The 57,671-nt window shown below is 34.7% G+C and carries 43 protein-coding genes and 1 riboswitch (2 of these 44 cut by a window edge); of the genes, 34 read left to right on the plus strand and 9 right to left on the minus strand.

All coding sequences use genetic code 11. The features are described 5' to 3' along the window. Positions 1 to 690, minus strand: partial view of a BamA/TamA family outer membrane protein gene (locus ABEB18_RS13150; RefSeq protein ID WP_348799768.1) — the 5' portion only. It extends 372 nt beyond the left edge of the window; the window shows 690 of its 1,062 coding nt (coding positions 1–690); its start codon is at positions 688 to 690; the stop codon falls past the left edge of the window. 116 nt (positions 691 to 806) lie between these two features. Then, positions 807 to 2,057 carry a methionine adenosyltransferase gene (metK, locus tag ABEB18_RS13155; RefSeq protein WP_348799769.1) on the minus strand — a complete coding sequence of 417 codons (1,251 nt, stop codon included), beginning with the start codon at positions 2,055 to 2,057 and terminating at the stop codon, positions 807 to 809. 745 nt (positions 2,058 to 2,802) lie between these two features. Here metK and ABEB18_RS13160 point away from each other — a divergent pair. From ABEB18_RS13160 to ABEB18_RS13205, 10 genes are all read left to right on the plus strand, one after another. Next, the gene (locus ABEB18_RS13160; RefSeq protein ID WP_348799770.1) at positions 2,803 to 4,095 is read left to right on the plus strand and encodes an O-acetylhomoserine aminocarboxypropyltransferase/cysteine synthase family protein; all 1,293 of its coding nucleotides are present in this window, start codon (positions 2,803 to 2,805) and stop codon (positions 4,093 to 4,095) included. A gap of 91 nt (positions 4,096 to 4,186) precedes the next feature. Beyond that, positions 4,187 to 5,233: an alpha/beta fold hydrolase gene (locus tag ABEB18_RS13165; RefSeq protein ID WP_348799771.1), complete on the plus strand. Its 1,047-nt coding sequence runs from the start codon at positions 4,187 to 4,189 to the stop codon at positions 5,231 to 5,233. Positions 5,234 to 6,207: 974 nt separating this feature from the next. Continuing rightward, on the plus strand, positions 6,208 to 6,405 hold the full coding sequence (locus ABEB18_RS13170; RefSeq protein ID WP_348799772.1) for a hypothetical protein: 198 nt from the start codon (positions 6,208 to 6,210) through the stop codon (positions 6,403 to 6,405). A gap of 239 nt (positions 6,406 to 6,644) precedes the next feature. Continuing rightward, a riboswitch (SAM riboswitch) is annotated at positions 6,645 to 6,752 on the plus strand. A 67-nt stretch (positions 6,753 to 6,819) separates the two neighbouring features. Beyond that, entirely contained in the window at positions 6,820 to 7,791 is a 972-nt protein-coding gene (locus tag ABEB18_RS13175; protein WP_348799773.1) for an alpha/beta fold hydrolase, read from the plus strand. A gap of 62 nt (positions 7,792 to 7,853) precedes the next feature. Further along, on the plus strand, positions 7,854 to 10,268 hold the full coding sequence (gene thrA / locus ABEB18_RS13180) for a bifunctional aspartate kinase/homoserine dehydrogenase I (RefSeq protein WP_348799774.1): 2,415 nt from the start codon (positions 7,854 to 7,856) through the stop codon (positions 10,266 to 10,268). A gap of 10 nt (positions 10,269 to 10,278) precedes the next feature. Continuing rightward, on the plus strand, positions 10,279 to 10,581 hold the full coding sequence (locus tag ABEB18_RS13185) for a hypothetical protein (RefSeq protein ID WP_348799775.1): 303 nt from the start codon (positions 10,279 to 10,281) through the stop codon (positions 10,579 to 10,581). 32 nt (positions 10,582 to 10,613) lie between these two features. Then, positions 10,614 to 11,048 (plus strand): OsmC family protein, encoded by a 435-nt coding sequence (locus tag ABEB18_RS13190; RefSeq protein WP_348799776.1) that lies wholly within the window; start codon positions 10,614 to 10,616, stop codon positions 11,046 to 11,048. Positions 11,049 to 11,174: 126 nt separating this feature from the next. Next, a complete protein-coding gene (locus ABEB18_RS13195) occupies positions 11,175 to 12,347 on the plus strand; it encodes a trans-sulfuration enzyme family protein (protein WP_348799777.1) in 1,173 nt (390 codons plus the stop codon). 86 nt (positions 12,348 to 12,433) lie between these two features. Continuing rightward, positions 12,434 to 12,997 (plus strand): alpha/beta hydrolase, encoded by a 564-nt coding sequence (locus ABEB18_RS13200; protein ID WP_348799778.1) that lies wholly within the window; start codon positions 12,434 to 12,436, stop codon positions 12,995 to 12,997. Positions 12,998 to 13,135: 138 nt separating this feature from the next. Beyond that, positions 13,136 to 13,546, plus strand: coding sequence for an RrF2 family transcriptional regulator (locus ABEB18_RS13205; protein WP_348799779.1), 411 nt, complete (start codon positions 13,136 to 13,138; stop codon positions 13,544 to 13,546). A gap of 170 nt (positions 13,547 to 13,716) precedes the next feature. On the opposite strand, the gene ABEB18_RS13210 is transcribed toward ABEB18_RS13205, so the two are convergent. Next, positions 13,717 to 14,499 (minus strand): sulfite exporter TauE/SafE family protein, encoded by a 783-nt coding sequence (locus ABEB18_RS13210; protein ID WP_348799780.1) that lies wholly within the window; start codon positions 14,497 to 14,499, stop codon positions 13,717 to 13,719. Between the two features lie 280 nt (positions 14,500 to 14,779). Here ABEB18_RS13210 and ABEB18_RS13215 point away from each other — a divergent pair, with 280 nt between their 5' ends. The 15 genes from ABEB18_RS13215 to ABEB18_RS13285 all read left to right on the plus strand — a co-directional run bounded on the left by ABEB18_RS13215 (position 14,780) and on the right by ABEB18_RS13285 (position 35,199). Beyond that, positions 14,780 to 15,493: a phosphoadenylyl-sulfate reductase gene (locus ABEB18_RS13215; RefSeq protein ID WP_438861448.1), complete on the plus strand. Its 714-nt coding sequence runs from the start codon at positions 14,780 to 14,782 to the stop codon at positions 15,491 to 15,493. A gap of 86 nt (positions 15,494 to 15,579) precedes the next feature. Further along, complete coding sequence (gene cysD, locus ABEB18_RS13220) at positions 15,580 to 16,479, plus strand: sulfate adenylyltransferase subunit CysD (protein ID WP_348799781.1); 900 nt, start codon at positions 15,580 to 15,582, stop codon at positions 16,477 to 16,479. Positions 16,480 to 16,568: 89 nt separating this feature from the next. Beyond that, the gene (locus ABEB18_RS13225; RefSeq protein WP_348799782.1) at positions 16,569 to 17,813 is read left to right on the plus strand and encodes a sulfate adenylyltransferase subunit 1; all 1,245 of its coding nucleotides are present in this window, start codon (positions 16,569 to 16,571) and stop codon (positions 17,811 to 17,813) included. Positions 17,814 to 17,841: 28 nt separating this feature from the next. Next, positions 17,842 to 19,932 (plus strand): ferredoxin-like domain-containing protein, encoded by a 2,091-nt coding sequence (locus tag ABEB18_RS13230; RefSeq protein ID WP_348799783.1) that lies wholly within the window; start codon positions 17,842 to 17,844, stop codon positions 19,930 to 19,932. Positions 19,933 to 19,938: 6 nt separating this feature from the next. Beyond that, the gene (gene cobA, locus ABEB18_RS13235; RefSeq protein ID WP_348799784.1) at positions 19,939 to 20,751 is read left to right on the plus strand and encodes a uroporphyrinogen-III C-methyltransferase; all 813 of its coding nucleotides are present in this window, start codon (positions 19,939 to 19,941) and stop codon (positions 20,749 to 20,751) included. Between the two features lie 166 nt (positions 20,752 to 20,917). After that, positions 20,918 to 21,499 carry a precorrin-2 dehydrogenase/sirohydrochlorin ferrochelatase family protein gene (locus ABEB18_RS13240; protein WP_348799785.1) on the plus strand — a complete coding sequence of 194 codons (582 nt, stop codon included), beginning with the start codon at positions 20,918 to 20,920 and terminating at the stop codon, positions 21,497 to 21,499. 142 nt (positions 21,500 to 21,641) lie between these two features. Further along, on the plus strand, positions 21,642 to 22,694 hold the full coding sequence (locus ABEB18_RS13245) for an NAD(P)/FAD-dependent oxidoreductase (protein ID WP_348799786.1): 1,053 nt from the start codon (positions 21,642 to 21,644) through the stop codon (positions 22,692 to 22,694). Positions 22,695 to 23,043: 349 nt separating this feature from the next. Then, positions 23,044 to 24,045, plus strand: a complete 1,002-nt coding sequence (locus ABEB18_RS13250; protein WP_348799787.1) for a homocysteine S-methyltransferase family protein — start codon at positions 23,044 to 23,046, stop codon at positions 24,043 to 24,045. Between the two features lie 518 nt (positions 24,046 to 24,563). After that, a complete protein-coding gene (locus tag ABEB18_RS13255) occupies positions 24,564 to 25,565 on the plus strand; it encodes a PDDEXK nuclease domain-containing protein (RefSeq protein ID WP_348799788.1) in 1,002 nt (333 codons plus the stop codon). A gap of 195 nt (positions 25,566 to 25,760) precedes the next feature. Then, on the plus strand, positions 25,761 to 28,442 hold the full coding sequence (metH, locus tag ABEB18_RS13260) for a methionine synthase (protein WP_348799789.1): 2,682 nt from the start codon (positions 25,761 to 25,763) through the stop codon (positions 28,440 to 28,442). 80 nt (positions 28,443 to 28,522) lie between these two features. After that, on the plus strand, positions 28,523 to 29,476 hold the full coding sequence (gene metF, locus ABEB18_RS13265; protein ID WP_348799790.1) for a methylenetetrahydrofolate reductase [NAD(P)H]: 954 nt from the start codon (positions 28,523 to 28,525) through the stop codon (positions 29,474 to 29,476). Between the two features lie 140 nt (positions 29,477 to 29,616). Further along, the gene (locus ABEB18_RS13270; RefSeq protein WP_348799791.1) at positions 29,617 to 31,986 is read left to right on the plus strand and encodes a TonB-dependent receptor domain-containing protein; all 2,370 of its coding nucleotides are present in this window, start codon (positions 29,617 to 29,619) and stop codon (positions 31,984 to 31,986) included. Between the two features lie 142 nt (positions 31,987 to 32,128). Then, the gene (locus tag ABEB18_RS13275) at positions 32,129 to 32,788 is read left to right on the plus strand and encodes a hypothetical protein (protein WP_348799792.1); all 660 of its coding nucleotides are present in this window, start codon (positions 32,129 to 32,131) and stop codon (positions 32,786 to 32,788) included. 176 nt (positions 32,789 to 32,964) lie between these two features. After that, positions 32,965 to 34,380 carry a pyridoxal phosphate-dependent decarboxylase family protein gene (locus tag ABEB18_RS13280; RefSeq protein ID WP_348799793.1) on the plus strand — a complete coding sequence of 472 codons (1,416 nt, stop codon included), beginning with the start codon at positions 32,965 to 32,967 and terminating at the stop codon, positions 34,378 to 34,380. 423 nt (positions 34,381 to 34,803) lie between these two features. Further along, positions 34,804 to 35,199, plus strand: a complete 396-nt coding sequence (locus ABEB18_RS13285) for a GreA/GreB family elongation factor (protein ID WP_348799794.1) — start codon at positions 34,804 to 34,806, stop codon at positions 35,197 to 35,199. 118 nt (positions 35,200 to 35,317) lie between these two features. Here ABEB18_RS13285 and gldA read toward each other — a convergent pair whose 3' ends face one another. Further along, positions 35,318 to 36,214 (minus strand): gliding motility-associated ABC transporter ATP-binding subunit GldA, encoded by an 897-nt coding sequence (gene gldA / locus ABEB18_RS13290; protein WP_348799795.1) that lies wholly within the window; start codon positions 36,212 to 36,214, stop codon positions 35,318 to 35,320. 642 nt (positions 36,215 to 36,856) lie between these two features. On the opposite strand from gldA, the gene ABEB18_RS13295 reads away from it, so the two are divergent. From ABEB18_RS13295 to ABEB18_RS13315, 5 genes are all read left to right on the plus strand, one after another. Continuing rightward, entirely contained in the window at positions 36,857 to 37,684 is an 828-nt protein-coding gene (locus tag ABEB18_RS13295) for a prephenate dehydratase (RefSeq protein WP_348799796.1), read from the plus strand. 80 nt (positions 37,685 to 37,764) lie between these two features. Next, entirely contained in the window at positions 37,765 to 38,910 is a 1,146-nt protein-coding gene (locus ABEB18_RS13300) for a pyridoxal phosphate-dependent aminotransferase (RefSeq protein WP_348799797.1), read from the plus strand. Positions 38,911 to 38,914: 4 nt separating this feature from the next. Beyond that, positions 38,915 to 39,772 (plus strand): prephenate dehydrogenase, encoded by an 858-nt coding sequence (locus ABEB18_RS13305; RefSeq protein WP_348799798.1) that lies wholly within the window; start codon positions 38,915 to 38,917, stop codon positions 39,770 to 39,772. Between the two features lie 63 nt (positions 39,773 to 39,835). Next, positions 39,836 to 40,918: a chorismate mutase gene (locus ABEB18_RS13310; RefSeq protein ID WP_348799799.1), complete on the plus strand. Its 1,083-nt coding sequence runs from the start codon at positions 39,836 to 39,838 to the stop codon at positions 40,916 to 40,918. A 178-nt stretch (positions 40,919 to 41,096) separates the two neighbouring features. Next, positions 41,097 to 41,945 (plus strand): hypothetical protein, encoded by an 849-nt coding sequence (locus ABEB18_RS13315; protein ID WP_348799800.1) that lies wholly within the window; start codon positions 41,097 to 41,099, stop codon positions 41,943 to 41,945. A gap of 73 nt (positions 41,946 to 42,018) precedes the next feature. Here the strand turns inward: ABEB18_RS13315 and ABEB18_RS13320 are convergent, their stop codons facing one another. Beyond that, positions 42,019 to 42,762: a DUF3667 domain-containing protein gene (locus tag ABEB18_RS13320; RefSeq protein WP_348799801.1), complete on the minus strand. Its 744-nt coding sequence runs from the start codon at positions 42,760 to 42,762 to the stop codon at positions 42,019 to 42,021. A 173-nt stretch (positions 42,763 to 42,935) separates the two neighbouring features. On the opposite strand from ABEB18_RS13320, the gene rsgA reads away from it, so the two are divergent. Both rsgA and dtd read left to right on the plus strand, forming a co-directional pair. Then, positions 42,936 to 43,913, plus strand: coding sequence for a ribosome small subunit-dependent GTPase A (gene rsgA, locus ABEB18_RS13325; protein ID WP_348799802.1), 978 nt, complete (start codon positions 42,936 to 42,938; stop codon positions 43,911 to 43,913). Between the two features lie 50 nt (positions 43,914 to 43,963). Beyond that, positions 43,964 to 44,416 (plus strand): D-aminoacyl-tRNA deacylase, encoded by a 453-nt coding sequence (dtd, locus tag ABEB18_RS13330; RefSeq protein WP_348799803.1) that lies wholly within the window; start codon positions 43,964 to 43,966, stop codon positions 44,414 to 44,416. 38 nt (positions 44,417 to 44,454) lie between these two features. Here the strand turns inward: dtd and ABEB18_RS13335 are convergent, their stop codons facing one another. From ABEB18_RS13335 to ABEB18_RS13350, 4 genes are read right to left on the minus strand one after another with little or no spacing between them, the layout of a single operon-like run. Beyond that, the gene (locus tag ABEB18_RS13335; RefSeq protein ID WP_348799804.1) at positions 44,455 to 46,260 is read right to left on the minus strand and encodes a prolyl oligopeptidase family serine peptidase; all 1,806 of its coding nucleotides are present in this window, start codon (positions 46,258 to 46,260) and stop codon (positions 44,455 to 44,457) included. Beyond that, complete coding sequence (locus tag ABEB18_RS13340) at positions 46,247 to 49,255, minus strand: glycoside hydrolase family 2 protein (protein ID WP_348799805.1); 3,009 nt, start codon at positions 49,253 to 49,255, stop codon at positions 46,247 to 46,249. Before ABEB18_RS13340 ends, ABEB18_RS13335 begins: the two co-directional genes overlap by 14 nt. A gap of 5 nt (positions 49,256 to 49,260) precedes the next feature. Further along, the gene (locus ABEB18_RS13345) at positions 49,261 to 50,385 is read right to left on the minus strand and encodes a glycoside hydrolase family 88/105 protein (RefSeq protein WP_348799806.1); all 1,125 of its coding nucleotides are present in this window, start codon (positions 50,383 to 50,385) and stop codon (positions 49,261 to 49,263) included. A 23-nt stretch (positions 50,386 to 50,408) separates the two neighbouring features. Next, the gene (locus ABEB18_RS13350; RefSeq protein WP_348799807.1) at positions 50,409 to 53,189 is read right to left on the minus strand and encodes a glycosyl hydrolase; all 2,781 of its coding nucleotides are present in this window, start codon (positions 53,187 to 53,189) and stop codon (positions 50,409 to 50,411) included. A gap of 396 nt (positions 53,190 to 53,585) precedes the next feature. On the opposite strand from ABEB18_RS13350, the gene ABEB18_RS13355 reads away from it, so the two are divergent. Both ABEB18_RS13355 and ABEB18_RS13360 read left to right on the plus strand, forming a co-directional pair. Further along, on the plus strand, positions 53,586 to 56,738 hold the full coding sequence (locus ABEB18_RS13355) for a SusC/RagA family TonB-linked outer membrane protein (RefSeq protein ID WP_348799808.1): 3,153 nt from the start codon (positions 53,586 to 53,588) through the stop codon (positions 56,736 to 56,738). Between the two features lie 39 nt (positions 56,739 to 56,777). Beyond that, on the plus strand, positions 56,778 to 57,671 hold the 5' portion of the coding sequence (locus tag ABEB18_RS13360) for a RagB/SusD family nutrient uptake outer membrane protein (RefSeq protein ID WP_348799809.1). The gene runs 1,209 nt beyond the window's last position; the window shows 894 of its 2,103 coding nt (coding positions 1–894); it begins with the start codon at positions 56,778 to 56,780; the stop codon falls past the right edge of the window.

Below are 57,671 nucleotides of genomic sequence, written 5' to 3' on the forward strand. Positions count from 1 at the left end.
ATTAAAGTCTAGCTGAATATAACTGAATGTTTCTTCATTACCCATCCATTTTGGATTGTTGATATAATTTAAGTTGACAAAAAATCCATTAGAAGGATTGTAAATATAATCTCTATTGTCAAAACTAGATGGAATCCCGAAACCACTCAGGCGTGATTTTTCATCAGGGTTTCCATTATCATATTCCGTTGTCGAATTAGAATATTTGTATTTTAAACCCGAATAAAAACGACTAAAAAAATTATAGGTAAAGTCAACCACAAAAAAACTGATTTCAGTAGAAAAATCGACATAAGTGGGGTCGTAAATATCCGAAACATCATCCAAATATTGAAAATTTTTGATCCCAGTACCGCCAACCCACGAAAGCCTTATTTTATCTTCTTTTAAATACAATCTTTGAAACACAAAAGTAAACCATGATTTGTTTTCAGAATAAAAAGCTCCAATACCTGTCTTACTCGCTGGTGAAATAGTGTCTTTTGGATTTAAATCTGTGAAACAATTTAGCATTGCTCCTGCCGAGATGCCATAGGAACGGTTATAGGAAACTATTGGTATTGGCGCAAAATTGGTTCGTGACAAAATCCCAGTCTTCGTTTTGATAGAATCCTGTTGTTGTGCCCAAATAGTATTTTGAATATTTAGAATAAAAATGAAGGCGATTGCTAAAAAAACTCTGTTTTTCATAAGGTTTTGTTTATCAGTGTAGTAAATATAATAAATATTATAATGCTATTAGATAAATAAAAAAACCGCAATTTCTATTTTTAGAATTGCGGTTTTCTGTACAATAATTCGAATTTTTATAAGCCAAAAGCGGCTTTTACTTGATCTACGTAATCAAGCTTTTCCCATGTAAATAATTCTACTGTAACTGTTTTTTCAGTTCCTCCAGGAGCTACAAAAGTTTTAGTTACGGTTTCTGGAGTACGTCCCATATGTCCGTAAGCTGCCGTTTCGCTATAGATAGGATTTCTCAATTTCAAGCGTTGCTCGATAAAATATGGACGCATATCAAAAATAGCAGCTACTTTTTTAGCGATTTCACCATTCGTTAAGTTTACTTTTGAAGTTCCGTAAGTTTCAATAAAAATTCCCATTGGTTCTGCAACTCCAATTGCATAAGAAACTTGTACCAAAATTTCATCGGCAACTCCTGCAGCAACAAGATTTTTAGCGATGTGACGTGTGGCATACGCAGCACTTCTATCTACTTTACTTGGATCTTTTCCAGAAAAAGCTCCTCCTCCGTGAGCTCCTTTTCCGCCGTAAGTATCAACAATGATTTTTCTTCCTGTCAATCCAGTGTCTCCATGAGGTCCTCCAATTACGAATTTACCAGTCGGGTTTATGTGGTAATTGATTTTATCATTGAATAAATGTGCGTATTCTGGATATTTTGCTTTTACTCTTGGAATCAAAATAGTAATCAAATCATTCTTGATTTTTGCCAACATTTCTGCCTCAAGTGCAAAATCATCATGTTGGGTTGAAATTACAATAGCATCGATTCGTTGTGGTTTGTTATCGTCACTGTATTCTAGAGTTACTTGTGATTTTGCATCAGGGCGCAAATAAGTAATTTCAGAATTCTCTCTTCTTAAACTAGCTAATTCAATTAATAGCGCATGAGCAATATCTAAAGCTAGTGGCATATAATTTTCGGTTTCATTTGTAGCGTAACCAAACATCATTCCTTGGTCACCAGCTCCTTGTTCTTCTTTGCTAGCTCTATCAACTCCTTGGTTGATGTCTGCGGATTGTTCGTGAATTGCAGAAAGGATACCGCAAGAGTTGGCTTCAAACATATATTCGCTTTTGGTATAACCAATTTTACGAATTACATCACGGGCAATTTGTTGTACATCTAAGTAGGTATCTGATTTTACTTCACCAGCCAAAATTACTTGACCAGTTGTAACTAATGTCTCGCAAGCTACTTTTGAGTCAGCATCAAATGCCAAAAAATTATCAATTAATGCATCTGAAATTTGATCAGCAACTTTGTCTGGATGTCCTTCACTTACAGATTCTGACGTAAATAAATAAGCCATAATAAATTTAAATTTTAAAATTAATTGAGAAAAAAATTGCAGAATGGCTAAAGGAGAGTTCCTGTTTTAGCATTTTTACTACTGAAAATTTTTCAGCATCCATAATGAACAACTTTCATTATGAAGAGGTTGCAATCAGTTCAAATTTTTCCTCTTGTTTTCGGGTGCAAAGGTATGAAACCATTTTGAATTCCAAATTAATCTTTTACTTTTTTTGACTAATTAAGAGGATTTTAACAAACACGACTAGTTCTATAGAATTTGTAAAAATATTTCACTTTTTCTTTGGTAGTTAAAAATAAAGTTTGCACATTTGTCAAACAAAAGAAAACAAAATGAACTTTATTACTAAAAATATGTGTTGTATGATGTCGGAAACTTCCGCAGGGTACACTATTGTTTAGTTTTTTAGTCTAAATAATATACAAAAAAGTACCTCTGCAATTGCGGAGGTTTTTTTTTGATGTGAATTGAAGGTAAATTTAAAATAAGAAGTAGAAAAAATTAAATGGAATAAAAATGAGTAATTCAATTGTAAATAAAATGATAATGTGTTGTTCGATGTGTATGTACATCCCAATACTCTATTGCCAAAAGTGAAGGATTTAGTCCTTGGTCTAGTTTAACAATTAGCCCTTTTGGTAGCCATCCGAAAGGGCTTTTTTATTTTCAATGCAATTTGATAAAATATTTAGAATCAAAATAATATAGATATAATAATTATAACATTAAAAATTAAACAATTATGAGCACACAAAAATTCGCAACAAACGCATTGCACGCAGGACATGACGTATCTAAAAACGGAGGAACAAGAGCAGTTCCTATTTATCAAACCACATCTTATGTGTTTAATAACTCGGATCATGCGGCTAATTTATTTGGCCTTTCCGAAGAAGGCTATATTTATACCCGATTAAACAACCCAACCAATGATATTCTAGAAAAACGATTGGCAACTCTTGAGGGCGGAATTGGTGCTGTTGTAACAGCATCTGGAACGGCGGCGATATCGACAGCTTTATTAGTATTGCTAAAAGCGGGAGATCACATTGTAGCGTCTAGTAGTTTGTATGGGGGAACTTATAATTTATTAAAAGTAACATTGCCAAGATTGGGTATCACAACTACTTTTGTAGATCCTACCGATTCAGAAAACTTTACTCGTGCCGCAAAATCTAATACAAGAGCTTTTTTTGTAGAAAGTTTGGGTAATCCAAAACTTGATGTTCTTAATTTGAAAGCGATTTCTCAAGAAGCCAAAGCTTTCAAGGTTCCTTTTATAGTAGATAATACGGTAGCTTCTCCTTATTTGTTGAACCCGATTGAGTATGGAGCCGATATTGTAATTCATTCTTTAACAAAATACATTTCAGGAAATGGAACTTCACTTGGAGGTGTTATAATTGATGCTGGAAAATTTGATTGGGGCAACGGAAAATTTCCTGAATTTACAGAACCTTCTCCTGGATATCACGGTTTGGTATATCATGAAGCACTCGGCAACTCAGCTTTTATTGCTAAGGCACGTATTGAAGGCTTGAGAGATTTTGGAGCTGCACTGAGTCCATTCAACGCTTTTCAAATTATTCAAGGTTTAGAAACTTTAGAAGTCCGCATAAAAAGACACAGTGAAAATGCTTTGGCCTTGGCTCAATGGTTAGAACTTCAAGAAGAAGTGGCTTGGGTGAATTATCCAGGGTTAAAATCGAGTAAATATTATGTTTTGGTTCAAAAGTATTTGCCTAAAGGACAAAGTGGTGTAATTGCATTTGGATTAAAAGCAGGTTATGACGCTGCCAAAAAAGTAGCCGATAACACAAAGCTCTTTTCGATACTAGCAAACATTGGTGATACGAAATCGCTGATTATTCATCCAGCAAGCACAACGCACCAACAATTGTCTGATGAGGAACAAATAACTGCTGGAGTGACCAAAGACCTGATTCGATTATCGGTTGGTTTAGAAGATGTAGATGATTTGAAAGCCGATTTGAAAGCTGTTTTTGAAACCATAAAATCGCCACAATTAGTTTAAACATGTTTTATTTTTTGTTAGTAAAACTGCCTTAACTATTGGATTGTTAGTTAGAGGCAGTTTTAAAAAATAATTTTAAAAAATAGTCAAAATGGAAAATTTAGAAAAAATAGATCTCTTTAATTTTAATTTAGAGATAGGCAAACAAAAACAGTATCTTCCTTTGTTTTATCAGGTTTTCGGGAAACCGCTAGGATCAGCTCCGGTAGTTGTAGTTAATCATTCGTTAACAGGTAATTCATTAATAATTGGAGAAAAAGGGTGGTGGAGAGGTGTTGTTGGGGAGAACAAAGCAATTGATACAAATTATTTCACAGTTATTGCTTTTAATATTCCAGGAAATGGTTTTGATGACAATCTAGATAATCTAATCGATAACTACCGCGATTATACGATTCGAGATATTGCTAGGATTTTTTGGGAAGGACTTTCTTTTCTAAAAGTAAAAAATGTTTATGCTGTTATTGGTGGGAGTTTAGGAGGAGCGATTACGTGGGAAATGGCAGCTTTACAACCTGATCGAATTGAGAATGTGATTCCAATTGCAACCGATTGGAAAGCTACTGATTGGGTTATTGCTAATGTATTAATTCAAGATCAAATTCTAAATCACTCCGACGATCCAATTGTAGATGCTCGTTTGCATGCGACACTATTATATAGAACTCCAGAATATGTAAATCAGAGGTTTAGAAGAAGTAAATTGGATGAGCTATCGGTGTTGCAAATAGAGAGTTGGTTATTGGATCATGGTTTTAAATTAAAAAGCAGATACCGATTGGCAGCTTATAAATTGATGAATCATCTTCTTAAAACAAATGACATTACAAGAAATAGAGCCGATTTTTTGACAGTTACTAATGCAATTGAGGGAAGCATTCATTTAATAACGGTTGATACTGATTATTTATTCATAGCCGAGGAGACACGAAAAACTTACAGGGAGTTAACAAGTAGGAAAAGAAACGTTTTTTATCATCAAATACAATCAATTCACGGACACGATGCTTACTTGATAGAAATTAATCAGTTGTCGGATATTTTGAGACCTATTTTTAACCTTCATAAAGAGCTATTGGTGCCATTATTTAAAATAGAAAATGGACAATTTGGGGTTAGATCGGCGAGTTCAAATTGATGATTTGGAATTTTGGTTCAAAAAACGAGCAGAAAGCTGAAAGAAAAGGGGCTAATTCTTTCAGTTTTTTGTTTTATTATCAAATTGTTAACTGTTTTTTGTGACAAATTTTAGCCCTAAAAATAATTTGAGAAGATATTTTTTTTAATGTTTTCTTAAATTTTAAAGAAAAAATAGAAATTTTTTGTTAAAATTAAAGCGGTATTTACGCATATTTAAGAGGTTTTGTTTTTAATGTGTTGGTTGTGAATAGTTTTTGATTTTTGTTGTAATATTTTTTTATTATTATTTATAGGTTTAGTGTTTGGAAAATTGGAAAAAAGTTTAGATATTTGTTCAACCCAATTAGAAAAAGAAAAATGAAATTTAATCTTTGCAATATGTCGAAAAAAGCCATTCAGGTGAAAACCTGGGGGAGGTGTGTATAGCTTTATTTTAAATTAAAAATATATAGCAAAACCTCCCAACAAAATTGTTAGGAGGTTTTTTTTTAAAACCATTTTTAGGACATTTTTTCAAGATTAAAATAAGATTAAGATTTAGTAATTCAATAATTAAATATGCAACAACAATACTCATTTAAGATTAACATTTGTAAAGCCAAGAAGAAGCAGGTTATGATGTTTGTCAATGACATGATGTTTGCTCGTATTTGTTGATTCCAAAAGTATAAGTTTATACAACTTAACCCTCTTTTGGATATTTGTCTAAAAGAGGGTTTAGTTTTTTAAGATCTTAATGAAAAGTAAAATAAATTAAATTAAAGTAGAGCGTGTAGTATAAATTTCAAAATGTAGAAATTATGAGTACAAATAAAATTAAAACAAAGGCATTGCACGCAGTAGCTTTATCGACGTGTTTTGTCCAGCAATCAAAATCAAATAAAGTCGCCAATTGTAAGAACAAGGCACTCAAAATTTAAACAAAAAACAAGTAAAATAGGAATCAATCAAACAATTATAAAAGTCAATATCATGAAAACTATAACATATATCAAAAACAAAATAGAGTTCTTTTTAAGGTCAATAAAAGTAGAACCGTTTAATCCAAAAAACGAATTAAATCACCCTAGATTTGACGTAGATGAAAATTTCGATTTGAAAAGTAAAAAAGGGAATAGTTCATTATTGTTCCATATGTATTCTAAAGATAACGAAACTCTTTTTATCTGAGAACTTAGGCGATTACTTCGACAAAGAAGGTAGCTTGAAAATATTTGCCAAAAAACTCACGATTAAAAACGTAAATTATTCTTTCTTCCAACAAGAAAAAATTTGCGAGAATAAGTGAGCTTTTTGGCAATTTTTATTGAATACAAGAAGAAATATTGCGAGTTGTGATGTAATAATTATTTGGTTATTTCATAAATATGTAGTTAATTTGCATCAAATAAGTTCAGAAACGTATTGAAATGTTATAAAGAAAGGTAGAGGGATTAGACCCGATGAAGCCTTAGCAACCCTTCGATTTATCGAAGAAGGTGCTGCATTCTACCACGCCTAACGTGGAAAGATAACAAATAAAAAATCTTCTGATTCTTTCAACTTTCTTAATAATATTTCCGATACAAATCAAAAAAAACAGATTTGAAATTGGAAAATACCCCAACAACAATTACATTACAAAATTTTACTACTGAGAGTGGTGCATTTTATGCTGCATTCAATTTGAGTTATCAACTTTTTGGTTGCGAGTTACATACTGCACCCATAGTACTGGTTAATCATGCCTTGACTGGAAATTCTCAAGTAGTTGGTTCAAAAGGATGGTGGAATGTCCTTATTGGCGAGAATAGAACTATAGATACAAATAAATATACCATAATCGCCTTTAATGTGCCAGGTAACGGATTTGATCAATCTGTCATTGAGAATTATCTTGATTTTACAGCTAGAGATATTGCACGTCTTTTTATTCAAGGATTAGAAGAGCTTCAAATCAAACAATTGTATGCAATTATTGGAGGTTCGGTTGGAGGAGGAATTGCTTGGGAAATAGCGGCATTGGCACCAAAAATTACAAAACATTTAATTCCGATTGCTACCGATTGGAAATCGACAGATTGGTTGATTGCTAATTGTTATTTGCAAGAACAAATTCTAAAAAATTCGGCAAATCCGATAGAAGATGCTAGAATTCATGCAATGTTGTGTTATCGTACGCCGGAATCTTTTAAAGCCAAATTTGGTAGAACTCTAAACGAAGATTTAGCGATTTTCAATATAGAGAGTTGGTTGCATCATCACGGAGAAAAATTGCAGAAACGGTTTCAGCTTTCGGCTTATAAGTTGATGAATCAATTATTAAAAACTATTGATATTACTCGAGGTAAAGAATCTTTTGTTACTGTTGCTAAACAAATAGAAGCTGATATTCACATTATCGGAATCAATTCGGATTTGTTTTTTACGATAAACGAAAACAAAGAAACCTATGAAATCTTGAAAGAACATAAAGCGAATGTGACTTTTCAGGTTATTGATTCGATTCACGGACACGATGCTTTTTTGATTGAATACAAACAACTGGATAATTTACTAAAAGGAGTTTTTGTTTAGATGGGATTTTTATAAAAAAAATAACAGTCAGAACTGGGTGATGACTTTAAAAAAATAACAAAATGAAGATATTAAAATTTGGAGGAAAGTCTTTGTCAAACGGAGACGGAATTAATAAGGTTGTTGCAATTATAGAAGAAAAAGTATCCAACCAAGAGCAAATAGCTGTTGTAGTATCGGCAAGAGGAAACGCAACAGATGAGTTGGAAGCAATTTTGGTTTTGGCTTCCAAAAATGGAGATTATAAGAAACTTTTGGAAGATTTTAAACAATACCAACAAGATGTTTATACTGATGTAGATTTATCTGAAGAATTCAATAAACTTGAAAAACTTTTTGAAGGAGTAAGTTTAATTGGGGATTATAGCGTAAAAATTAAAGACGAAGTGCTGTCTAAAGGAGAATTGATTTCGGCTAAATTGCTTACTGCTATTTTAATCAAAAAAGGAATTAATGCCCGTTTCACAGATACAAGAGAATTGATTAAAACCGATTCTAATTATGGTGATGCACAACCCGTAGAGCAGGTTTCTAAGAAAAATGTGATTGCTTATTTTAAAGAGCATAATGGAAATACGGTTAACATAGTAACTGGTTTTATAGGTTCGAATAGTAAAAATGAAGCAACTACTCTTGGAAGAAATGGTAGTAATTATACCGCATCTTTGTTAGCTAATTATTTAGATGCCGAAGAACTTCAAAATTATACACATGTTGATGGTATTTATACTGCCAACCCAGATTTGGTTTTGGATGCTAAAAAAATTGATCAATTAACATTTAATGAAGCCAATGAGTTGGCCAACTTTGGAGCTACCATTTTGCATGCCAAAACCATCATTCCTTTGTTGGATAAAAATATTCCGCTTCGTATTCTAAATACATTTAATCATCAAAATCAAGGAACTTTGATTACTTCAAATGTTGGTAAAGAAGGAATAAAAACACTTTCGGTTCTTGAAAATGTTGCTTTGGTAAACCTTGAAGGGAGAGGCTTGTTAGGTAAAACAGGTGTTGATGCTCGTATTTTTAGAGTAATGGGCGACAATGATATCAGTGTGAGTATTATTTCGCAAGGTTCTTCTGAGCGAGGCATCGGTCTTGTTGTTGATGCTGATAAGGCTACAAAAGCGATGATTGAATTGGAGAAAGAATTTGAAAACGACTTTTATTCTAAAGATGTTAATAAAATTTCGGTAACCGATAATGTTTCAGTTATTTCGATTATTGGGCAGGATTTGAGTACGTTTCACAAGCCTTATACCGCTTTAATCAAAAATAAAATTGTACCAATTCTTTTCAATAACACAGTGACGGGTAAAAACGTGAGTTTGGTTGTGAAAAAAGAGGAATTGAATAAGGCTCTGAATGTAATACACGGTGAGATTTTTGGGGTTTCCAAGAAAATCAATATTGCCATTTTTGGTCACGGATTGGTAGGTGGTACTTTGATTAATCAAATTTTGGAATCAGCTGGTGCTATCGAAAAACGTAAAGGGATTAAACTGAATGTTTTTGCCATTGCGAATTCTAAAAATGTACTTCTAAATAAAGATGGTGTTTCACCAAATTGGAGAAACGAAATTCAAACGAATGGTGTTTCTTATACAATTGAAGACGTTATTGAGTATGCAAATGAACATCACTTAGAGAACTTAATCGCAGTTGATAATTCGGCAAGTAAAGATTTTGTTGAAAATTATATCAAATTGGCCGAAAATAGTTTTGATATAATTTCATCTAATAAAGTGGCCAATACTTTGAGCTATTCGTTTTACAAAGAATTGAGACAGGTTTTGGAAGATAATCAAAAAAGTTATTTATACGAAACCAATGTTGGTGCAGGTTTACCATTGATTGATACGATTAAATTGCTACACCTTTCAGGCGAAAACATTACTAAAATTAAAGGAGTTTTCTCAGGAACATTGAGTTATTTATTCAATAATTTCTCAGCGAAAGAGGTTCCGTTTAGCGAAATTTTGAAAGAAGCAATTGATAACGGTTACACCGAACCAGATCCAAGAGAAGACCTCTGCGGAAACGATGTTGGTAGAAAATTATTGATTTTGGCGAGAGAATTAGACTTGCAAAATGAGTTTGAAGAAGTGGCCATTCAAAACCTTATTCCAGAACATTTAAGAGAAGGAGATGTAGATGATTTCTTGACAAAACTGAAGGAATTTGATCCTATTTATGCTAAAATAAAAGCCGAGCAAGAACCAAATCACGTGTTACGATACATTGGTGAATTGTCTGGAGATTTACAAAATGACAAAGGAAATCTGGAAGTGAAATTAGTTTCAGTGCCAAAAGGTACCGCATTAGGAGGATTGAAAGGTTCTGATTCGTTCTTTGAAATTTATACCGAATCTTACGGTGACAGACCAATTGTTATTCAAGGAGCTGGAGCTGGTTCAGCGGTAACGGCAAGAGGTGTTTTTGGAGATATTTTGAGATTGTCGGATAAGGGATAAAAATTAGCAAATGATATTTATAACACAATTCATATACGTATTTCAAGGACAGGAAGAAGTTTTTCATGAGTTTGAAGCAATTGCTATTCCAACGATTTTGAAATACAACGGACAATTACTGCTTAGGGTGCGTCCAGATGAGAAAAGTTATATTGAAAGCAATATAGAGAAACCTTATGAGATTCATTTGGTGGAATTTGCATCCGAAGAAGATTTTGAAAATTTCAAACATGATGAAGAACGAAAAAAGTTTCTTCATTTGAGAGATCAGTCTATAAAAACGGTTTTGTCCATAAAAGGAACTAAACTTTAATAAAATAAGGAAAAAAAACAAACAACAAGACCATGAAAATTACATTAAACAGAGTAAACGAAAATTTCCACTTCGAATTAAAAAACGAACGTGGACATATAGTAAATGTAGATGCACGTCCTGATTTTGGAGGAAACGATATGGGACCAAGTCCAATGGAATTGGTATTGATGGGAGTAGCAGGTTGCAGCGGAATCGATATGATTTCGATCTTAAAAAAGCAACGTCAGGAAATTACTTCTTTCAAGGCTGAGGTTGAGGGAGAACGTGTTCAAGTTGGTGAGGCAAAGCCGTTTAAAAATATTTATGTAGTTTTTTCTTTAGAAGGAAATATCAAAGAAGACAAAGCAGCAAAAGCTGCCCAATTATCTTTTGATAAATACTGTTCGGTTTCTAAAACAGTAGAACCAACAGCTACCATTCATTACAAGGTGATTTTGAACGGAGTAGAATTAGCTAAAATCTAAATTTAATTTCAACAACTATAATAGAGTGCTAATTAATAAAGATTTCGAATTATTTAGTTAGCGAGATTTAAAAAAACAATATGAATTCGCACAAATTTGTGGAATCCGTATTTAAAAAATAAAAAAATGGAAGAACAAGAATTCGGGTTCGAAACCCAAGCCATACGTAATCATTTAGATAAAACACAATTTTTAGAGCATTCTACACCTCTATATTTGTCTTCAAGTTTTGTATTTGAAGATGCCGAGGACATGAGAGCATCTTTTACAGAAGAAAAAGTAAGAAATATTTATTCTCGTTTTAGCAATCCAAATACAACTGAATTTGTAGATAAAGTCTGTGCTATGGAAGGTGCTGAGGCAGGATATGCATTTGCAACAGGAATGGCAGCAATTTATTCGACTTTTGCGGCTTTGTTAGAATCAGGAGACCATATTGTTTCTGCAGGAAGTGTTTTTGGTTCTACTCATGCGTTGTTTATGACTTATTTTCCAAAATGGAAAATTGAAACTTCTTATTTCGATATTAATAAGCCTGAAACAGTTGAAAGTTTTATCAAACCAAATTCTAAAATTTTATACGTAGAAACGCCAACAAATCCTGGTGTAGATGTAATTGATTTGGAGTTGTTGGGCGAAATTGCCAAAAAGCATAATTTAATTTTTATAGTAGATAATTGTTTTGTAACACCTTATGTTCAACAACCTATTAAATATGGTGCACATATCGTAGTGCATTCGGCTACTAAATTAATGGATGGTCAAGGACGTGTATTGGGTGGAATTGCAGTTGGACAAGCTGATTTGATTCGCAAGATATACTTATTCTCCAGAAATACAGGTCCTGCAATGTCACCATTCAATGCCTGGGTTTTATCAAAAAGCTTAGAAACGTTGGCAGTTCGTGTGGATAGACATTGCGAAAATGCGTTGAAAGTGGCTGAGTTTTTAGAAAGTCATCCAAATGTAAATAGCGTAAAATATCCATTTCTGAAGTCACACCCAAAATACGAAGTGGCCAAAAAACAAATGCTTTTAGGTGGCAATATTATTGCTTTCGAAATTAAAGGTGGAATCGAAGCTGGTAGAAAGTTTTTGGATAAAATAAAATTGTGTTCGCTTTCTGCAAACATTGGAGATGTAAAAACAATTGTAACACATCCTGCATCTACAACGCACAGTAAATTGTCAGTGGATGAAAAACTAGCAGTAGGAATTACCGAAGGTTTAGTTCGTGTTTCCGTAGGTTTAGAAACTGTAAAAGATGTAATTGCTGATTTGGAGCAAGCATTGTCATAAGATTATATATAAGGTTAATTGATTATACTTAAGCCCACTTTCTAAAATGTGGGCTTTGTTTTTTAGATGTTTATAAAATTTTAATTATGCCAAAATCAAGATTACTTATTTTATCAGATTTGTTTGGCAGTAAAAAATTAGAATGGATAAATTACTATATTGAAAAATTAGAGTATAGCTTTGATATTCAGTATTATGATGTTCTTAAACTAGGAGAGATTCGAACTGTAGATTTTGATGAGAAGGATATTCATAGTCAATTTTTAGAGAATGGAATTGATAAAGCTGTTCAAAATTTATTAAATCATGAAAAAGAAAAAGTATTTATTTTAGGATTTAGTATTGGGGGAACCATTGCTTGGAAAGCTTCATTACAAGGTTTAAAAGTTTTACAATTATTTGCAGTTTCTTCCACTAGATTGCGTTATGAAACCCAAACTCCAAATTGTAAATTGAAGTTATATTTTGGAGAAGATGATTCTAATAGGCCTAATACGCAATGGTTTTTGGATTTAAATGTATCAAATGTAATTCTTCCAAATCAAAATCATCAATTGTATTTAGAACATGAAATTATAGCTTTAATTTGTAATGAAATCTTGAATACGTGCGATAGTTTTTTAAACAATAATTGTTTCAAGAATGATTAGTTAGTATTCAAAGTAATAGTCTATAAAATTAATAGAGTATTATTCTGATTCTTCAATCAAAAATTATATTTTTGTTATAAAAACAGATACCTTTTTATAAATCTGAAATTTAAATTCTGCAATCTAAAATCTTTATAAGTGCTTTCAAAGAAAACTAAATACGGAATTAAAGCCTTGACTTATTTGGCTAGACGTGAAAATAACGAACCCGTAGCCATTGCTGATATTGCGCAAAGCGAACATATTTCGATTAAGTTTTTAGAAAGTATTTTATTATTACTACGAAATTCTGGTTTTTTGGGAGCTAAAAAAGGTAAAGGTGGGGGGTATTATTTGATAAAAGATCCTAAAGATATCAGTATGGCAAAAGTTTACAGAATTCTTGAAGGACCAATTGCTTTACTTCCTTGTGCTTCGCATAATTTTTATGAGAAATGTGATGATTGCGATGATGAAGGAACTTGTGCTGCACGTCGATTAATGACTCAAGTTCGGGATAATACCCTAATGATACTCGAAAAAAACACTTTGGCAGATATTGCTTTTTAAGTATTAAAACATGTAAGTCTTATAAGTTTCATTTAAAGCTAATTTATATGAAAAAGAAAAGACCATTCTTTGAAATAAATCAATGGAATGGTCTTTTTTTGATTATAAAAATTCTCACTTGTTAATTTGTAAAAATTAGTGCAATTTGTTGTTTTTAATATGAGGTAAACTTAAAAAACCAATTTATATCCCACCATAAATAACATTACAGCAATCGCATTTCTTAGGAATAAATCGGGAACTTTACCACTTAACATACTTCCCATGTATATTCCAGGTAATGACCCCATCAAAAGTTGTCCTAGTAAACTTAAATCCAAATTTCCCATTGTAGCATGTCCTAATCCAGCTACTAAAGTTAATGGTACTGCGTGAGCAATTTCGGTTCCAACCAATTTTGGAGTTGGTAAAAGAGGGTACAAAAAAAACAGTGTTACAGTTCCCAATGCCCCTGCACCAATAGAAGTTAAGGTTACTGTTGCACCCAATAGAACACCTATACCAATTGTTAATATATTTGGAGTGCTGCTTTCACTGTGAAATTTATCGCCAGCGTGTTTTTGAGAAAAATTTAAAAGTTTCTTCTTGAAAATGATTGCTATCGACGTAAACAAAAGAGCCCAGCCCAAACTGTATTTAATTACTGTGTTTACAGTGCTCACATCGGTTTTTATACTGTGCAAAATCCATAAAGTTAATAATGCAGCAGGTACACTTCCTAACGTTAACCAGCCAGTAATTGACCAATTGATATTTCCTTTCTTATTGTGTACAAATATACCGCCCATTTTGGTAAAAGCAGCATACAATAAATCGGTTCCTACAGCTGTAGTAGGAGGAATACCAAACCATAATAAAATTGGTGTCATAAGTGAACCACCTCCAACACCTGTCATTCCAACTACAAAACCTACGAATAACCCTGCAACTACTAATCCTATTTGAAAATCCATAAAAAATTTTTTTTTGCAAATGTAATAACTAACTTATAATAATCCTATCAAAATGGTAGAATTATTAAATTTTGTTTTTGTATTAGGTTGTAATGTATTTATTGTGAATTGTTTAGTTTTATTTTGTGGTTTTAAATAACGAATACACAACATAATTTAAGGATAAAGTTATACTTGATGTAAAATCTAAAAATAATATTTTGATATTTAGAAATAAGTAGTAAATTTGCAAAGTAATCTAGTAACCCGATAGGGTAATGGATTTTAAAATAAAAAAATAATGATAGATTCAGCAATAGTAAATACTTTATTAGAAAAAACAGCCAATTTCTCGATTGAAGAAACATTGGCTTTTTTAGGTAATGAGTATCCAGGTAAAGTGGTTTTTTCTACATCGTTCGGGCAAGAGGATCAAGTGATTACAGCTTTAATTGCTCAAAACGAATTACCAATAAACATTTTTACATTAGATACTGGTAGGTTATTCCAAGAAACATATGATGTTTTTCATAAGACTTTAAAAAAATACAAAAAGCCTATCGAAGTCTATTTTCCAGAAGCGGCAACAGTAGAAAGTTTATTAAAACAAAAAGGACCAAACAGCTTTTATGAATCGGTAGAAAATAGAAAAGAATGTTGTTTCATTCGAAAAGTAGTTCCGTTACGAAAAGCTTTGTCAGGAAATGCCATTTGGATTACAGGTTTAAGAGCAGAACAATCTGAAAATAGAAATAGTTTAGCTTTATTCGAGTATGATGCAGGTTTTGATATTGTTAAATTTAATCCATTATTAAAATGGACTTTGCAAGAAGTTGAGGATTATTTAGAACAAAACAATGTACCTCAAAACGCATTACATAAAAAAGGATTTGTAAGTATTGGATGCGCACCTTGTACTAGAGCCATTTTTCCTGGAGAAGATATCAGAGCAGGAAGGTGGTATTGGGAATCTAGTCATAAAGAGTGTGGATTACACGGAGAGAAAAAAGAGTAAAGAAAAAGATAAAAGAATAAAGAAGATAGATATTATAATTCAGAGAATTTAAAATCATTAAATCTTTCAATTTTTAAATTAAAAAGATGAGTTCAGTATTAAAAACAAATGCTTTAGAGAGCGAAGCAATTTATATATTCAGAGAAGTAATTTCTCAATTTGATAAGCCTGTATTGCTTTTTTCAGGAGGAAAAGATTCGATTACATTGGTGCGTTTGGCGCAAAAAGCGTTTTTTCCGGCCAAAATTCCTTTCCCATTATTGCACGTAGATACAGGACACAACTTTCCTGAAACTATTGCTTTTAGAGATAAATTGGTTGAAGAATTAGGATTAGAGTTAATTGTTCGTAATGTACAAGATGCTATCGATCAAGGAAAAGTAGTAGAAGAATCTGGGAAATATTCTAGTAGAAATAGTTTGCAAACTACGACGCTTTTAGATGCTATCGAGGAATTTAAATTTGATGCTTGTATAGGTGGTGCTCGACGTGACGAAGAAAAAGCAAGAGCTAAAGAACGTATTTTCTCTGTTCGTGATGATTTTGGTCAATGGGACGAGAAAAACCAACGCCCAGAATTATTCGATTTGTTAAATGGAAAAATTGAAAATGGGCAAAACGTTCGTGTTTTTCCAATTTCAAACTGGACAGAATTAGATGTTTGGAGTTATATCGAACAAGAACAAATTGAAATACCATCAATCTATTTTTCGCACAAACGTAAAGTTTTTTTGAGAGACGGTTTAATTTGGTCACACTCTCCTTTTGTGTACCAAGAAGAAGACGAACAAGTCGAGGAAAGAATTGTTCGCTTCAGAACCGTTGGAGACATGAGTTGTACAGCCGCTGTCGAATCGTATGCTGCAACAATTGCTGAGGTAGTTGGAGAGATTAGACAATCAACCATTTCTGAAAGAGGGGCTCGAATCGATGATAAACGTTCTGAGGCTGCGATGGAAAAACGTAAGCAACAAGGATACTTTTAAACAAGTATTAAGTGAAAAGTATTAAGTATTAAGAAAGTTCGATTTAAGGTTAAAACGTATAACCTTAAAACTTTAAACCAAAATATAAAATGGAAGTTTTAAAAATAGCAACAGCAGGAAGTGTAGATGACGGAAAAAGTACATTAATCGGAAGATTATTATACGATACTAAATCTTTGACGACAGACAAAATTGAAGCAATCGAAAAAAGTAGTAAACAAAAAGGATACGATTATTTAGATTTTTCTTTGGCTACAGATGGTTTGGTGGCTGAGAGAGAACAAGGAATTACAATAGATGTAGCGCATATTTATTTTTCGACTGCAAAAAAAAGTTACATTATTGCCGATACTCCAGGTCACGTAGAATATACACGCAACATGGTTACCGGAGCTTCAACTTCGCAAGTATCTATCATTTTGATCGATGCTCGTAAAGGTGTAATTGAGCAAACTTACCGTCACTTTTTTATCAATAATTTATTGAGGGTAAAAGACGTGATTGTGGCTATCAACAAAATGGACTTAGTAGATTATTCTGAAGAAGTTTTTAATAAAATCAAAGCTGACTTCCAAGCCTTAAACGCTAAGAGTTCATACAAAGAGCAAAATGTAAGTTATATTCCGCTTAGTGCAATCAATGGAGGGAATGTGGCTGATAAGTCAAAAAATATGCCTTGGTACACAGGTCAAACGGTTTTAGAACATTTAGAAGGTTTGCACTCTCATGATGTTTACGAAGTTGGTAAAGCCCGTTTCCCAGTACAAACAGTTATTCGTCCTAAAACAGATGAGTACCATGATTTTAGAGGTTATGCCGGAAAATTGTCAGGAAACAATATCAAAGTTGGCGATGCTGTAACGGTTCTTCCATCTTTGACAGAATCAAAAGTGACGAACATTCACTTTTTTGATAAATCATTTAGCGAAGCTACGGCTGGTTCTTCTATCACAATTGAATTAGAAAATGATATCAATGTGACAAGAGGAGATATGATTGTAAAATCAAGTGAACTTCCAAGAATTGAAAAAGACATTACAACAACTGTTTGTTGGATGGACAGTAAAAAATTAGTTGCTGGAGCTAAATATTATGTGCAACATAATACTAACAGAGTTTTGGCAAAAATTGATAGCGTGAAAAATGTAATCGCAACGGATTATTCTGGTACAACACCAGCTTCTCAATTGGCTATTAACGAAATTGGAGAAGTGACAATTAAATTGAGTAAAGCTATTTATTTTGATGCGTATAACGAAAACAAATCAAATGGAGCCTTTATCTTGATCGATGCTACTACCAACACTACAGCAGGAGTTGGGTTTATAAAATAATTTTTGCAAATAGCCAAAGCTAATAAAAATGGAAAGTTTTAGAACAGAAATAGAAAATCCGATAGTTCAAAAAGAAATTATCGAATTAGAAAAAAAGATTCATTTATTCCGTGGCGGAAAAATTGATGACGAGCGTTTTCGTAGCCTTCGTTTGGCTCGTGGAATCTACGGCCAGCGTCAAGAAGGGGTACAAATGATTCGTATCAAATTGCCTTATGGAAAAGTAACCAGCGAACAATTAAAACGTATCACCGATGTTTCCGAAGAGTATTCTACAGGACGTTTGCATATTACAACTCGTCAGGATATTCAAATTCACTATGTTAGTTTAGATAGAACACCAGAACTTTGGGCAGAATTGGCTAAAAACGATATTACCTTACGTGAAGCTTGTGGTAATACAGTTCGTAATATAACAGGAAGTGAATTAGCAGGTGTAGATGTTAACGAACCTTTTGATGTGACTCCTTATGCACATGGAATGTTTCAATATTTATTGAGAAATCCAATTTGTCAGGAAATGGGACGTAAATTCAAAATTTCGTTTTCTTCTTCAGATGAAGATACTGCTTTGAGTTATTTGCACGATTTAGGATTTATTCCAAAAATTAAAGGTGGGCAAAAAGGATTTAAAGTAGTTTTTGGTGGAGGTTTAGGTTCACAGCCAGCTCACGCAGAATTACTTTCGGAGTTTATTCCGGTAAATCAAATTGTTCCAACTGCCGAAGGAATCATCCGTGTGTTTGATAGACATGGTGAGCGTGCTAAACGTATGAAAGCGCGTATGAAGTTCTTAATCAAAGATATTGGGAAAGATGCCTTTTTAGAATTGGTTGAAGCAGAGAAAAAAGCAATTGCTTTCGAAACTTACGAAATAGATACAACGGCTTTTGAAGGGCCAATTCCTGAGCCTTTATTAGAAGTTCCACAAGTAACAATTGAAGATACAGCTGCCTACGAAGCTTGGAAAAAATCGAATGTAATTGCCCAAAAACAATCGGGTTATTATGCAATCGGAATTAAAGTTCTTTTAGGAGATTTTTACATTGATAAAGCCAGACAATTAGCAGATTTGATTAAAAATTATGCTGCTAATGAATTGCGTTTTTCATTGCGTCAGAATATTGTAATTCGTCACGTAAAAGAAGAAAACTTACCATTCTTTTACCAAGAATTAGCCAAATTAGACATGGTTGCTTTAGGCTACAATTCTTTGGCAGATATCACAGCTTGTCCTGGTACAGATACTTGTAATTTGGGAATTGCCAGCAGTACTGGAATCGCTGATGAGTTAGAGCGTGTTATTAATGCAGAATACCCTCAATATAAAGAAAATCGTGATGTAGAAATTAAAATTTCTGGTTGTATGAATGCTTGCGGGCAGCACAATATGTCAGCAATTGGTTTTCAAGGAATGTCAATCAATTCTGGAAAATTAGTGGCACCAGCATTGCAAGTTTTATTAGGAGGAGGACGCTTAGGAAACGGTGAAGGCCGTTTTGCCGATAAAGTAATCAAAATTCCAAGTAAACGTGGTCCAGAAGCTTTAAGGACTATTTTGAATGATTTTGGAGCTAATGCAAACGGAATGTCATTCTTGAATTACTATGATGAAAAGGGTGAAAAATATTTTTATGAAATATTGAAACCACTTTCAGATGTAACCAATCTTACCGAAGAAGATTTCGTAGATTGGGGAAATGCTGATAACTATGTAAAAGCGGTTGGAGTTGGAGAATGTGCTGGAGTTGTTATCGATTTGGTTGCTACTTTATTGTTAGAAGCCAAAGACAAATTGACATTTGCACAAGAATCATTTGAGGAAGGAAAATGGTCAGATGCGATTTACCACGCTTATTCAGGATTTGTAAACGGTGCAAAAGCATTGTTGCTTTCAGCAAATGAGAAAACAAATACACATGCAGGAATAGTTGATTTATTCGATACTGTTTTTGTTGAAACAAATAAAATAGAATTGGCTACATCGTTCAAAGATTTAGTGTATCAAATCAATCAAATTCAACCATCAGAAGCTTTTGCAAAACAGTATATTCAAGAAGGAATTTCATTTTTTGAAGTAATAGAAAAATACAGAGCCAAAGATTTAGCTGATGCTTAAATTGTAATGAGTCAAAAATCAATACATAATACTATCAACTCCCTCCCTTTCGGGCAGGGCAGGGGTGGTGAACCTCAAGTAACTTTAGTAGGAGCAGGTCCAGGAGATCCAGATTTGCTAACCGTAAAGGCAGTAAATGCTCTTACTAGTGCGAATGTAGTTTTATATGACGCATTAGCAAATGATGAAATATTAGATTATGCTCCAAAAGAAGCCATCAAGATTTTTGTTGGAAAAAGAATCGGTGATCACAGTTATACGCAAGATCAAATCAATCAGTTAATTGTTGATAATGCGCTAACATATGGACATGTAGTACGATTAAAAGGTGGTGATCCATTTATTTTTGGACGAGGAAGTGAAGAAATAGAATTTGTAGAGAGTTTTGGAATACCTACGTTTGTGGTGCCTGGAATTTCGTCATCAATAGCCGTTCCTGCTTACCAAGGAATAGCGTTGACCAAAAGAGGAATTTCTGAAAGTTTTTGGGTAATTACTGGGACAACATCCGATGCTAAATTGTCTAAAGATGTTGCTTTAGCATCAAAATCGTCGGCAACGGTAGTAATTTTGATGGGAATGAATAAACTTTCGCAAATAGTTAATTTGTTCCAAAAGGAATCGAAAGGTGAAACTCCCGTTGCGATTATTCAAAACGGAACAACGGCTAATGAAAAGATTGGAGTAGGAACGGTTGATTCAATTTTGAATGTTGTACAAGAACAAAATTTAAGTTCGCCAGCTATCATCGTCATTGGAGAGGTTGTAAAAGAAAGTAATAAATTAAAAGGGTTCTACGAAGAATTTTTGGTTTCATAGTAGAGACGGGTTTCAAACCCGTCTGTACAAGTAGAAATTGTTCTGTAGAGACGGGTTTTAAACCCGTCTGTACAGGTTCAGTTTTAAACCCGTCTGTACAGGTTCGGTTTTAAACCCGTCTGTACATACAGATAAATTTAAGAACCGATTAAAATAATCAGCAAGAATGGAAAGAAACGAATTATATCCTATTTTTTTAAAACTGCACAGTATCAATGTGTTGATTGTGGGTGGGGGAAACGTAGGATTAGAAAAGTTGTCTTTTATGCTAAAATCGAGTCCAAATGCCAATGTCGAGGTAGTAGCAAAAAAGTTCTTACCAGAGTTGGTTGCTTTAGCCGAAAAGCATCCTTCGGTTACATTGACAAAATCGAAGTTTAAGAAAAAAATGCTCAAGAAACGTCATATGGTGATTGCTTGTACAGACAGTCTCGAAATCAACAAACGAGTTTACGATTTGGCTCATAAACGTTATTTGATTTGCAATATTGCCGATACACCCAATTTATGTGATTACTATTTGGGCGGAATTGTAACTAAAGGAAATGTCAAATTAGCGATTTCGACCAATGGGAAATCACCCACGACAGCTAAAAGACTAAGAGAGTTTTTCGAAGAAGTAATTCCAGAGGATGTCGATAAAATGGTGCAAAACCTCAATGAATACAGAAAAACATTAAAAGGAGATTTCGAAGAAAAAGTTCAGAAAATGAACGAGATTACCGAAGCATTAAAAAATAAAGAATAAGTATTCAGTAGCACCGGGTTTTAGACCGATGAAAAAATAAAGAGTAAAAAACACCAAAGAAAGGAATGATGAAAATTATTGAAAATAGAATAAATTATTCGTTTCTTTGTATTTATTAAGAATCATTATAAATAATTAAAAGATGATCGAAACAGACATACTTATAATTGGAGCAGGACCAACAGGTCTATTTACTGTTTTTGAAGCAGGATTATTAAAATTAAAATGTCATATTCTTGATGCATTACCACAACCAGGAGGACAATTAGCCGAATTATATCCTAAAAAACCAATCTATGATATTCCAGGATTTCCAGAAGTATTGGCTGGAGATTTGGTAAATAACTTAATGGAGCAAATTAAACAATTTGAACCAGGATTTACATTAGGAGAGCGTGCCGAAACTATCGTAAAACAAGAAGACGGAAGCTTTATCGTAACTTCAAACGAAGGAACTGAATTCCACGCCAAAGTAATTGCAATTGCTGGAGGTTTAGGAAGTTTCGAGCCAAGAAAACCATTAATCGAAGATATAGAATTTTACGAAGACAAAGGAGTAAAATACTTTATCAAGAACCCTGAAGAATTCAGAAACAAACGTGTGGTAATTGCTGGAGGTGGAGATTCAGCTCTGGATTGGAGTATCTTCTTGGCCGATGTAGCTTCAGAAGTAACTTTGATTCACAGAAGAAATGAATTCCGTGGTGCTTTAGACTCAGTAGAAAAAGTACAGGAACTAAAAAATGCTGGAAAAATCCACATGATTACACCAGCAGAGGTAGTAGGAATCAACGGAGCAGAGCACGTAGAATCTATCGATTTAGATGAAAACGGAGCACACCGTAATATTGCTTGTGATTATTTTATTCCACTTTTTGGATTAACTCCAAAATTAGGACCTATCGGAGACTGGGGATTAGAAATCGAGAAAAATGCGATCAAAGTAAACAACGCTTTAGATTATCAAACCAACATTCCTGGAATTTTCGCTATTGGAGATATCAACACTTACCCAGGTAAATTAAAATTGATTCTTTGCGGTTTCCATGAAGCAACTTTGATGTGTCAAGCAGCATACCAAATCGTAAATCCAGGTAAAAAATACGTACTGAAATATACTACTGTTTCTGGAGTTGACGGATTCGACGGTACTCGTAAAGAAGCTCCTAAAGCGGTTGTAAAAGCGATAAACTAAAATACAATTTACAATTATATCAAAATAGCCTTATCACTTGCAAGTGGTAAGGCTATTGCTTTACTTTGCAGTTCCAAAATTGTAGCCAGAATTAATTTTGAGCCTAGTCGAAAGGAGGAGCGAAAGATAAGGCATTTTCAGCCAAGATGGATTCCCGCTTTTTGCTATATTTTTTGTGGCGAACACCACCACAAAAAGATGTCGCTACAATCGGGGCTATAGAGCCAAAATTGAGCTTTTTTGGGAATGAAACTAAAAAGATAAGTTGCATAAATATATTGTGAAAACAAGTGGAAAAAAATCTGCTGAATCTGCAAAATCTGCGTGCAAATAAAAATAGAATAAAGTTATGTCAACAATTCAAGAAGCAATCAAAGAAAGAATACTTATCCTCGACGGAGCTATGGGAACCATGTTGCAACGTTATAAATTCTCCGAAGAGGATTTTAGAGGCGAGCGTTTCAAAGATTTTCCACATCCGCTAAAAGGAAACAACGATTTATTGTCTTTAACACAACCCAAAGCCATTGCCGAGGTTCACGCTGCGTATTTTGAAGCCGGTGCCGATATAGTAGAAACCAATACGTTTTCTGGAACTACAATAGGTATGGCCGATTACCACATGGAAGATTTGGTGTATGAACTCAATTACGAATCAGCAAAAATTGCTCGTCAAGTAGCTGACGAATTCACCGCCAAAAATCCTGAAAAGCCTCGTTTTGTAGCAGGTTCTATCGGGCCAACAAACCGTACAGCAAGCATGTCACCAGACGTGAATGATCCAGGCTATAGAGCTGTGACATTTGATGATTTGCGCATTGCCTACAAACAACAAGTAGAAGCTTTGATGGATGGGGGTTGCGATTTGTTGTTGGTAGAAACTATTTTCGATACCTTGAATGCCAAAGCCGCACTTTTCGCCATCGAAGAAGTAAAAGAAGAACGTAATTTGGATATTCCAATCATGGTTTCGGGAACGATTACCGATGCTTCGGGAAGAACCCTTTCGGGACAAACAGTAGAGGCATTTTTGATTTCTGTTTCTCACATTCCATTGTTGAGTGTAGGATTCAATTGCGCTTTGGGAGCCGACTTGCTGAAACCGTATTTACAGACTTTGTCACACAATACATCGTTCAACATTTCAGCGCATCCTAATGCAGGATTGCCAAATGCCTTTGGAGAATATGACGAAACACCAGAACAGACTCAGGTTTTTATTAAGGAATATTTAGAAGATAATTTAATTAACATCATAGGAGGCTGTTGCGGAACAACACCAGATCATATCCGTTTGATGGCTGAAGTTGCAAAGGATTATAAACCGAGGGTTTCAGAGGTGGTGTTGTAAATTAATGATTGAGATTAGTGTAATTTAAATAAATGCAAGAAGATATATTTTTTGTATATCCAGTTTTAAAATTAATTGTTGGGATTTTTTCGTGTTTAGCTGGATTGATTATTTGTTTGAAGAATAAATTCTATAAATATGATACTGATGATATGCTTTTTCCAACTACATTAAAAATATTTATGTCTGGGTTATTATTGATTTTGATTGGAATTTGTGCATTTATTAGTTATTTGATCTGACAGCTAGGATTTGTAATCCGTGTCTGCAAAGAGATTAAAAAATAAAATCACGTAAAATCAGCTGATTTTAACAGACAAAAAATCTGCGTTATCTGCAAAATCTGCGTGAGAAAATAAAAATATTAAATAGCGAAGGTTTTAAAAACCTGATAGCGCGGATTTGCAATCCGTGCCCGCAAAGAGTAAAAAATAAAAATCAAATAGATTCAGATGGTTTTTGCGGATAAAATATATGTGATATCTGCGGGAGAAGAAATAAGTTACAAACAACAATATATGAACCTAGAAAAGCAACCGTATAGCGAACTCATCGATAAAATTGGAGGTTTGTTACAGCAAGGCAGACAGCAAGCTGTGCAATCGGTCAATACTATTTTGGTGCAGACTTATTGGTATATCGGGCAGCATATTGTTGAGTTTGAACAAAAGGGAAGTGAAAAAGCAGAGTACGGAACTCAATTGTTGGACACTCTTTCTAAAGATTTAAGGCAAAGTTATGGTAAGGGATTCAGCCGTTCCAATCTCTTTCAGATTCGTCAGTTTTATTTCAAGTTTCAAAATATCCAGACACTGTCTGGACAATTGACTTGGAGTCATTATATAGAGATATTGAAGTCAAGTAATGATTTAGAGTTAGCTTTTTACAGTAAACAATGCCAACACGAAAGATGGAGTGTTAGGGAACTAAAACGTCAAATGAAGAGTTCTTTGTTTGAAAGATTGGCATTGAGTAAGGACAAAGAAGGAGTTTTGAAATTAGCAAAAGAAGGACATATTGTAGAAAATCCTGAAGATCTTATTAAGGATCCTTTTGTATTGGATTTTTTAAATATTCCAGAACAGCATCAGTATTTGGAAAACGAATTAGAAGAAAAAATCATTTCCAATTTACAGCAGTTCATTATGGAAATGGGAAAAGGTTTTGCTTTTATTGGTAGACAATATCGGATGAGTATTGGCGGAAAGCATTTCTATTTGGATTTACTTTTTTATCATCGAATATTGAAATGTTTTGTTTTGGTGGATTTGAAAAGGGGAGAAATTGATCACCAAGACATTGGACAGATGAATTTGTATCTCAATTATTTTAAAAAAGAAGAAGCTACAGAAGGGGATAATGAACCCATTGGAATTGTTTTAGGCGCACATAAGAATCATATTTTAGTCGAATATGCTACGGATAGCATTACAAATAAAGTATTACTAAGTAAATATCAGTTGTATTTGCCTGACAAAAAAACGCTTCAAAATCAATTGGATAAATTGTTAGAAAATTGATTTATTGGACAACGTTTGCGTGAGGGATAGAAGCGGCATCCTTTTATGAAGCGATAGCGGAATAAAAGATACAGCGGATAGCCCGACCTTTGGGACATGCCCAAAAAAATAAAAATAAAATAGCTTTGTAAAAAGCAAATACTATAAAATAACTCAGAAGCTAAGCCGCTTAGGAACTCAGTAACTCAAAAGAAAATGGCAGAAGTAGAAGCAAGAAGAAATTTGTATTTATCGGGATTAGAACCGTTGATTATTACGCCCGAGAGTGTTTTTGTAAACGTGGGAGAGCGTACCAACGTAACGGGTTCACGAAAATTTCTTCGATTAATAAAAGAAGAAAAATACGACGAAGCACTTAGTATTGCTAAGGAGCAGGTAGAAGGCGGTGCTCAAATCATCGATATCAATATGGATGAGGGAATGCTCGATGGGGAACAAGCCATGGTGCGATTCCTAAATCTGATTGCTGCTGAACCTGATATAGCCCGTGTGCCAATCATGATTGACAGTTCGAAATGGCATATTATCGAAGCAGGACTGAAAGTAGTGCAAGGAAAAGCGGTGGTGAATTCGATTTCTTTGAAAGAGGGAGAAGAGCAGTTTATTCATCACGCTAAATTGATTAAACGTTACGGAGCAGCTGCTATTGTCATGGCTTTTGACGAAGTAGGTCAGGCAGATAATTACGACCGAAGAGTCGAAATTTGCCAGCGTTCGTATGATATTTTGGTGAACAAAGTAGGTTTTCCTCCTCAGGATATTATTTTCGATTTGAATATTTTTCCAGTCGCAACTGGTATGGAAGAGCACCGATTGAACGCTTTGGATTTCTTTAGAGGAACAGAGTGGGTGAGAGCCAATTTGCCACACGCACACATTAGCGGTGGGGTGAGTAACGTTTCGTTTTCGTTCCGTGGAAATGATGTGGTTCGTGAGGCGATGCATTCGGTTTTTTTGTATCACGCTATCAAAGCCGGAATGACAATGGGAATTGTAAATCCGGAAATGCTGACAATTTATGATGATATTCCGAAGGATTTATTAGAATATGTTGAAGACGTAATTCTCGACAGAAGAGATGATGCTACCGAAAGACTTTTGGATTTTGCCGAAAGCGTAAAAGGAGAAGGTAAAACTACAGAGAAAGCCGTTCAGGAATGGCGAAATGGAGATTTTCAAGAGCGTATTACACATGCTTTGGTCAAAGGAATAGACCAGTTTATTGAAGAAGATGTTGAGGAAGCACGACTGGCTGCTACGAAACCAATTGAGGTTATCGAAATCAATTTGATGGCGGGAATGAACGTGGTGGGAGATTTATTCGGAAGCGGGAAAATGTTCTTGCCTCAGGTAGTAAAATCGGCGCGTGTAATGAAAAAAGCCGTGGCGTATTTGTTGCCTTTTATCGAAGCTTCAAAACAAGCGGGTGATAAAGAAGGAAACGGAAAAATCTTATTGGCGACCGTAAAAGGTGACGTTCATGATATTGGTAAAAACATCGTGGGAGTCGTTTTGGCCTGTAATAATTACGAAATTATCGATTTGGGGGTAATGGTGGCGCCAGAAAAGATTATTGCCGAAGCCATCGCACATAATGTAGATATCATCGGATTGAGCGGTTTGATTACACCTTCGTTGGACGAAATGGTGTTTTTGGCCAAAGAATTAGATAAACGAGATATGCAGATTCCAGTGATGATTGGAGGAGCGACTACTTCGCGTGCACATACGGCTGTGAAAATTGCACCTCAATATCGGGCTACTGCCATTCACGTAAATGATGCTTCGAGAGCAGTAACCGTAGCCGGAAATTTATTGGATCAGAATAAAGAAGCGTATATGAATGGTATTCGCGAAGAGTATGATGCTTTCAGAGAAACTTTTTTAAGTCGTACCAGAGAGAAAAATTTCTTGGCTATCGAAGAGGCTCGTCAAAATAAATTCCCAATCGATTGGAATGAGTTTACACCTGTAAAACCAAAAGTAATCGGTAAACAAGTTGTGGAGATTGATTTGGATGAATTAGTACCTTATATCGATTGGACACCATTTTTTCAAACTTGGGAATTGCACGGAAAATACCCTGCGATTTTAACCGATGAGGTGGTGGGCGAGCAGGCAACATCAGTATTCAATGATGCTCAGGAAATGATGAAAGTAATTTTGACCGAAAAGAAATTACAAGCCAAAGGGGTGTATGGGATTTTCCCTGCCAATCAGGTGAATGATGATGATATTCAGCTGTATGATGCAGATGGAAAAGAAATTGAAAAATTCTTGACGCTTCGTCAGCAATCTCAAAAAACTAAAGGCGCGCCGAATATCGCTTTGTCTGATTTTATTGCGCCAAAAGAATTGGGCAAAACAGACTACATGGGAGCATTTTGTGTAACCACTGGTTTTGGTGTCGATGAATGGGCAGATGAATATGTTAAGAACTTTGATGATTACAATTCGATTATGGTCAAAGCCTTAGCAGATCGTTTTGCAGAAGCTTTTGCTGAATATTTGCACGAAAAAGTTCGTAAAGAATTCTGGGGTTATGCAGCAGATGAAACTTTGACCAACGAAGAATTAATCAAAGAAAGTTACAAAGGAATTCGACCAGCACCAGGTTATCCGGCTTGTCCCGACCATTTGGAGAAACCAACCATTTGGAAGTTATTAAACGTTGAGTCAGCAATCGGGGTGAAACTAACCGAAAGTATGGCAATGTGGCCAGCTTCATCGGTTTCGGGTTATTATTTTGGAAATCCTCAAAGTAGGTATTTTGGACTCGGAAAAATAAAAGAAGACCAAGTAAATGATTATGCCAAACGAAGAAATATTTCGGAAGAATTGGCTGTAAAATGGTTAAATCCTAATATTGCAGATTAAATTAGTTAGAAATTCTAAAGTCGTAAAGTCCGAAAGGAAAGACTTTCGACTTTTAACTTTCAAACTTTAAGACATAATAAATGAAAGTAACACAACATATAGAAAACGCCAAAGGAAAACCTTTGTTCTCATTTGAGATTGTTCCGCCTCAAAAAGGAAGTAATATCAAGGATTTATATGAAAATATAGATCCGTTGATGGAATTTAAACCACCATTTATAGATGTAACCACTTCGAGGGAAGAGTATGTGTATATCGAAAAAGATGGACTTTTTGATAGAAGAATTACCCGTATGCGTCCAGGAACAGTAGGTATTTGCGCTTCTATTCAGCATAAATATGGAGTAGATGCTATTCCGCACGTGTTGTGTGGAGGATTTACCAAAGAAGAAACCGAATATTTGTTGGTAGATTGTCATTATTTGAATATCGATAATTTGGTGGCTTTACGTGGCGATCCTATGAAAGGGGAAAAATATTTTGAACCAACAAAAGGAGGAAATGAATATGCGGTGGATTTGGTAAAACAAATTAAAGCAATGAATGCTGGAAAATTTTTGAACGACACTTTGCCAATGCAAAATGCTCCTGATTTTTGTGTAGGTGTTGCGGGTTATCCAGAAAAACATATTGAAGCCCCAAGTTTGGAAGCCGATTTGAAACGATTGAAAGAAAAAGTAGATGCTGGTGCAGATTATATTGTAACGCAAATGTTTTTTGACAATCAGCGTTATTTCAAATTTGTGGAAGCGGCTCGTGCTATCGGAATTACAGTACCCATTATTCCAGGAATTAAACCGGTGGCGGTGAAACGTCATTTACAATTATTGCCTCAAGTTTTTTGGTTGGATATGCCTCAAGATTTAATTCAAGCCATTGAAAATGCCAAGGACAATGCAGCGGTTCGCCAGATTGGAGTAGAATTTGCTGTACAACAATCGAAAGAATTAATGGAATATGGTGTTCCTTGTTTGCACTATTATTCAATGGGTAAATCCGATAATATTCAACAAATTGCAAGTCAGGTTTTTTAATACATTAAGATTTTATACACCAAAATCCGTTTACTTGTAAACGGATTTTTTTATTTTTATTTAGATTATTTATAAATAATTTTTGAATCCTTTTCTCTATTTTTTAAATTTGCAACCGATAAATTTTTAAAAAAACAAACATGAATAATATTTTTACTAGTAACATCTTGAATAAGAGTATATTTTGTTGTTTTTTGTTGTTTTTGTGCTCTTCGGTTATGATTGCGCAAAATAATAAAGGGCAAATTTCTGGAGTAGTAAAAGATGCTTCTGGGAAACCAATTGAGTATGCTGTAGTAGGGGTGAAAAAAAATAATAAAAAAGTACAAACCGACCATTCAGGAGCTTTTACATTAAAAAATGTGTCTCCAGGAAATGCTATTATTGTCATTAATAGCTTAGGCTATCTAACGGTAGAAAAGGAAATTGAAGTAATAGAAGATCAGAACACTGATATTGGCGAAGTGGTTTTAAAAGATGATTTAAACGAACTTGATGAAGTAAGTGTTGTTGGTAGAAAAAATAAGTTTAGTAAGAAAGAAACACAATCGGTATCTCGTTTGCCTCTAAAAAACCTCGAAAATCCTCAGGTTTATAATATTGTTACAAAAGAATTAATGAAGGAACAAGTCGTTTTAGAGCGTACAGATATTTACCGAAATGTACCAGGAGCAGTTCCAAATTATTCAGCTGGAGGTTCCCAAGGTTTGACCATGCGAGGTTTTACTAACTCAAATGGTATGCTTAACGGTATGACAACGAGCGCTATTTATCCGTTGAATCCCGCAATTTTGGAAAGAATAGAATTTATAAAAGGGCCATCTGGAACTTTGTTTGGAGGAAATAGAAGTACTTCTTTTGGAGGGGTATATAACTATGTGACAAAGAAACCGTATCATAATTTTGGAGGTGAAATTGGATTAGTTGGAGGAAGCTTTAATTTTTCTAGAATCACTGCCGATGTTAATACTCCGTTGAATAAAGATAAAACTGCGTTGTTAAGACTAAATGTTGCAGGACAATCTGAAGGGTCTTTCCAAGATCAAGGTTTTGCCAAAAATTATGTTTTTGCTCCTTCATTTTCATATCAAGTTTCAGACAGATTAAAGTTTTCTGTTGATATTGATATAACGAGAGGGAATTATACGATGACTACTATAACTTTAGGAAATTTGGCCAATATTACGGCTCGAAATTTTAAAGATTTAAATCTAAATTATGAACGTTCTTATGGAAATAATGACGTTGATGTTGAAAATGGGATTAATAATTTAGGAGCTCAAATAGATTATAAAATTTCGGATCAATGGAAATCTGAAACAAAATTTTTAAGTTCGGTTGGATATTATAAAAATTTATATTGGACAACCCTAACAGTGCTTACAGATGACACGGCTTCGAGAACGGTTAGAAATCAAACTCCTGAAACTTTTGGAAACATTGGATTACAACAAAATTTTGTTGGCGATTTTAAAATAGGTAACGTTCGAAATAGAATGTTGATTGGATTGGATTATAGCAATAATTATAACGAGTTAAACCGTGTTACGGTAAATTATGATACCTTCAATATCAATGATCCATTAGGAGATTTTAACAAAGAAAAAATAAATGATCTTTCTTATGCAAAAGGTTTTGTAGCAACTACTACTAAATACAATAATTATGCTGCGTATGTTTCGGATGTTATAGATGTATTGCCAGAATTGCAAGTGATGATGAGTTTGCGTGTTGACAATTATGCTACCAAAGGGACGTATAATGTTTCAACAGCTACTTATGCCGATAATGGAGATTACAATCAAACATCATTGTCTCCTAAATTTGGTGTGGTTTACCAACCAATTAAAGGACAGGTTTCTGTTTTTGCAAATTATATGAATGGATTTAGTAATCTAGCTCCTGTTTCTCAACCTGATAACAGTGTTTTGAAATTAGACCCACAGTATGGAACTCAATTTGAAACAGGATTTAAAGTAGATGTTTTAGATAATAAGCTGAGTGGTTCTGTGAGTTATTATGATATAAAAGTAACAAATTCAACTTATAAAGATCTTGCGAATTACACCGTTCAAGATGGAACTCAAAACAGTAAAGGGGTTGAGTTAGAAATAATAGCTAACCCTTTTTCAGGGTTTAATATAGTGGCAGGATATGCTTTCAACGAAAATAAATATACTAATTCTAGTGCTGCTTTAGAAGGGAAGTCACTTGCGGCTAGTCCTAAAAACGTAGCTAATATTTGGGTGAGTTATAATGTTCCAGAAGGAAAAGCAAAAGGATTAGGTCTGGGACTTGGTGGAAACTACGTTAGTGATTCTTGGTTTGAAACCTCTAATGTGTTCGTACTTCCATCTTATACATTGTTTAATGCTGCTTTGTTTTATGATCACCCAAGATATAGAATTACATTGAAAGGGAATAATCTTTTAAATGAAGAATATTGGAATGCTACTGGAATGCCACAAAAAACCTTAAACATTTTAGCGGGTCTCGCTTTTAAATTTTAGCAACCAGTTAATTATCATAAAAACTCGTTTAAATTATTTTAGACGAGTCTTTATTTTTCATAAAAATATGTGGTGATTCGAAAGCTTGCTGCTACTTGACAGTAAAATGTTTATATTTGGTTCTGAAATCATAGTTGTCCCAATGAAACCAATATACTATACACTTTTAGCGACTGCAATTGCAATTAGTTCTTGCAAAAACACTGAAGAAGTTCCAGAAAAAGATCCTAGAACAATTGTTCCTTTTACTCAACAAGGAGCAACGGCTTTGCAAACGCAAAATACAGAACAACCTGTCCCACAGAATCATAATTTATTTCATGAAAACAATGCAGTTACCAATACATCTGTAGCGGCTGGTGTAAATCCAGCACATGGTCAGCCCAATCATAGATGCGGTATTCCTGTTGGGGCGCCATTAAATACTCCTGCGAAAGGAGTCGCTACTACTCAGCCACCAAGTCAGGGGCAAACTCAACCTCAGATGAAGGTGGTAACTCAGCCAACAAAAACGGTAACGGCAAAAGGAATGAATCCGCCACATGGTCAGCCTGGTCATCGATGTGATATTCCTGTTGGATCACCTTTGAACTCAAAACCAGCAACCACTACAACTACAACAACTCCTACGGCAACCTCTGGAGAAGTTACTAAAAGTGTTTCGGTGCAACCACCAGTTCCAGCTTTATTATCTCCAAGTTCAGCTAATGCAACTGAAACTCCCGAAGGAATGAATCCACCTCATGGACAAGCTGGTCATCGTTGCGATATAGCCGTGGGCGCACCGTTGCCTAAAAGTTAATTTTTTTATAGATAAGTATTTAATTTTCATCGATTAATACGGCTTGAAGGTATAGGGTTTTGTTTGCTATAGAAATCTACAAAGAACATTTCGCAATGAAAAGATAATATTAATTTGTAAGTTAAGTATGGATAATTTTATATATTCGCCTTTCGGATTTTTAAGCAAAATATATCATGTATCCAACACTTCAACAAGATTTGCAAGATATTGAAAATATTCTTGAGCAAGTAAAACAGCTAGGAATTGATTTTTTAAACAGGATAGATTCTGTTCCAACTTCAACTCAAAACCGAATAAATACAACAGGAATTTTAAATGATTCTGGTTTAGGAGCCATATCGGCAATGGAAGAATTCAACCATCATTTAGCTCCTTTAATGGTTGCTCAAGGTGGCCCTAGATATTGGGGATTTGTAACGGGAGGAACGACACCTGCCTCGGTTGTTGGGGATTGGCTTACGACTATTTACGATCCAAATGCTCAAGCCACCAATGCACAAGGCGGTGTTTCGGCCTTGATAGAAGTCGAAACTATAAATCTATTACTGCAATTATTGTCTTTGCCAAAATCGTTTTTAGGCGGATTTGTAACTGGTGCGACCATGTCTAATTTTACCTCTTTGGCAGTAGCCAGACAATGGGTTGGAAAACAGTTAGGAGTAGATTATGCCAAAAACGGAATTACGACTCCTGTACCTATTTTGTCAGCGACACCACATTCGTCTTCAATAAAATGTTTGGCGATGTTGGGTATTGGAAGCCAAAATTTCATTAAAATAAATACAATTGAAGGGAATCGTGAAGCCATAGATCTTAACGATTTTGAACAAAATATTTTAAAACTAAAGGGAGCCCCTTTTGTTTTAATTTCCAGTGCAGGAACGGTAAATACTGCCGATTTTGATGATTTTGTAGCCATAGCCAAACTTAAAGAAAAGCATAATTTTTGGTGGCATATTGATGCTGCTTTTGGCGGATTTGCTGCTTGTTCCCCAAAATATAAGCATTTGGTAAGTGGTTGGGAAAATGCGGATAGTATAACTATCGATTGTCACAAATGGTTGAATGTTCCTTACGAGAGTGCATTTTATTTAATAAAAGAAGAGCATAAAAATTGTCAAGTCGAATGTTTTCAAAATTCGAATGCTCCTTATTTAGGAGATCCATTGGAGAATTTTAACTATATGAATTTTTTACCCGAAAATTCTAGACGTCTAAAGGCGTTACCCGTTTGGTTTTCGCTCAAAGCTTATGGCAAAGATGGTTTTCGAGATATTGTAGAAAACAATATTGAGAGAGCTTTCCAGTTTGGAACTGAACTTGTCCAAACTGGAAATTTTGAATTATTAGCCCCAACTCGCCTCAATAATGTTTGTTTTACTTTAAAAGGAGATCACAATCAAGATAAAGTTGCTTCGTTTTTGACCAAATTGAATGATACCGGAAAAGTCTTTATGACACTAACAGTTTACGAAGGCAAGAAAGGAATTAGAGCCTCATTTGTTAACTGGAGAACATCAACAGCGGATGTGAAATTAGCTGTTGATGTAATGAGTAAAATCATTTTAGAATTTATAACAGTCCAGTAAAATCAATTTGCTAGTTCTTTGTTAAATTGAAAATAAAGCCCACTCGATGAAAAAAAGTTTTTTATATTTGCCAATCAAAATAAAAAAAAAAGCACTCATTGTGAGCACTATAATAATATGTACAGTTTCTTTGTTAGCGTTTTCTTTTAGGAGAAGGCGGTTTTCGGCTGTATTTATTTTGCATAGTAAAGCCTTTATTTCTTAGGCCTCCGTCTATTTCATTTTCTTCTTTCAGACGGAGGATTTACATCAGTTTTAAACATTTATTTTATTTGTCAAAATTCATTTTGTTCAGATTTGCCTTTGTTTTTTCATTATCAAACAGTTGTTTTTGTAATGTTTTTTAAAAAAGGATTTTTTAGATAATTGTTTTAAAAATAAATCATAAATATTCAAATTTTATAATATAAAATTCAGACAGATATGAAACCAATACCTTTTTTCTCTAAAACAGATTATCAGTTCTTAAGAGATCTTATTTTAAAAAGTAAAAACAATACAAATGCCAAAGAAGCAAATCAGCTTTCTAAAGAACTTGATCGTGCTATAATCAGTAAAGAAAATGTTTTGGACAGTACGGTTATTCGAATCAATTCGGTTATAACCGTTGAGGATGTAAAGGCTCAAAAACAAATGAAAGTTCAAATTGTTTTGCCTTCATCGGTTGAAATAAAGCAAAATAGGATTTCAGTTTTAGCCCCTTTAAGTGTCGCAATTATTGGTTTTAAAGAAAATGATGAAGTTGATTGGGAACTTCCTTCAGGAATTAAAACCTTAAGAATTGTTGCTGTAGATAATACAGCTGTAAATTGCTCGTAATTTTTTTAAAACACCTCATTTGTGAAGGTGTTTTTTTATATCTGTTCAATAAAAAAAGCCCGTTTAATTAAATAAACGGACTCCATATTTCTGTTAACTAAAATCTGGCAACCGAAAACTATTTAGTAATCTCTCTAAATACCGCTTCAAGATTCTTGTTTTTTTGATTGAGTTGCAATGTTTTCAAACCATTGTCGTAAGCAAAATCAAAAACCGTAGAACGCATGTCTTTGTCGGATTCAAAAGTCAATTCCCAAGAAAAGCCCTGAGTATTTTTGTATGATTTTAAATGCGGAATTTGAGCAATCAACTCTTTATCTACATTTTTATCAAACTCAACCTCTACAAACTGCTCTTTATTTGCCGAAATCAAATTGTCTAATTTTTTATCGGCTACAATTTGACCTTTATCAATAATAATAACACGATCACAAATCGCTTCTACTTCCTGCATAATATGTGTCGATAGGAAAACCGTTTTATTCTCGCCTACATTTTTAATCACATTTCTAATTTCTACCAACTGATTAGGGTCTAATCCTGTTGTAGGTTCGTCTAGGATCAAAACATCAGGATTGTGTAATAAAGCATTGGCCAATCCTACACGTTGGCGATAACCTTTAGACAATTGTCCTATTTTTTTATGACTTTCCAGCTTTAAACCCGTTAGTTCGATCACTTCATCAATTCTGGATTTGGCCACTTTATAAACATCGGCATTAAAAGCCAAATATTCTCTCACATACAAATCCAAATACAGCGGATTATGTTCTGGCAAATAACCAATCGAAAGCTGAACCGATTTGGCTTGACTATTGACGTCAAAACCATTAACCAAAGCCACTCCATTATCTGCCTGAAGATAGGTAGTCAAAATTTTCATCAAAGTCGATTTTCCAGCACCATTCGGACCCAAAAAACCAACAATTTCTCCTTTTTTCACAGAAAAAGAAATGTTATCCAACGCTTTTTGAGTACCGTAATTTTTCGAAATATTTTTTACCTCTATTGACATATCCTAATTATTTGTTGCAAAAGTAAATAGAAAATAGATAGTTCGCTATACTTCGAGCTAATTTAAATAGTTGGCGTGCCCCCCAATGAACCAAGAGACTTTTTTAGATATCGCTCACGTAGCTTTTTGTTTCATTGGGGGATGGCTATCCATGCAACTTCGGTAGATTATTCCAAATGAAATTTACAGAACTCCAATAAAAAATAATGTATGGCGAAGTAATCCCTCACGTAGTATAAAACACCAAACGGTGATGTAAAACCAGTTGTTTTTGTGAGAAAATAAAGCTGGTATAGGTTTGTTATGGAGCAATAAAATCCAGAAATATTTTCAAATCAACAATTATAGCCGCATGAAATGATGTTTTTTTGCTAATTCAAAACCTAAACACCTCTTTAACAAAGAAATCACTTTTTGTTACATAAAAAATATTTTTTTTTTTGGACGACAAAAAATATGTTATACATTTGCATCAAATAATTGAATTACATAGAGCACCATGTCAAATAACCGTTTTTATTTTAGCCATACTTTTTATTTCTTTAGCGAGAGATAGGATTGTGCTATGGTAATTTGAAAAATATATAAACAAATAAAACTAATATACAATCCTGATGAAAATCAGGATTTTTTTTTGACCTAATGAAAACGAAAATTGCAATACAAGGAATTAAAGGATCTTTCCATCATCAAGTAGTAAAAGAATATTACGATGCTAAAGTTAGCGTTGATGAATGCATGTCTTTTGAGGAATTGGTAGATAGTGTATTGTCTGGAAAATCAGATCAAGCGGTAATGGCAATCGAGAATTCTATTGCAGGACCTATTATCCCAAATTACGCTTTGATTGATAAAAATAATTTGCACATTATTGGCGAACATTATTTGAATATCAATCAAAATCTAATGGGATTGAAAGGTCAAAAAATAGAAGATATTCAAGAGGTTCACTCTCATCCAATGGCATTATTGCAATGTATGGATTTCTTAAAACAATATCCAAACATCAAATTAGTCGAAGATAAAGATACGGCAGAAACCGCACGTCGAATTTTTGAAAATCAATTAACAGGGATAGCGGCCATAGGGAGTGTCAATGCAGCCGAAATGTATGGCTTAGAAATTATTGCTCCAACCATTCAAACGATCAAAAACAATATGACTCGTTTTGTGATTATCAATAAAGAGAATCATTTTGTACCCGAAAATGAAATCAATAGAGCGTCAATAAAATTTGAATTGGATCACAAAAGAGGGAGTTTGGCAGCGGTTTTAAATGTAATGAGCGATTGCAAACTGAATTTGACCAAAATTCAGTCCTTACCAAAGATAGAAACTCCCTGGAAATATTCCTTTTTCGTAGATGTGACTTTCGATCAATATGAAGATTTTGCCAAAGCCAAGTCCTTATTAGAAATCATGGCCGAGTATTTTAAAGTATTGGGAGAATATAAAAACACCAAACCGTAAAGGCAGGGGGCAGAATACAGTTAACAGAAAAATTAAGCATATAGCCTAAGACCTAAAGTCTAAAGCAAAAAAATAAAATCATGATTACACTAGCCAATCGTTTAAATGTAGTTGAAGAATATTACTTCTCATCTAAGTTGAGAGAAGTACGTCAGTTAGCATCTGAAGGAAAACCAATTATCAATATGGGAATTGGAAGTCCAGATTTGAAACCCTCTCAAGAGGTAATTGATGCGGTTATCAATGCCATGCAAGATGAAAATGCACACCAGTATCAAAGTTATCAAGGATTGCCAGAATTGCGAAAAGGAATGGCGGATTTTTATCAAAATAATTATGGTGTGACTTTAAATCCAAATAATGAGATTTTACCATTGATGGGATCCAAAGAAGGAATCATGCACATTTCGTTGGCATTTTTGAACAAAGGGGATGAGGTTTTAATTCCAAATCCAGGTTATCCAACTTATACATCGGTAACCAATTTGGTAGAAGCCGTTCCGGTATATTATGATTTGAAAGAAGCTAATAATTGGGAACCTGATTTTGAAGCTTTAGAGAAATTGGATTTATCGAAAGTAAAGTTGATGTGGTTGGGGTATCCACACATGCCAACTGGCGCAAGAGGAAGCTTAGAGTTGTTTGAAAAATTGATTGCTTTTGCCAAAAAACACAACATATTATTGATAAATGACAATCCGTATAGTTTTGTGTTGAATGACAATCCGATGAGTTTGTTGCAAGTAGAAGGCGCTTTGGATGTGGCTTTGGAATTGAATTCATTATCCAAAACGTTCAATATGGCAGGATGGAGAGTTGGGATGGTTTTAGGAAACCCAGCTATGATTGATGCGGTTCTAAAAGTAAAAAGCAATATGGATAGCGGAATGTTTTACGGAATTCAAAAAGGAGCTGTTGCGGCTTTGAATAGCAGCAAATCTTGGTTTGAAGATATGAATAAAATATATCGTAGTAGAAGAATTTTGACTGAGAAGTTGGCAGAAAAACTAGGATGTGAAGTATATAAAGAAGGAGTTGGATTATTCGTTTGGGCAAAATTGCCGGCAGGAATTGATTCAGCCGAAGATTTTATAGATAAAATATTATACGAAAAATCAATTTTTATTACCCCAGGAACCATTTTTGGAAGTAATGGAGAAGGTTATATTCGATTTGCACTTTGTGTAAAAGAAGAGAAAATAGAAGAAGCGATAAGTAGATTTTAAAAAAATGAATGTACACGTAATAGGAATAGGATTGATTGGAGGTTCGATGGTTTTAGATATTAAAGCATTGCATCCAGAGGCGACTATTTACGGCATTGATACCAATAAAGAACACGTCCAAGAAGCAATTGCTTTGGGAGTGATTGAAAAAGAATCGAGTTTTGAGGATTTGGTAAATGCTGATATTGTGATTGTTTCAGTTCCAGTTGATATCGCAATGACGGTTCTGCCAAAAGTTTTGGATATAATAGGCGATCAAACCATAGTTATGGATGTGGGTTCTACCAAAACACCAGTTTGCGAGGCAGTAGCCAATCATCCAAAAAGACGAAACTTTGTTGCAGCACATCCAATAGCAGGAACCGAGTTTTCTGGGCCTTCGGCAGCAATAAAAGGATTGTTTCAAGGAAAGACCAATATTATTTGTGAGGTAGAGAAAACAACTTTCAAGTTGCAAGAAAAAGCATTGGAGTTGTTTAAAAATATCGGAATGAGAATTCGATATATGGATCCTAAATCGCATGACAAGCACATTGCTTATGTATCGCACCTGTCACACATTAGTTCATTTATGCTTGGGAAAACAGTGATTGATAAGGAAAAACACGAACAAGATATTTTTGATATGGCAGGTTCAGGTTTTGAAAGCACAGTTCGTTTGGCCAAAAGTTCACCAGCAATGTGGACACCCATTTTTAAGCAAAATAAAAAACATGTGGTAAAATCATTGGAAGAATATATCTCTAATTTGTCAAAATTTAAAGAATTATTAGAAGGTGATAATTACGAAGCAATTTATAATGAAATGCAAAGCGTAAATAAAATAAAGGAAATTTTGAACGGAATGAACATTAAAAAATAAACTAGTTCCGGTAGTAATAGAAAAGAAAACTAAATAATTAAACTAAGAAAAAAAATTGAAAAGATGGAAAACAAGAAAGAAATGAGAGATTGGTTGAATGAGTTCAAATTGTCTCATCCATTTGTAATCGCTGGACCTTGTAGTGCAGAAACTGAAGAGCAAGTATTGAAAATTGCTCATGAATTGAAAGATTCAGATGTTAGCGTTTTTAGAGCTGGAATCTGGAAACCAAGAACTCGTCCAGGAGGATTTGAAGGTGTTGGAGAAATTGGATTGAAATGGTTGAAAAAGGCTAAAGCAGAAACTGGTTTGCTTATGGGAACTGAGGTTGCTACTGCTGCTCACTGTAAATTAGCTTTGGAAAATGATATTGATGTTTTATGGGTTGGTGCTCGTACCACTGCAAATCCTTTTGCGGTTCAGGAGATTGCTGATACATTGGCAGGAACAGATAAAATTGTTTTGATTAAAAACCCGGTAAACCCAGATATGGCTTTGTGGTTAGGTGGTGTTGAGCGTTTGTATGCTGCTGGAATCAAAAAATTAGGAGTTATTCACAGAGGATTCTCTACTTACGAAAAAACAAAATACCGTAATATTCCAGAATGGCAAATTGCTATCGAATTGCAAAATAAATTCCCTGATTTGCCATTAATCATCGATCCATCTCACATTACAGGAAACCGTAACATGATTCTTGAAGTGACTCAGGAGGCTTTGGATTTAAACTATGACGGTATGATTATCGAAACACATAATGACCCAGATAACGCTTGGTCTGATGCAGCTCAACAAGTTACACCAGATACATTGAAACAAATTTTCAAAGATTTGAAAGTCAGAAAAGTGAGTGGTGATTCAGCTGATTTTGAACAAAAAATGACAAAATTAAGAGCTAATATCGATGTTTTGGATGCTAATTTATTAGACCTTTTAGGAAAACGTATGAAAGTAGCCGACGAAATTGGTCAAGTGAAGAAAGATGCCAATGTTGCTATTTTGCAAAATAACCGTTGGAACGAAATTCAAGCAAAAATGATTGCAGAAGGTGCTAAAAAAGGATTAACAGAAGAATTTATCATCAAATTATTCAAAGAAATCCACCAGGAAAGTATTGGTCACCAAGAGAAAGTGTTGAATTCATAATTTAGTTTTTTTAAAATTAGAATCCCCATATTTGTCAAAGAATATGGGGATTTTTTTTGATAATAATTTTTTTGAGTATACTTCAGTTATAATTTCGTTTAAATGTGTTATGGGATAAAAGTCAGGTTAATATACTAAGAAAATTAGTATATTTGATAAACTTTTAAAAGCAGGAAAAATGGATACTAAAAAAATAGTTACAGTTATGTTAGCGTTGTTATTTGTAACAACAATTTTTGCTCAAACGAAGAAATTGGATAAAATTATTAAAAAGGATTATGAAGTAATTGAATGTACGATTATCAAAGAAACAGATGCTGTTGTAGAATACAAATTGCCAAATGAAACGATGACTATTGCATTGGATATTTCTAAAATAGCACGAATTGATTTGGCTAGCGGCAGAACTCAAACATTTGCAGATCCCGTGCATCAGGAAGCACCTTCTGTTAGTACAGTTAATTCTAGCGGAGCAGTTTTGAAAACCAATACAATAGCAGTTCTTCCAGTGCCTTATGTGAATTCTGAAAACTTAACCAATTCAGAAGAAATGGCAAAGTTTGCACAAAACGATATTTACACTAAGCTGATAGATAAATCATCAAATATCTACCCGTTGACAGTTCAGGATTTAAGAGATACCAATAGTTTGTTAAGAAAAGCTGGCTATGATTATAAAAATATAGACGAAGTTTCGATAACTGAACTTCAAAATATTCTCGGGGTAGATAATATTATTGCTGCAAAAGTATCTTATACCGTAGGGCAGAATCAAACTACGGGAACCTACGGTGGAGGAAATGTTAAAATAAATGATGACAATAATAAGGCAAAAGCTAATAATTATTCGATATCTAATACACATACTGATTTGAGTTATAATTATCATGTTTATTTTGATATGTATAAAAATGGCTCAAAAATATATACTCAATCAAGAGAACCTATTTTTAAGCTTAAAGACAGCTGGATGGATTCGGTTTCTTATTTGTTAAAAAGAAGACCTATATATGTGAAAAAACAATAATTCAACACGATATAAAAAATAGAATCCCCGTATTTGTTAAGAATACGGGGATTTTTTATTTTTAAAATGGTATTTACTTTGGCAGTGCCTGATAGATTAATATGATAATCATAATTACTGTAATCAGGCAGGTAAAAAATATTATTTGGCTTAAAAGGGTTAGCAATAATACTTTTTTTAGGCTTAGTTTATTGAAAAACTGTTTATTGGTCCAATAAATAAGGACAAAATCTAAAAGATAAATTAGGATTGAAAGTGTGCGCATTGTACCCGTACTATTGTAATAATAAAGAACAGGAAACAGTGCAATATGGACCAATAATCTTTGAGACGCTTTGTAAGTGTTGAGTATGAGATATTCTACCAAATTATAGTCCTGTTTTTTGAAAGCAATGCTTGTGCCAATGGTATATAAAGGAATAGTAAAAAGTATCACCCATGGATAATGACTGCCTATCCAGTCATTAAATTTAACATTGTCTACTCCGTTTTCAGATGGTTTTGAACTAATATCGTTAAAACTGATGTCAAAATAATGATACAAAAAGCCGTATGCAGCGGCGAGTAAAAGAACTAAAGAAATAGGCTTCATATGTCTGACCCGTTTTCCTTCAATAAATTCTCTTATCGAATGCCCTGGCCTTGTAAACAGCTGTTTAGCAGAATAGGGAATGCCTTCGTTAAAATGCAGTAAATCATGCTGGATTTCCTTCCACAGAAAATGAAAATTTAGTTTATGAGTCGCGGCAGGCTGTCCGCAGTTGTTGCAATAATGTCCTGTGTAAGTTTGTCCGCAGTTTTTGCAGGTTATTTCCATTTTTATCGATTATGGTTAAACTGAACATGTTGTCAATTCAAACTTACGTTATTTTTATAGCAATTAAAACCTTTTTCGCATATAAAAAGTGCTTTCAGCAATAAACCTAAAACAAAATTTTATCTTTGCACAGATTAGGATTAAATTTAAAATATGCTATCTAGAATCTGAAAATGACAGGAACCGTTTATAAATCTACAGGAAGCTGGTATGTAGTGAAATCCCAACAGGGAGATTTCATAGAATGCCGTATGAAGGGGAAATTCCGAATAAAAGGAATCAAAAGTACCAATCCAATTGCTGTGGGTGATATTGTTGATTATGAACTGGAAGAAACTTCAGATGCCATTACGGGCACCATTCATAAAATTCACGACAGAAAAAATTACATTGTTCGTAAGGCGGTTAATTTATCGCACCAAATGCATATTATTGCATCCAACATCGATCGAGTGTTTTTATTAGTTACAGTGAATAATCCACCTACAACTTTTAGTTTTATAGATCGTTTTTTGGTTACTGCCGAAGCTTATGGAATCGAAGCTATTTTGGTTTTTAATAAAATTGATACATTAGATGAGGTAACACTTGACGAGCAGTTGTACATGCAACATGTGTATCAGGAAATTGGATATCAATGTTTACGAGTTTCGGCTGAAAAGATGAAGGGTGTAGATGTTTTGAAAGAGCTAATGATTGACAAAGTAAGCATGTTTTCGGGACATTCAGGTGTCGGGAAATCGACTTTGGTCAATGCTTTAGAACCTTCATTGCATTTGAAAACCAAAACCATTTCCGAGCAAAGCAAGCAAGGGCAGCATACGACTACTTTTGCCGAAATGTATGATTTGAGTTTTGGTGCCAAAATTATAGACACCCCAGGAATCAAAGGTTTTGGCATTGTCGATATGGAACCTTCTGAAATTAGCGATTATTTCCCAGAATTTTTTAGGTTGAAAGACCAATGTAAGTTCAATAATTGTTTGCATAAAGAAGAGCCTCATTGTGCTATAAAATCAGCTTTAGAAAATGACGAGATTGCTTGGTCGCGTTACAACAGTTATCTCAAAATCCTAGAAGGAGATGATGAACATTATCGTACGGATATTTATGACGAAGATCGAAAAGCAAGCGATAAGACAAGAGAGTAGTTATCAGTGTTCAGTAATATAGTGTTCAGATTTGTAATAGTTGAATAATAATGAAAACCGTTATACAAAGAGTTTCTGAAGCATCAGTAACAGTAGATGGCAATAAAATTGCTAATATTCAAACAGGACTTTTGGTCTTGGTGGGTATTGAAGATGCCGATTCTCAGGAAGATATTGACTGGCTTTGCCAAAAAATTTGCAATCTCCGCATTTTTGGAGATGATAATGATGTAATGAATTTATCTGTAAAAGATGTTGACGGAGACATTATTGTCGTGAGTCAGTTTACACTCCACGCATCTACCAAAAAAGGAAACCGCCCTTCGTACATCAAAGCCTCTAAACCCGATATTGCCATTCCGATGTATGAAAAATTTGTGCTTCAAATAGGAAAAGAGTTAGGCAAAAAAGTGCAGACTGGGATTTTTGGTGCCGATATGAAAGTAGCTTTACTCAATGATGGACCAGTGACTATTGTGATGGATAGTAAAAATAAAGAGTAAAAAAATAGGGGCCATTTTTTAATGAGCCCCAATTTTTTTTATTGCTTATGAAGATTTTCTATTATTTCAGTGTCAACCTTTATAACAGTTCCGTGTCTTGTTCCTGCAGGAAAGGAGATTTTATCTGAGATGTCTTGCCAACCACCATTTTCAGTTTGCTGAACCGCACCGTATTTATGATCACGGTATTTATCAAAATAAACCGTCCATTTGCCATCAATTTGAATGGCAGTTGGTCCTTCGGCCCAATAATTTCCAGTAATCGGAGCACTAGCTTGCGTATAAGGTCCTGTTAGTTTTTTGCTGGTTGCAATTTTGAGGTTTTTTTGTACCGGAACTTTTGTTTCGTCTTTTAAGTACATTACATAATTATCACCTTGCTTAAGAATCGAAGAATCAATTACATTAAATCCAGGTTCGTATAACAATTTTGTTTTGCTGAATTTTTTAAAATCTTTAGTGGTTGTATAATAAATTCTATGGTTGTATCCTTTTTCTTCGGTAGATTGGGTTTCTAGAAATTTACCTTCAATCGTAGTAGCCCAGTAAATCATGTATTCTTTAGATTTTTCATCATAAGTAATTTCAGGAGCCCAAGTATTTCTTGCGCCCTTTTCATGAGTCATTACTGGAATAAACTCCTGTTTAGACCAATGGATCATGTCTTTGGAAGAAGCATATCCAATTCCTTTATCGGTCCAACTTACTGTCCAAACCATATGAAACAATCCATCTCCACCTTTGATGACACAAGGATCTCTCATGAGTTTATCTTTTCCAACTTCGGGAGTTAAGAAAGAGGTATCTTTTTTTAACGATGTCCATTGGTAACCATCGGCACTATAAGCGAGGTGTAAACCATCTTCGCCATTACCTTTGAAATATGTAAACAAATAAGTTGGTTTCTCGATTATAATTTTATTGGCAATTAACCAACTTTTACAGGCTGTTGTCCAATCGGTATGTGTGCCTTTGGTTCCTAGTCCAAATCCGTGACCTCCGTTTTGATACAAATGCATTTCGGCCAAAACATTACTTTTCTTTAGGGCTAAATAATAATTAATACTATTTTCTACAGGAACAGCATGATCGTCGGTGGCATGAACTAAAAAAGTTGGAGGTGTTTGTTCATTCACTTCTTTTTCATTCGAATATTTGGCAATCAAATCTGCGGATGCATTTTTGCCTAAAAGACTTTCTTTGGAACCGTTATGAGTGATTCCATTTTCCATAGAAATTACTGGATAAATAAGCATTGAGTAATCTGGACGGGCACTGATGTTATCGTTGCTTTCGTATATTTTATCCAAATAATGAGTCGATGCAGTTGAAGCCAAATGACCTCCCGCCGAAAATCCCATAATGCCTATTTTGCTAGCATCTAAATTCCATTTAGCAGCATTTCTTCGGACCAAGCGAATAGCTTCTTGTGCATCTTGCAGAGGGCCTATGGTTTTATTTTCCATGATATCATCTGATGGTAAACGGTATTTTAAAACAAAAGCCGAAACTCCAATTGAGTTAAACCATTTGGCGATGTTGATTCCTTCTTTGTCAATTGATAAAACGGCATAACCACCCCCTGGACAAATAATAACAGCGGGATTATTGGTTGCGTTGTTTGAGACTAGAAAAGGCATCAAAGTAGGTTCGACAACTTTTCGAATACCAGTTCTTTTTCCGTCTTTATCTAATCTTGGTTCTTCTTTGTAAGTCTCATTTTTAATAGCTCCTGGAATTTTATCCCATAACGGAAATGCTGCACTTTCTTGAGCCAAGCAGTTTAAGGATAATCCGAAGAAGATGAATAATCCACAAAACAGTTTTTGATTAATTGTTCTCATTTTTATTTTTATAAAATTCTATTTCTACAATGCGCAATTGTCCTTTGGCATTGGCTGCGTCTTTATCTTTAAATAAATCTAATTCTTTGTTTGGGTCTATTTCGACAATGGTTTCAAATCCATCTTTTTCAGAATTAACGCCTATCAATTCGATGGTTATTTCTTTTGTTAAAACAGGTTTCAACGGAATAGTAATATAACCCAAGCTTTGTTCGGTATTTCCTTTATATACTTCTGTTCCATCTGCTAATATACGAATAGGATAACTTTTACTTCTCCAACCTGTAAATTTTACTACAGTTTCATTTATAATTGAGGGTTTGTCTAATGTATAGGTAATTTTTCCAGTGCTTATTTTCCCATCATTAGTCCATTCGGTTAATTCGTTATCGTCATAACTGTTTTTTACTTTATCTAAATTTGAAATGGCTGTAGCACTATTAATTGAAACAGGGGTTCTTTTGATAGTATAAGAAGGTGTCGCAGGTGTTGGTCCTTTCTCTAAATAAGAAGGTAAATTGTCGCTAGGCAATTGTTCTGTAAGACCATCTTTGGTTACAAAGGATTTTGATTTTAGATCAACTTTGGCTGGCTGTAATCCTTTAAAATTTGCCGAAACAGATATATTTCCTGCATTCAAAGTAGAGCGAATCATAACTCGGTTGATACCATTTTCTACAGGAAGTTTTTGCGATAAAATATAGTTGTCGGGACCTTGAGCAATTCCGCCTAACCAAGAAGCATTTCCTTCTAATGAAAATTCGATTAAACTATTATCCAAAACACAACGTTTGCCGTTTTTATCAACGATTTCAACATCAATCAAAGCAATGTCATTTCCATTAGCCAATAAACCATTTGTACTAGTATGAGGCGTTAATTTGATGGCAAAAGGAGTTCCCGAAGTTGTTTTTTCATCTTGACTCAACACCTTGTCATTCGCATCATAACTTATTGCTTTTACTGAGCCAGCTTCCCAATGTATGTTTTCGAAAGTAAATAAAAACTGCTTGCTTTGAGTTCCGAAACCTTTCGATTTTCCATTCACAAAAAGTTCTACTTTGTCACCAGAGGAAACCACATAAATGTTTTTGGTTATTTCGTTAGTATAATTCCAATGTCCGATAATGTGAGTTCTGTATTTTTCGATATCAACCCAACCATCCCACATGACCTGATGCGCATAGAAACCGTCTTTTGGAATCCTCATAGCATCTACTTCGCCACTACGGCGGTAATTTTCGGCACCTCTAAAATGGGTATTGCTATCCGAAAAAATGATATTTACACCACCAGAACTTACTCTTTTTCCAGTACCAGGTCGCTCACGATAATAGTCGTACCAGCGTACTATGTTTTCGATAGCATGGGCATCTTGATTGTGGTTGTAAGAGCTAGCATCGGTTACTTTGCTTCCATTAACGTTAGAATGATTGGTTCCGCCAGTTCCTTCTTTGTGAAAAGGAGGGGAGTATTCGTCCCAGTATTTTCGCAGCCCTTCGTCTCGGGAATATTCGGTTGCCCAAAGGGGTTTGCCAGCACTTTTGCTAATGTACAACATTTCGCCACCATATTCGGCTTCTTTACTATCGAGCATTTCACGAGAGCCAATGGCTCTGCCTCCATAAGGATCATAAGTATCTCGCAAAGCTTTCATTTCTCGCATATGTTCTTCGCTAATGACTTCGTTTCCTGATTCGTAAAATAAAATACTCGGATTATTTCGGTTATAAATAATGGCGTCACGCATGAGGTTAACACGTTGTGTCCATTGGATTCCTTTAACGTCTTTTTCGGCATCACCTGCAGGCATAGCTTGTATTAGTCCAACTCTATCACAGGATTCTATGTCTTGTTTCCAAGGAGTAACATGCATCCAGCGAACCAAATTAGCATTGCTTTCGACCATTAACCGATTGCTAAAATCACTCATCCAAGCAGGAACGGACATTCCAACTGATGGCCATTCGTTACTAGTGCGTTGTGCGTAGCCTTTTATTTGTAATACACGATCGTTTAAACGAATTTCTCCATTAGCGAAAGCTGTTTTTCTAAAACCAGTTTTGGTTGTAACTACATCTATCTCTTTTTTATTGACTTTTAAAATTGTTTTTACAGTATATAAATAGCCGTATCCCCAACTCCAAAAATGTAAATTGTTTACTTTTTTGGATGCTTTAATAATTTTGATTTCACCTGAATTCAAAGTGGTTTTATCTCCTGAAAAATCAGCTATTTTTTTGCCTTGAATGTCAAAAACTTGAACAGCATAAGATAAAGTTTTTGGTGTAGAATATTCGTTTTTGACTTCGGTTTCAGCCGTAATCAAAGCGGTTTTTTGAGCAATATTGATATTCGAAGCATATACATAAGTTCCGATGGTTTTTAGATTCGAATACAACGGAAGCGTTTGGTACAACTTATTCGTTATATGAAGATAAACGTTCTTTGGAATACCGCCGTAATTGGCATTAAAATTATTGTTATTCCACTGAAAAGATGTTCCTGTTTCTTGCTCTTTGTATTTCCAATCGTTATCGATTCGGAGAGCAATTGTATTTTCGGAAGGGTAGGGTTTTATTAAATTTGAAATATCAAACCCAAAAGCCATTACACCATTTTCGTGTAATCCTACTTTTTGCCCATTGACGTAAATTGTTCCGCCTTGTCGAATACCTTCAAATTCGATAAAAATTTTTTTGTCATTTGTTCCTTCTGGCAATTTGAATTTTTTTCGATACCAAACAATGCCTGTTGTAAGTTGGGTGATGTCTTTTTTGAAAGCTTCATTTTCATTAAAAGCATACGGAAGCGTTACCGAAGTCCAATCTGAAGTTTTATAATCGATGGCTTCGGCTTGTTGCAGATCTCCTACTTTAAATTTCCAATCAGAATTGAAATTGTATTTGAATCTTTGGGAATAGGTTGTTTGTGTGAAAAAAATATTGCTTATTAAAATAATTAATAAGCAATATTTTTGTTGTCTAATTTTCATTTTGACTAGTTTTTCATCTTGTAAATTTCAGATCCAGCCAATAAAAAACAACCAAGTCCATAATCTTCAAAATCTGGAATTTTATCAACAGAAAGGGGTTGTCCATCTTTTGGTTCTTTTCCTGTAGATTGTAAGAATCCTAAAAAACCAGTGTTTTGAAGGCTTTCGGTAGTTAAGGCTTTCCAAGCTTTTTGAATCACTGGTAAATAGGTTTTTTTGTCTAAAATTCCAGTGTTGATTCCGTAAGCCATTCCGTAAACAAATAATGCAGTTCCAGAAGCTTCTTTTCCGCCATAGTTCGTTGGATCGTGTAAGCTTACATTCCAGAAACCATCGGCTCTTTGAATCGGAACTAAAGCTTTTGCCATAGCTTGTAAATCTTTTACATATTGATCTCTATGAGGCGCATCATTTGGAATTATAGTCAGTACTTTTGCTAAAGCTGCAATAACCCAACCGTTTCCTCTACTCCAGTAACAATCTTCTCCGTTTGGTTCTTTGTAAGGAGCATCAAAATCGGCATCACGCCACCAAAGACCGTCTTTTGGGTTGAATAAACCTTTGTCTCCGTGATTATTTCTGGAGAACATATACATTTCATACATTTTCTCATAGTAACGGTTGTCTTTTTCTAAAACCCCCATTTTGGCAAATACTGGCATTCCCATTTGTATCGCATCAATCCAAGACCAATCGTCATTTTGTGGAGTGTTAAGCAGCATGTTGATATTGGCTTTGGTATTTTTCAATTTTTTAGCATCCGGCTCTAAATTGTATAAGTCAATGTAGGTTTGAGCCGCACAATAGTTATCAGCATTTCGAGTCGTATTGCCACCATTGAACCCCCATTTGTGAGATTCTGCCCAATCATAAGCATATTGGTAATACACATCTTTTGGGTAAATTTCGTATAAAGCCATCAATCCTTCATAATATACGCCACGAGTCCAAATGTTACTTGGGCGTTCTTTATTAGTGATGATGGTTTTACCTGTATCTGGCCATTTGTCCATAAAGTATTTGTTGGCCAATTCCATTTGGGATAAAACTGTTTTTTTGTCAAATGCTTGTTGTGCTTGTGTTGTGTTGTATGCTAAAACAGCAGTAAATAGTAAAACTAATTTTCTCATTTTATTTTATTTAGTTCTTGATATTATTTTTTTAAAGGAGTTATCGTTATTGATCCTAACAATCCAGAAGGTGTTGGGTTCCATTTGGTGGCATCAAATTTTTTATAATCTTTATCTACCATATTGATTTCATAAAATATTTTCCATTCCTGCCCTTTGAGTTCCATATCTCGAACTCGGTTGGCGGCAAGATTGGTTACTTGGATTTTAAGCTCGTTTTTACCAGCTTTCAATTTACCAATATTCAATTGGTACGGGACAGACCAAGCCGTTCCGATGTATTTTCCGTTGAGCCAAACTTTAGCACTTTCGCGAACATCACCAAGATTCAAACTCCAGTTTTCGGCAGTTGTTTTTGGAGCATCAAATTGCAATGTGTAGGTTGCCGAACCCGAAAAGGCCTCTGCCTGTGGCGAAAGTTTTGTCCAAGATTCTAAAGTAGTCAAACTTGTAGCTGCAGGAAGTTCTGGGCCACCTTTGTCAAAGTTTAGTTGCCATTTTCCAGTAAGAGGAATTGCAGCTGCCGCATTTTGCCAGTAATTCCATTTTTGTACCGAGGCTGTTTTTTCAGTAATCAACATCAAAGATTGCCCCGGTTCGATATGTAATTTTACTAAAGTTTCATTGGCCGATTTTTGAACAATTGCATTTCCGTATTCTTTTGTAAGCGGATCAAAAATTACCACTTCCTTTTGTCCGATTTGTAACGGAATCATTCCAGCTATTGTTTTGTTGGTGTGATTTACAATGTAATATAATTTTTCTCCATCAAGAGTTCGTCTGATGAATTTTAATCCCGAGTTGACTAGAGTTTCAGGCTTGATATTTACCGAACTTAGACTTTGCAAAATATCCGATTGAGGTTGAACTAAGTTGGTGTTTTCGGTAATTAATTTTTGAAGTTCAGCATTTTGTTTTTCATATTCATAAAATCCTGGAACAGATTCTGGAAGTCCTTCAAAAATGATTTTAGCTCCTTGTTTTTTTAATTCGATTAATTTTTTTAGAGTAGCCAACGGCATTGTTTTGGAGTCGGGAATGACCATCGATTGAAAAGTTCCGCCCGGTAAAACAATAGTTCCGTTTTGTACAGTAGCTTCTTTTATAAAGCTATCTGAGATAAAATCGACACTATATCCTTTGCTCATCAATTTTTTGGTAGTGTCGTAAAAAGAAGTTCCATACAACCATTCGTTTAAAGAGTGAATTTTGAATTGCATAAACATTTCGCCTTTGGCAAAACTATTCCATTGGTCATAAATTGGCCAATACAGTAAAATCTCATTATCTGGTTGTCCTTGTTGCAAAAGCGATTGGCAATTGGCAATGTAGGAGAATAAGCCAGAGGCGTCTTCCCAAATGGTATTGGTGCTGTTGAAATTTACCGAAGCATAAAACTTCCATCCAGGCCATGCGGCTTGGGTTGGCGAATAGGTTGATCCGTGTAAAAATATATGGTTAACACCGTTTAATAAAAGATCTTCTGCTTCAGGTTTGCATTGAGATAAAGCGGTTTTAAAATGATCTCTCAACCAAGTAAAAGTCTCGGAAGAAACTAATGGTTTTCCCGAAATATGTGCAGCCGAAGACGAAAATTTAAGCATAACAGGATCGGCATCACCCTCTCTGATGTCTTCTTTTTCACGTCTGAACCCTGGGATGTCATACGGCATAGAGCCAAAAGTTTCGCATTCCGGAATGTCCGCAGAGGCATACAAATCGATTAGATTTCCAGGTGAGCCATGGGCTTGTAATTTGGTTTTGAATTTTTTGCTGTTAGCCCAATTGGTCCAAGGTTTGTCAAATTGATTTAAAAGTAAATCCGAAATGGTTTCACGATAATCACTCTTGATGCGGTTGCTTTTTTCGGTATCTTCGGTGCTGGTTAATTCGGCTAAATATTTTTTCAAATCATAACCTCTTCTTTTTTGGAATTCATCAAAAAAAGCAGGAGTAAAATCAGAGCCATACACCTCAAAACTATCATTAAAAATAGCGCGAATTTTTCCTTCACGCCCTTTGAAAGCTTCGTTAAAAGGAACAACATATTCGTCTAAAGCTTCTTTTGAGTAATGATCTACAGTATAGCCTTTTCCACCAGGAGCCGAACGTTTTACTTGTTGTCCTGTTTTGCCGCTAAAAACAGCATAAATAGTATAATTGGTTTTAGAAGCTTTAAATTCTAAATAATTCTGATTGAGTTCAATTTGTTGAATTTTGTTATCAAGTTGCGTTGTAGAAGGAGCAGCTTTTCTTGTTTTAACTTGCTTTGTCAAATCGATATAGCTGCCATCTGCTCCTGAAGCTACAATATACAAGAGTTGAGCTGGATTTTTTTCTTGAGTTGGAGAGGTTATTTCTTGGTCTATTTTTTGTCCTTTTTTGACTTCAATTTTTTGAATGATTAATTTGGTGGCAGCATGCGGTAATGTAACTTGAGAGCCACCATAAGGCCAGCCGGTTCCCAAAACCATATCAACTTGCATGTGCAAACTATCGCTTACGTGAATGGTGTAGTCTAACATTTCTAACCATTTTGGAGATAAGAAATCGATAAAATTATTTTCCTCACCTTTTACACCGTAAATTGGGGTAATCTCTACGCCGCCGATTCCTGCCTTGTGAAAATCAATCAAACTTTTTTTAAGATTAGGTTTGTCAACAGCACTTCCCATCCACCACCAACGAGTCCAAGGCTGATTGGTGTTGTTTATTTGCTGTAAATGAAACTGCGAAACGGTTTGAGCCGAACTCTGGCACAAAAAAGCTAAAGTAACAATGAAAGCGAATTTAAATTTTATCATTAGTATATCTTAGATTGTGTAATTTTTAGTTTAGAATAGTGCAGGACAGCTTGTTGATTGAACTGGACATCATTTGAAAAGTAAAATTAAGTAAGCAAGGCTGATTATCCATCCTGTTGCATCCTGTTTATTGTGTATATCATTTTTTTATCCCTTTTATTTTAACGGTTGTTTAAAAAATATTTAATTTTTTTATAAAATTATCAATTTAAAACACAAGCATTTGATTGTTAGGTTTTTATGGTGTAAAAATATTTTCATTTTAAAATTTTTAATATGTGTTTTTCATTAAAAATTTCGGGTGCAACTTTGTGTAACAGGATACTACAGGATAGAATGTGGGTAGTCAATGGATAATTTTGGATTAATAAATTAATTAACCAAAATTCAACTTTCATGAAAAACAAATCAAGTTTTTGGTTCTTTTTAGTTTTGTTCACGATGATGCAAACCGTAATTTTTGCACAGGATAAAACAATCAAAGGAACTATTACAGATGCTACGGGATTGCCAATTCCAGGTGTAAATGTAAAGATTAAAGGAACTACAAAAGGAGTGAGTTCCGATTATGATGGACAGTATTCTATTTCAGCCAAAACAGGTGATGTTTTGGTTATTAGTAGTACTGGATTTAAAACTGCTGAAAGAACAATTGGTAGTTCAAATCAAATAGATGTTAAAATGCAGGACGATGTTTCACAACTTAATGAGGTTGTCGTTATTGGGTATGGAACAGTAAAAAAATCAGATGTTACTGGAGCAGTTGTGAGCGTAAACTCAGAAGTTTTAAATTCAAGACCAGTTTCAAACGCAATGGAAGCTTTGCAAGGTAAAGCAGCAGGGGTTGATATTGTTTCGAGTGAGCGCCCTGGAACAGTAGGAAGTGTTCGTATTCGTGGTAACCGTTCCTTAACTGCAAGTAATACACCATTGTATGTTGTGGATGGTGTGCCTTTGATGTCGGCATCGGGTATCGAAACGATAAATCCAAGAGACATCGAGTCGATAGATATTCTTAAAGATGCTTCTGCAACAGCTATTTATGGTTCTCGTGGAGCAAACGGAGTTGTGATTGTAACGACCAAACAAGGTAAGTCAGGGAAATTCAGTTTGGATTATGTAGAAACGATTACCATGTCGAATATTGTAGATCGTTCGCCTTCTATGAGCGCTGCTGATTTTATTGATTTTAGAAGACATGCTGCTTATAACTTAGATCCAGTAAAGTATGCAAGTCCTTATGCACCAACGTATGAGAATGATAAATTGATCTTTGCTAGTCCGCTAGATGGTGAAACCTCTAGAGATAATGTTTTGAAAGGATGGGAGAGCGGAACTTGGGATGCTTCAAAAGTAACCAATACAGACTGGACAGATTATGTGACACAAACTGGAGTTGCAAATGAGCGTGTTATAAGTGCTAGTGGAGGTTCTGAAAAGATAAATGCTTACGGATCATTTGGTTATTTGAGTAATCAAGGAACTCAAAAAGGGCAATCGTATGATCGTTATACCGCTAAGTTGAGTGCTAATTTTAAGCCAACAGATTGGTTTAGTTTTAATGCTTCTTTCAATACATCTTGGAGTGAGCAGGAATATGGTATGTCAACTTTGGGGGCTAGAAGCGCTTCTACTCCAGATGCTATTTATGGTGCTGCAAAATCAATTTATAATATGGCAGTTCCGTATTACCCAGATGGTAGATTGGTAATTAATCCTGGAGGAGAGACTAATGTTTATACCATTATGGAAGAATGGGATAAAAGTCAGCAAGATTCTCAAACCATGCGTGTTTTAGGGAGTTTTGCCGCAACTTTAGATTTTGGAAAAATCTGGGCTCCTGTAAAAGGTTTGAGCTATAAAATGAATTTTGGACCAGATTTCAGACACTGGAGAGAAGGGGTTTATATTGATGGAACTTCTTCGCTAAAAATAAATTCAGATGGTAGTGCGGGTACTAATTATGCACGCCTTCAAAATCGTCGTGACTTGTCTTGGACTCTAGACAATATGTTGGTTTACGATCGTACTTTTGATAAGCACAAAGTTGGATTCACGTTGCTTCAAACGGCATCGTCTTGGAATACAGAAAACTCTGCTATGAGTGCTAATAACATTCCAAATCCTACATTTATCTGGAATGCTTTTGATACGATAGATTTGACCAATGCAAATAATAAAGCAACAATGGATTCTGGTCTAACAGAGCGCCAGTTGAGTTCGTATATGGTACGTGCAAATTATGGTTTTGATAATCGTTATTTGCTTACAGTTTCGGGACGTTGGGACGGAGCTTCTCAATTGTCTGAGGGTAACAAATGGGATTTTTTCCCGTCAGCAGCTTTGGCTTGGCGTGTAGATAAAGAGTCCTTTTTGGAAGAAACAGAATGGATTAGCAATTTAAAACTTCGTTTGGGAGTAGGTACTACTGGAAACTCATCTGTAAATGCATATGCAACACAAGGTGGTATTACAGGGATATATTTACCTTTTAACGGAAAATCTAATGAATTAGGATATACAACTAATGAGCCATACTACAGTAGAACTTTGACAGGAATGGCCAATAAGGATTTGGGTTGGGAAAAAACAACTCAATATAACGTAGGTCTTGATTTTGGAGTTTTGGACAATCGTATTAGTGGTAGTTTAGAGGCTTATGCTACCTATACCGATGATTTGATTATGCAAATGACTATTCCAACATTGACTGGATTTCCAACTACTTATGCTAATGTGGGTAAAACCAAAAATCACGGTATTGAGTTGACGCTTAATGTAATTCCAGTACAAACAGGAGGAGGATTTGTATGGGAGTCTAACTTAAATGCAGCTTGGCAAAAAGACGAAATCGTAGAATTGGCTTATGGTAAAAGTGATATGCCAGACAATGCTTGGTTTATAGGCGAATCTTTGGCTGTTCGTTATGGTTATGACAATTTGGGATTGTGGCAAGATACTCCAGAAGATCAAGCTGAAATGGCAAAATGGAATGCTAATGGTGAAAAATTCTCTCCAGGAAAAGTACGTCCTAAAGACCAAAATGGAGATTATAAAATGACCGCTGATGATAGAACTATTTTAGGGAATAGTAATCCGAACTGGACAATGGGTTGGAATAATACTTTTAGCTACAAAGGTTTTGATTTAGGGTTTAATCTATACGGTCGTATGGGGTACATGGCATCACTAGGAGGCGAAATAATGACAGCGCATGGTAATCAACGTGAAATAGATTACTGGACACCAGAAAACACTGATGCTGAATATCAAAAGCCAATTTTAGGGCAAGCAACATCAGGTTCAGGAGATTCATATGCAGGGTTACTCGGATTTAAAAATGCAGGTTTTATAAAGATTCGTAATATTTCGTTAGGGTATAATTTCCCTAAAGAATTGACTTCAAAAACAGGTCTGTCTCACTTAAAAATATACACCCAAGCGGTAAATCCAGGAAGTATTTACCAAGCGGTAGATTGGTATGATTTTGATGTAAACAATACTTACTTCAACCGTAGTTTTGTTTTTGGTCTTCAGGTAGGATTTTAAAATAATCTTAGTATAATAAAAACATTAAAAATAAAGAAAATGAATAATTTTAAAAATATAGGATTTGGACTTTTGGTACTGATGGGGGTGTCGTTTAGCTCTTGTTCCGAAGATTTTCTGGATGAAGATCTAACGTCTCAGTATGCGACTAATTATTTTGATACTCCAGAAGGTCTTGTAGATTTATCTCAATCGCTTTATGGAAATATTCGTTGGCATTTTGGTTTTGGTTGGGCGCACGCTATTACAAGTTTAGGATGCGATGAGTTTACAACAGGTAACGATTTAACGAATGAAATGTGGAATACCTATGACAATCGTTTAGGGCCTGTTGGTGCAACAGTTGCAACTGGAGCAGCCAATAATAATGCTACTTCACCTGCTGCTCTTTGGGACGAGATGTATTTCGGAATTGCGTCTGCTAATACGATTATCGAAAAAGCAGATAAGGTAATTACTGATGAAGCCGTTCGAAATCGTTGTTTGGCGCATGCTTATTTTTTGCGTGGGTATAATTTTTACCGTCTTACGGCTCAATATGGAGGGATTGTGTTGCAAACAAAACCTATTACAACTGTAGTGCGTAATTTTGACCGTTCTACAGAGGAAGAATCTTGGGCACAAGCCATTTCTGATTTAAGAAATGCTTATAAGTATTTTGCAGGAGAAGATTTTGTTTATGGTAAAGGAATTACTTGGACAAAAGCAACTGCGGCTCACTTTTTGGCCAAAGCTTTACTTTTCCGTTCATCAGAACGTTGTGCCGAGTGGAACAGCGAATATAAAGATGCTGATCTTAAAGAAGCTATCGAAGCAACTACTTATGCAATTAATGCCCGTGGAGGAAAATTAACAGCTAATTATAGTGATTTATATGCTAATTGGACAGGGGTAGATTGTCCTAATGAACAATTAGATGAAATCTTAATGGCA

The sequence above is a fragment of the Flavobacterium adhaerens genome, assembly GCF_040045115.1.
Taxonomy (GTDB): Bacteria; Bacteroidota; Bacteroidia; order Flavobacteriales; family Flavobacteriaceae; genus Flavobacterium; species Flavobacterium adhaerens.

What these genes read in the sequence shown, in the direction of transcription:
- ABEB18_RS13250 (WP_348799787.1), top strand. Translation starts at nt 23,044, where the DNA reads ATGTCAACAATTCAAGAAGCAATCAAAGAAAGAATACTTATCCTCGAC.
- ABEB18_RS13270 (WP_348799791.1), top strand. Translation starts at nt 29,617, where the DNA reads ATGAATAATATTTTTACTAGTAACATCTTGAATAAGAGTATATTTTGT.
- ABEB18_RS13215 (WP_438861448.1), top strand. Translation starts at nt 14,780, where the DNA reads ATGATAGATTCAGCAATAGTAAATACTTTATTAGAAAAAACAGCCAAT.
- cobA (WP_348799784.1), top strand. Translation starts at nt 19,939, where the DNA reads ATGAGTCAAAAATCAATACATAATACTATCAACTCCCTCCCTTTCGGG.
- ABEB18_RS13280 (WP_348799793.1), top strand. Translation starts at nt 32,965, where the DNA reads ATGTATCCAACACTTCAACAAGATTTGCAAGATATTGAAAATATTCTT.
- ABEB18_RS13255 (WP_348799788.1), top strand. Translation starts at nt 24,564, where the DNA reads ATGAACCTAGAAAAGCAACCGTATAGCGAACTCATCGATAAAATTGGA.
- ABEB18_RS13190 (WP_348799776.1), top strand. Translation starts at nt 10,614, where the DNA reads ATGAAAATTACATTAAACAGAGTAAACGAAAATTTCCACTTCGAATTA.
- ABEB18_RS13165 (WP_348799771.1), top strand. Translation starts at nt 4,187, where the DNA reads ATGGAAAATTTAGAAAAAATAGATCTCTTTAATTTTAATTTAGAGATA.
- rsgA (WP_348799802.1), top strand. Translation starts at nt 42,936, where the DNA reads ATGACAGGAACCGTTTATAAATCTACAGGAAGCTGGTATGTAGTGAAA.
- ABEB18_RS13210 (WP_348799780.1), bottom strand. Translation starts at nt 14,499, where the DNA reads ATGGATTTTCAAATAGGATTAGTAGTTGCAGGGTTATTCGTAGGTTTT.
- ABEB18_RS13170 (WP_348799772.1), top strand. Translation starts at nt 6,208, where the DNA reads ATGAAAACTATAACATATATCAAAAACAAAATAGAGTTCTTTTTAAGG.
- ABEB18_RS13310 (WP_348799799.1), top strand. Translation starts at nt 39,836, where the DNA reads ATGGAAAACAAGAAAGAAATGAGAGATTGGTTGAATGAGTTCAAATTG.
- cysD (WP_348799781.1), top strand. Translation starts at nt 15,580, where the DNA reads ATGAGTTCAGTATTAAAAACAAATGCTTTAGAGAGCGAAGCAATTTAT.
- ABEB18_RS13300 (WP_348799797.1), top strand. Translation starts at nt 37,765, where the DNA reads ATGATTACACTAGCCAATCGTTTAAATGTAGTTGAAGAATATTACTTC.
- ABEB18_RS13315 (WP_348799800.1), top strand. Translation starts at nt 41,097, where the DNA reads ATGGATACTAAAAAAATAGTTACAGTTATGTTAGCGTTGTTATTTGTA.
- ABEB18_RS13305 (WP_348799798.1), top strand. Translation starts at nt 38,915, where the DNA reads ATGAATGTACACGTAATAGGAATAGGATTGATTGGAGGTTCGATGGTT.
- ABEB18_RS13345 (WP_348799806.1), bottom strand. Translation starts at nt 50,385, where the DNA reads ATGAGAAAATTAGTTTTACTATTTACTGCTGTTTTAGCATACAACACA.
- ABEB18_RS13350 (WP_348799807.1), bottom strand. Translation starts at nt 53,189, where the DNA reads ATGATAAAATTTAAATTCGCTTTCATTGTTACTTTAGCTTTTTTGTGC.
- ABEB18_RS13245 (WP_348799786.1), top strand. Translation starts at nt 21,642, where the DNA reads ATGATCGAAACAGACATACTTATAATTGGAGCAGGACCAACAGGTCTA.
- ABEB18_RS13335 (WP_348799804.1), bottom strand. Translation starts at nt 46,260, where the DNA reads ATGAGAACAATTAATCAAAAACTGTTTTGTGGATTATTCATCTTCTTC.
- metK (WP_348799769.1), bottom strand. Translation starts at nt 2,057, where the DNA reads ATGGCTTATTTATTTACGTCAGAATCTGTAAGTGAAGGACATCCAGAC.
- metH (WP_348799789.1), top strand. Translation starts at nt 25,761, where the DNA reads ATGGCAGAAGTAGAAGCAAGAAGAAATTTGTATTTATCGGGATTAGAA.
- ABEB18_RS13340 (WP_348799805.1), bottom strand. Translation starts at nt 49,255, where the DNA reads ATGAAAATTAGACAACAAAAATATTGCTTATTAATTATTTTAATAAGC.
- gldA (WP_348799795.1), bottom strand. Translation starts at nt 36,214, where the DNA reads ATGTCAATAGAGGTAAAAAATATTTCGAAAAATTACGGTACTCAAAAA.
- ABEB18_RS13320 (WP_348799801.1), bottom strand. Translation starts at nt 42,762, where the DNA reads ATGGAAATAACCTGCAAAAACTGCGGACAAACTTACACAGGACATTAT.
- ABEB18_RS13200 (WP_348799778.1), top strand. Translation starts at nt 12,434, where the DNA reads ATGCCAAAATCAAGATTACTTATTTTATCAGATTTGTTTGGCAGTAAA.
- metF (WP_348799790.1), top strand. Translation starts at nt 28,523, where the DNA reads ATGAAAGTAACACAACATATAGAAAACGCCAAAGGAAAACCTTTGTTC.
- ABEB18_RS13160 (WP_348799770.1), top strand. Translation starts at nt 2,803, where the DNA reads ATGAGCACACAAAAATTCGCAACAAACGCATTGCACGCAGGACATGAC.
- ABEB18_RS13185 (WP_348799775.1), top strand. Translation starts at nt 10,279, where the DNA reads ATGATATTTATAACACAATTCATATACGTATTTCAAGGACAGGAAGAA.
- ABEB18_RS13295 (WP_348799796.1), top strand. Translation starts at nt 36,857, where the DNA reads ATGAAAACGAAAATTGCAATACAAGGAATTAAAGGATCTTTCCATCAT.
- ABEB18_RS13225 (WP_348799782.1), top strand. Translation starts at nt 16,569, where the DNA reads ATGGAAGTTTTAAAAATAGCAACAGCAGGAAGTGTAGATGACGGAAAA.
- ABEB18_RS13355 (WP_348799808.1), top strand. Translation starts at nt 53,586, where the DNA reads ATGAAAAACAAATCAAGTTTTTGGTTCTTTTTAGTTTTGTTCACGATG.
- ABEB18_RS13285 (WP_348799794.1), top strand. Translation starts at nt 34,804, where the DNA reads ATGAAACCAATACCTTTTTTCTCTAAAACAGATTATCAGTTCTTAAGA.
- ABEB18_RS13195 (WP_348799777.1), top strand. Translation starts at nt 11,175, where the DNA reads ATGGAAGAACAAGAATTCGGGTTCGAAACCCAAGCCATACGTAATCAT.
- thrA (WP_348799774.1), top strand. Translation starts at nt 7,854, where the DNA reads ATGAAGATATTAAAATTTGGAGGAAAGTCTTTGTCAAACGGAGACGGA.
- ABEB18_RS13240 (WP_348799785.1), top strand. Translation starts at nt 20,918, where the DNA reads ATGGAAAGAAACGAATTATATCCTATTTTTTTAAAACTGCACAGTATC.
- ABEB18_RS13275 (WP_348799792.1), top strand. Translation starts at nt 32,129, where the DNA reads ATGAAACCAATATACTATACACTTTTAGCGACTGCAATTGCAATTAGT.
- ABEB18_RS13230 (WP_348799783.1), top strand. Translation starts at nt 17,842, where the DNA reads ATGGAAAGTTTTAGAACAGAAATAGAAAATCCGATAGTTCAAAAAGAA.
- dtd (WP_348799803.1), top strand. Translation starts at nt 43,964, where the DNA reads ATGAAAACCGTTATACAAAGAGTTTCTGAAGCATCAGTAACAGTAGAT.